We start from the raw sequence: 57,671 nt of genomic DNA, 5'->3' as shown, positions 1-57,671 counted from the left end.
CGGACGAACTGGTCCGCGCGCTGACTCCGGCGGTGGCCGCGTTCCTGGCCGCGGGGCCGGACGGGCCGGACGGGTCGAACGGGTCGAACGGGTCGGCTCCGGCGCCCTGCGGCGGCTGACGCGCGCCCGGTCCGTAAGTACTCCAGCCGTTCACGGCGTCACCGCGTCCCGGTCCGGAGGCGGTGACGCCGCCGTCCGTGCGCCGTCGTCTTTGCGCCGCCGTCCGTGCGCCGTCGTCCTTGCGCCGTCGTCCTTGCGTCGCCGTCCGTGCGCCACCATCCGTCGACGGACGGCTTCGGCGCGTGGTGAAGGTCCGGGCAACGGGTCGGTTCCGTGAGGTGGCCGGGCGCCGACGCGGATCCGAATCCTTCCTCTTCCGGTGATCCGGAACGCCGGTGGGCGTAGCTGCCCCTGACCATCGCGCAGTCGTCGTCGCACGTCAACTCGACTGTCGCAACGCGTCGTTGAGAGCGACCGCGCTGTCCGGAACACGGGCATCGAGCTTGCGGAGAAGAATTCAGTACTCGTAGACTTCATTGGAGAATGAATAACTGTGGGGGTGCTGTCAGCGGACGGCGAACCCAAGGAGGGAACATGGAATCGATTGACACGGGCGTGCAGGCGACAGCCCCGCCCGGCACCTCGTCCGGGGGCGTCGGCACCGCCAACCCGGCCCGCTGGCTGATCCTCGCCGTCACGCTGTCCGCCATCTTCATGCAGATGCTGGACACGACGATCACGATGGTCGCCCTGCCCTCGTTGCAGAGCGACCTCGGCTCGACCTTCGCCGAGATCCAACTGGTCGTCGCCGTCTACTCGCTGGCGTTCGCCTGCGTGCTGGTGACCGGCGGCCGGCTCGGCGACATCTACGGCCGTCGCAAGATCTTCCTGATCGGCATGCTCGGCTTCACCATCGCCTCGGCGCTCTGCGGCGCGGCACCCAGCTCGACCTTCCTGATCGGGGCCCGGGTGCTCCAGGGGATGTGCTCGGGCTTGATGTTTCCGCAGGTCCTGTCGATCATCCAGGTCACGTTCTCGGCCAAGGAACGGCCCAAGGCCCTCGCCATGTACGGGGCTTCGGTCGGACTCGGTACGGTGCTCGGCCCGGTGCTCGGCGGCTGGCTGATCGACCTGGACATCCTCGGCACGGACTGGCGGGCGATCTTCTACGTCAACCTGCCGGTCGGCGCGCTCGCCCTGCTGCTGGGCCTGGCCAAGATCCCGGAGTCCTCGGCGGAGGGCGCGCGCAGGCTCGACGTGTCCGGTGCGGTCATCCTCACCGCGGGTCTGTTCAGCCTGATCCTGCCGCTGGTCATCGGCCGGGAACACGACTGGCCCGCCTGGAGCCTGGTGCTTCTCGGCCTGAGCCCGCTCGTGCTCGCCTGGTTCTTCGCGTACGAGGCAAGACTGTCGAAGCTCGCCGACAAGTCGCCGCTGGTGCCGAGCGGGCTGTTCAAGGAGCGGTCGTTCACCGTCGGGCTCGTGATCAGCGTGGTGTTCTTCGCCGGCATCCCGTCGTTCTTCATGGTCTTCTTCATGAGCCTCCAGATCGGCTTCGGCTACACGCCGATCTCGGCGGGTCTGGTCAGCCTCGGCTTCGCCGCGCTCATCGCGGTCGCCTCCGCCCGGTCGGCGGCCGTCGTCAAGCGGCTCGGCACCAAGACCCTCGCCCTCGGCACCGGGCTGCTGCTCGTCGGCATCTCGGGCGTGATCGCCACATTGCAGTGGGCCGACTCCGACCTGCACGGCTACCAGCTCGTCCCCTCGCTGATGGTGGCGGGGCTCGGCGGCGGCTTCTTCCTCGCGCCGTGCACCGGGATCATCCTGGCCGGCATCCGGTCCCGCGAGGCCGGTTCGGCGTCCGGCATGCTCGCCACCGTGCAGCAGGTGGGCATCGCCATCGGTATCGCGGTCGCGGGCATCCTGTTCTACGGCCTGCTCGGCTCGAACGCCGATGACGCGAGCCGGTCCGCGCTCCCGCAGCTCCGCACCGACCTCGCGGCGGCGGGGCTCTCCGAGGCCCAGCAGGCGCAGATCACCGACTCGTTCCAGACCTGCTTCCACGACCGGATGAACCAGAAGGACCTGACCGAGACGCCGGCCAGCTGCGCGCGTATCGAGAAGGAGATGGCGAACAGCCCGGCGCCCGCCGAGACCAAGGCGAAGGTGCGGGCGGCGGTGCTCGGCAAGGCGGTGCCCGAGGCCCGTAAGACCAACTTCGGGGACAGCTTCGAGCAGGCCGCGTTCTGGCAGATCGGCTGCTTCGGCCTGTCCTGCCTGCTGGTGCTCGCGCTGCCGCGGATCCGCCCCGAGGACGTCCAGGACACCCCGGGCGGAGCCTGACCCCCGACGCCGGGGCGTACGCCGGGTGCCGGCGTGAGGGACCGGCACCCCGGCCGACCGCCCCGGCCCCGGGGTGCGCCGCCGGGACCTGACTCCGCGGCGCGCCCCACGCGGCGCGGGTCCGTCTCGCGCCGCGCGCCACGGGTCCGGGGGCCGGGAGTCGGCTCCCGGACCCGCCCGGCCACTCGCCCGCCCGGCCACTCACCCGCCCGGCCACTCGCCCGCACCCGCCCCTGACGGCCTCAGCAGCGAGGTGCGCCGCCCACCGCGTCAGTACCTCCGTAACTCCCCATGCCCGCGCCCCTCGTACGCCCCTCGTGGTGAAAGGACGAACCGTGTTGCCGGTTCTCGTGCTCGGTGTCGCCTCGGCCCTGGCCTACGCGGGGGCGGCCGTGGCGCAGCGGACGTCCGCCGCGCGTCTTGCCGGGCGCGGGCGCCGGGGCGTGCTGCGCGGGGCGACCTGGTGGGTGTCGCTCGCGCTCAACGCGCTGGGTGCCGTCCTGCACACGGTGGCGCTCCGCTTCGGGCCGCTGGTCGCCGTGCAGATGCTCGGCGTGCTCACCCTCGTCGCGGCGCCGCTGCTGTCCGCGGTCGCCGTCCGGCCGTACCCGGGCTCCGCCCCGGCCCCGGCTTCCGCGTCCCGGCGCATGACCGCCGCCCAGTGGTCCGGCGTCGCCTGCACGGTGGCCGGGGTCGCCGGGCTGCTGGCCCTGACCCGTTCCGCGCGGGAGAGCCGCGCGCTCGGCCCGGGGGAGACGGCGGGCGTGCTGGCCCTGACCGCCGTGGCGCTCGGCATCCCGACGGCGGCGGCCGTCCTGCACAGGCACGCGGCGGCCGTCCTGCACCGGCGCACCCCCACCGGCCGCGGCGGCAGGAACCCGAGAAACAGTCATGTGAACGGCCGGCCGTACGTCCGTGCCGGCCGCCCCGTCGGCCGGCGGGCCGACGCCCCCGCGCTCTGGTACGCCGCTGCCGCCGGGGTCGCCTTCGGGGCCGCCTCCGCGTTGGCGCAGACCGCCGTGCTGGAGCTGACGGGCGGGGGCGCTCCGGGGCTGCCGGTCGCGGCGCTGCTCGCCGCCGCCGGTGTCGCGGGTCTGGCGCCCGCGGGTCTGCTGCTGTCCCAACTCGCCTACCGCGGCGGCCTTCAGGCCCCGCTCGCCGTCCTCACCCTGGTCAATCCGGTGTTCGCGGCGGTCGTCGGCGTCGTCGTCCTGGGGGACCGTTACGCCACCTCGCCGCCCGCCGTACTGGCGGGACTCGCCGCGGCGGCCGCCGCGGGACGGGGCGTCTTCGTCCTGGCCCGCCGCGAGACGACGGCCCGCCGCGAGGCGGCAACCCACCGCGAGGCGGCAACCCACCGCGAGGCGGCAACCCAGCCGGTGTCAACCCGCGGTCCGGTCGGTCCCGCCGGTCCCGTCAGCCCCATCGCCCCGTCCGGACTCGCCGGACCCACCGTTGCCCCCGGACCCACCGGACCCACCGGACCCCCCGGGCCGCCCGGAAACCCGCTCGAAATGCACCTCGAGGGCGGGCACGAACCACTCGACGAGTTCCTCGAAGTCGAGTGACGCCAGAGGGTCCATCTCCAGGACGTACCGCAGCATCACCAGGCCGGCGAGTTGCGCGGAGACCAGGGAGGCGAGGGCCGGTACGCGGTCGGTGTCCGCGGGGACGAACCGCCGGACGCAGGCCGCGAAGCTGTCCTCGATACGGTCGCGGAAGCTTTTCGACGTGGCCTCGTCCGACAGGCCGGTCCGGTAGACGGCGACCAGCGCGGGCCGGGTCGCCGGGTCCTCCCAGAAGGACAGGAAGGTACGTGCGATCCGTTCACCGGGCCGGTCCGTGAGCGGCTCGGGCCCGTCGAGCAGCGAGTCGAAGAGGGACGAGACGTCGAGGCGGGCGGAGACCGCGTCCTGGAACACGCCCTCCTTGTTGCTGAAGAAGTGGTGGATGAGAGCCGGGTCGACCTGAGCCCGCTGGGCGATGCCGCGCATCGTGGTGCCCGAGTAGCCCTTGGCCGCGAAGAGTTCGAGCGCGGCGTCGAGGATCTGCTCCTTGGTGCTGCTCTGCCCGGGGCGCCGACCGCCGTGGCGTGACGGCGTCCGGCCGCCGGACCGGGCCTTGGGCCCCCAGGGGCTACCGTCTCCGGTGCTCACCAGACCCCCTTCGGGTATTAATTCACGGGTGTAGGAAATCGACGTTACCAGCATTCCACATGGGCAGATCCCCCGGTAGGGAGGATTCCGGCACTCCGCCCGGGTGTCGAGACGATATTGGGCGAGGCTGCGGAGGGTGGCCGGAATCGATCACCGTGGCACCTGTCGCGCGGTCCCGCCCCAGGGGGCCGGGCGCACGGAACCGCCGCCCGGGGCCCGCTGCGGCGGGTGTGCCCGGGGCGACGGTTCCGGCCCCGCTTCCTGTGTGCGGTGTGTGAGTTGTCTGAATGTCGGTCGTTGCAGTTCGTTGCAGTTCGTTGCAGTTCGTTGCAGCTCGTTCCCGCTCGTTGCCGGTCGTTCGCCGCGCGTTACCTGTCGACGTCCGGCAGCACGGTGGCGCCGGGAGTCAGCACCCGGCGCACCATGTGCGGCGCCCGGCGCTTGGCCCACAGCAGTACCTTGACGCGTTTGAGCGGGGTGAAGTTGTAGTAGCGGTCGGTGGGATCGCCGAAGGCGAAGAGCGGCGGGACGAACGAGGCCGTCCGCAGTCGGCCGAAGACCCGCTCGGCCGCCGCGCCCGGCGCCAGCCGGCCGTCCGCGACCTGCCGCGCCAGCCGCTCCGTGTCGTCGAAGAGCGCGGCGAAGCCCGCGTAGACGGGGAACCAGAAGCCGCTGCCCCGGTAGCGCCCCACCTCCCGCCACCGGTCCGCCCGGCCGGGGGAGGCCAGCGCGTCGTTGCGGGCCCGCTTCAGCGACAGGGCGGCGAACATGGAGTGCAGCAGCCACACCCGGCAGAAGGCGTTCCACAGCCGGAAGTCGGTGGTGGCCGTCAGCGCGGTGCGCAGCAGCCGGTCCCCGTGCTCGATCAGGTCGTTCTGGAACGTCTCCAGGGGCCGGAAACGCTCCGCCGACCAGTCGCCGTCGGCCGCGGCCGCGATGAGGTGAGCCGCCGCCTCGTGCACCAGCTCCGCGGTCAGCGTGAGGTCCCGCGAGAGCGTGAAGTCGCTGCGTACGGCGGAGCGTTCGAGGACGACGAAGCCGTCACCGGCCGCCGCGCCGGCGTCGTACTGCCACGACTGGGAGCCGGTCCACGCCCGTACCGGTGTCGCCTCGGCGAACTGCCACCGCAGGTCGGGGAAGTGCCGGACCAGGTGCTGGAAGTCGTCCTCCGCACAGGCCGAGGACTGCGGCCACTGCTCGGCGTCGAGGCTGACCGCCACGCTGGTGAGGGAGGCCGTGCCGGTGCGCTGTCCGCCGAAGGGGACGAGCTGGATCCAGCCGCCGGGGAAGACGATCTGGGTGGTGCCGCCGGTCCACGGGGTGCCGCCGCTGCCCGGGTCCACCCGCTCCTCCAGCGGTCTGACACCCCGCAGGTGCGCGGTCAGCACGCGGGAGGAGTGGCGCAGCGGGCGCAGGGCCGGGCCGGTGCCCAGGCGCTTCAGCATCGGCGCGTCGGGCCCGGACATGTCGACCACGAACGCGGCCCGCACCGATTGGCCGTCGGCCAGCTCGACGAGGAAGTCGCCCGCCTCGCCCCGTACGCCGGCGAGGGCCGGGCGGTCCCGCGGGACCTTCGCGCCGTGACCCACGGCGATCCGGTGCACCCAGGCGTCCACGTCGGGCCGGTACAGGTGCGACTCGCCGTGCTCGCCGGGCACGTTGAACTGCACGACCTGGTGCGGCCGTACCCGGGCGCCGGGCCGGGCGTAGACGAAGCCGATGCTCCGTTTGAGCCCGGAGGTCCGGCGCACCTCGGCGGGCAGCTGCCCGAAGTGCCCGAGCGCGGCCAGCTCCGGTACGCCGTAGCGGCGCGCGAGCAGTTCGAAGACCTCCGCCGTGTACGGGACCGTGGTCTCGCCCGCCGGGGTGTCCGCGTCGTGCGGGCAGTCCACGAGGACGACGTCGAGCCCGGCGCGGGCCAGGACCGCGGCGAGCATGCCGCCGCCCAGGTGCGCGCCGAGCACGGCGACGGTGTGCCGGGCGCCGGTCCCGGACGGGACCGGCGCGGTCTCCTCCGCCGGCTCGTAGGGCAGCGCGGACTCGGCGGCGCCCACGGACTCGGCGCCGTCCGCCCAGCCCGGTTCCCCGGCCGGTGGTTTCCCGGGTGCGTTCTTCTCCATGGCTGCGTCCTTCGTCATGAGCTCTTGCGGAAACGGGAGCGCAGGAACCCGCCGAGCGCGCCGGCCACCACCGGACCGGTGTCCGGGGCCGCGGAGCCGCGCTTGGCCCAGTGCATGGTGCGGATCATGCGGGCCGGGTTGGGGTTGTAGAAGCGGTTGGCCGGGTCGTGCAGGCCGAACGGCGGCGGCGCGTAGCCGTCGTCCTGGAGCAGGTCGAAGAGTTCGCCGGTGGCCCGGTCCGGGGTCATCAGACCGGCCTCGACGTCCCGGCAGGCGGCCCAGGCCGCGTCGGTGATCTTGTTGAAGCCGACGCTCGCCGGGAACAGCGCCCCGGGGTGCGGCTGGGCCTCCAGCTCCCGCCAGATGAGCTGGTCGCCGGTGCGCTGGAACCGGGTGAGGGCGTCCTGCGCGTTGAGGGTGCCGAGCACCGTGCCGAGCGCCCACATCCGAAACGTGGCGTTCCACATGCCGTAGTCGCGGAACGAGGTGAAGGAGGACGCCACCACCTCGTCGTGGGCGTGGACCAGACCGCGCTGTAGCGTCTCGACGTGGCCGAAGCGCTCGGCGGAGAAGTCGTCGTCCTTGGCGGCCTCGATCAGCCGCCAGGCCAGCGAGTTGACCACGTCGGTGGTGTTGGTCAGCCCGCGCGAGTACAGCGCGTCCACGAACCCCGCGGCGTGCGAGGTCAGGCAGAACCGGTCGCCGACGATTCTCTTCGAGGAGTACTGGAGCCGGCCGGTGGACACCCACGGACGGGCCGCCTTCGCGTCCTTGAACTGCGGGGCGACGGCCGGGAACCGCTCCAGCCACTCGGCGAACTCGCGCTCCGGAGGCGTGTCCGTCTTCGGGTGCCTGCGCGGGTCCAGGGTCAGGCCCACGCTGCACAGCCGGTTGGTGGCCGCGCGGTGGTTGTCGAACGGGATGACCCACAGCCAGCCGCCGTCGAAGACGTGGTGCAGGGTGCCCTGGTGCCAGGGGCTGGGGTTGTCGTGCCGGCGCCCCGCCGGGCAGTCGTCGAAGGGGCGCACGCCCACCATGTGCGTGAACAGGGTGCGCGAATGGGTGCGCTGCTGCGGCACCTCGTCGCGCAGGGCGAACTTGCGGGCCAGCGGCGAGTTGTGGCCGCCCGCGTCCACGATGTACCGGGCGCGGATCGCCGGCCCCTTCTCCACTGCGAGCGTGACCCCGGAGCCGTCCACCTCGACGTCCGTCACCCGGGTGTTCAGCCGGGGCACCGCGCCGTAGCGCACCGCCACGTTGAACATGTAGGCGTCGACGTCCTGGCGGAACATGTGCGACTCGGTGGACAGCGCCACCGGGATCACGAACTGGTTGATCTCCTTCGGGTCCTGCGGCTCGCCCTCGCGGTGGTAGACGAAGCCGAAGTTCCGCTTCTGCCCGGAGTTCGAGGACACCTTGGAGCGCATGGTGGAGAAGTGGCTCAGATGCGCGATCTCCGGCACGCCGTAGCGCGCCGCGAGAATCCGCAGCATCACCGAGGTGTAAGGGATGGTGGACTCGCCCACCGCGAAGCGCGGGTGCGCCCCGGCGTCGACCAGGACCGTCTTCACCCCGTTGCGGGTCAGGATCGCGGCCAGGACCGAACCGGCGATCCCGGCGCCCAGGATGGCGACGTCGTGGACGGTCTTGTCGGGCGAGCCCGACGCGGACAGCGGTTGCATGATGCTCGTTCCTCCAGGAGTCGGGGCGGAATCGCGGACCTCGGCGCTCACGCCGGGTCCGCCGGCCGCTGGGGGCCGAACGCGGCGGTCGCCGGGTGCTTCTCCTCGATCAGGTCGTGGAGGAAGGAGCCCCAGTGGATGCCGGGGCAGGCGAAGAAGTCGCGGCTGTTGATCTCCAGGCGCAGGTCGTCCCGGCAGCGGCTGATCAGCTCCATCACCATCAGGCTGTCCAGACCCATGTCCGCGAGCCGGGTGTCCTCGGTGAGGGTGTCCAGCTCCAGGCGCAGGATCTCCGAGAGCTGCGCACGGATGTACTCGTCGAGCTCGGCGAGCCGTTCGGCACGCGGCAGGCCCAGCAGCCGGGCGGTGAGCGGGCCGAGTTCACCGGCCGGTGCCGGGCCCGCGGCGGGCGCGGAGCGGACGGTGCTGAGCATCGGGCGTTCCCTGCGCGCCTCCATCAGGTCCCGGAACAGCACCCAGTCCGCCGAGCACACCGTGCGGTGCGCGACACCGTCCGCCACCGCCTCGCCGAGCAGTTCCAGCGCGTGCCCGGGGTTGAGCTGCTTGAGGCCGATGGAGCGCAGGAACGCCATCACCGAGTCGTCCGCGAGACCGGACCTGGCACCCCACGGGCCCCAGCTCACCGTCGTGGCGGCGAGCCCGAGCGTGTGCCGGTGATGGGCGAAGGAGTCCAGGAAGGCGTTGGCCGCGGCATAGCCCGCCAGGTGCTGCGAGCCCCAGACCGAGGCGATCGAGGAGAACGAGACGAACAGGTCCAGGTTCTGGTCCGCGGTGGCGTGGTGCAGCGCCCAGGTGCCCGCCACCTTCGCGTGCAGGCACCGGTCGTACGTCTCCGGGTCGCTCTCCCGCAGGAACTGCGGCTCCGACAGGCCCGCCGCGTGCACCACTCCGCGCAACGGCCGCCCGGCGAGCGCCAGTCGGTCGGTGAGCGCGCGCAGCGCCGCCTCGTCGGCCGTGTCCAGCGCCACCACCCGTACGTCGGCGCCCTGGGCCTCGATCCGGCGGACCCCGGCGATCCGGGCGGCGGTCGCGTCGTCGTGGCGGGCGGCGTCCCAGGCGGAGCGCTCGGGCAGCCCGGAGCGGCCGGCCAGGACGACGGTGCCCGCGCCGTTGCGGGCCAGCCACTCGCCGACCAGGAGACCGAGACTGCCGAGGCCGCCCGTCACGAGGTAGCTGCCGAGGTCGCTGAGCGGCGGCAGCGGGCGCTGCTCTCCGTCGGCCGGGTTCGCGGCGACCAGCCGGGGCACCAGTACGGTGCCGCCGCGCCGCGCCGTCAGGTCCTCGACGGTCCTGGCCGACAGGAGCGCGGCGATCTGCTCCGCCTCGTCGGGCGCCCCCGCCGGGTCCAGGTCCAGCAGTCCTCCCCACAGCTCCGGGTGCTCCAGGGCGGCGACCTTGCCCAGGCCCCACAGCGGCGCCGCGGGCAGGCACACCTCCCGCTGTCCGGGACCGGTCCACTGGGCGCCGCGGGTCACCACCCACACCTGGGTGGCGGCCTCCGCCTCGGCGAGCCGGCGGGTGGCGGCCAGGAAGACGTGCTCGGCCGTCGTCCGGGCCCGCTGCGAGGCCTCGGCGCCGTACCCGGACACCGGCAGACCGAGACCGCTCAACAGCACCAGGTGCCCGTACGGGGCGTCCGCGCCGAGGGCCGTGTCCAGTACCCGCCGTACCGCCTCCGCCGTCGGCCCGACGCGGGTCACCGCCGCGCCGCGCAGCGTCAGCCGCTTGGCGACGGCCTCGACGAGGGCGTCCGTACCGGCCGCGGCGGGGTCCGCGCCGACCAGCAGCACCCGCTGCCCGCGCAGCTCGCGTTCGCCGAACGCCGCCGGGTCGCCGGGCCGCCACACCTGCTCCCACACCGTCTCCTCGGAGGCGCTGCGCGGCACCTCGGCCGCCCGCGCCGCCGACGAGCGGAGCTGGACGTCCCGCATCATGATCAGCACGCTGCCGTCCGAGCCGAGGATCTCCAGACCGCCGCGGAGCTCGCCGTCCTCCTCGGCCGGGTCCAGCCAGCCGTGGATGTAGCGGCGGGTGCCCTCAGGCACCGCCGTGGGCACCGGCGCGCCGCCGCCCTCGGGGGCCTTCTCGGACTGGCGCAGCAGCCCGAGCGTCAGGTCGAGCAGGGCGCCGCGCGGCAGTTGCTCCGCCGCCCGGTTGACCTCGGCGAGCACCTCGCCCGCGCCCTGGTAGACCTCGTTGAGCACCGGCTCGGCCCAGCCGGGCACCGCGATGTCGGCCGGGTCGACCGGCACGCAGCGGGCCCGCACCGCGTCGAGGTCGCCGCCCGCGGGCCGCGACGCGGTGGGCCTGCGGACCAGGACACCGCGGGCGTGCAGCCGCCAGCTCCCGCTCTCCGCGGACTCCACGCCGTGCCGGGAGAAGCACAGGAACAGCGATCGGCCCTCGTCGTCCTGCGGCAGCACGTACACCCGGATCCGGGCGGGCCGGTGCTCGGGGTCCAGGAGCAGCGGCTCACCGACCACGAACCGGTCCACCAGCCGGGGCTGTGCCCCGGGCAGCTTCGCGGCGCCGGCCAGCGCCCAGTGGCAGAAGCCGCCCGCCGACACCGCGCGCCGCCCGTCCGGGCCGGTCTGCACGAACACCTCGGACAGTTCGTCCAACTGGGGCGAGAAGGTGGGCGCGCCGGACAGCAGATGGCCCTCGAAGAGCGCCCCTGGCGCGTCCTCCGCCGGTGTCTCCGCGCCGCCGCCCGCCGCCTCGTCGTTGAACCAGTACCGCTCGCGCTGCCACGGATAGCTCGGCAGGGCGGTGCGGCGCGGGCGCTCGGCCCGGTGCACCGCGGTCCAGTCGACCGGCACGCCCCGGTGGTGCAGCGCGCCCAGCGCCTGGCCCACGATGTGCGCGTCCTCGCGGTCGCGGCGCAGCGACGGGATCCAGCCCACGCCGTCCTCGGGCAGGCAGCGCGCGCCGAGGCCGAGCAGCACCGGCGCCGGGCCGAGTTCGAGGAAGGTGCGGCAGCCCGTCTCGTACAGCGCGGTGACGCCCGCGTAGAAGCGCACCGGCGCGAGGACGTGCTCCGACCAGTACTCGGGGCGCAGCTGCTCAGGACCCCACTCGCGCCCGGTGACGTTGGAGATCACCGGGTACTTCGGCTGATGGAACGTCAGGGTCTCGGTGACCTTGCGGAACTCGTCGAGCATCGGGGCCATCAGCGGTGAGTGGAAGGCGTGCGAGACGACGAGCCCGCGGTGCTTGACGCCCCGCGCGGCCAGCAGCCCGACGACCCTGCCGACCTCGTCCCCGGGTCCGGACAGCACCACGTCCGTCGGCCCGTTCACGGCGGCGACGGCCACGTCCGGCACCGGGCCCGCCTCGGCGAGCGCGGCGCGCACCGTCTCCTCGTCGCAGACCAGGGTCTCCATCACACCGCCCGCGGGCAGCGCCTCCATCAGCCGGGCGCGGGCCGTGACCAGCCGGGCGGCGTCGTCCAGCGAGTGCACGCCGGCGACGCACGCCGCGGTGATCTCGCCGAGGCTATGCCCGATCAGCGCGGTCGGCCGCACCCCCCACGCCTCCCACATCTTCGCCAGCGCGTACTCGACGGCGAAAAGGGCGGGCTGGGTGAACCCGGTGCGGTTGACCCGCTCGTCGCCGCCCGCGCCCTCCAGGACCGGACGCAGCGGTTCGTCCAGGTACGTGTCGAGCGCGTCGACCGCCGCGTCCAGCGCCTCGGCGAAGACCGGCTCGGCCGCCGCGAGCCCGCTCGCCATGCCCGCGTACTGCGCGCCCTGGCCGGTGAACAGCCAGCCCAGGCGGCGCGCCTTGGCGCCCGTCGGCCCGTGCACGGTGACGTGCTCGGCCCGCTCGCCCGCGGCGAACGCGGCGAGTCCCGCGGCCAGTTGGGCGCCGTCACCGGTCACGCTCAGCCCGTGCTTCATCCGGGCCCGCCCGACGTGCGACGAGTAGCAGATGTCCGACAGGGTGCGCGGATCCGCGTCCCGCACGTGCGCCTCGTACGCGCCCGCCATCTCGCGCAGCGCCTCGGGGCTGTTGGCGCTCAGCGTCAGCAGGCCCGTCCCGCGCGGGGTGCCCTCGCGGGGCGCGGGGCGCGGCGCCTCGGCGAGCACCGTGTGCGCGTTGGTGCCGCTGGCGCCGAAGCTGCTCACCCCGGCGGTGCGCGGGCCCTGGGGCCAGGGCGTGGTCTCGGTGGTGACCTTCAGGTTGATGCTGTCCCACGGCACCTGCGGATTGGGGTCGTTCAGGTGCAGATGCCGGGGCAGGGTCTCGTGCTGGAGCGCGAGGACGACCTTGAGCAGGCCCGCCGCGCCGGCCGCCGGCTCCAGGTGCCCGATGTTGGTCTTCACCGAGCCGACCAGGAGCGGCCGGTCGGCGGCGCGTCCGGTGCCGGTGACCGCGTTCAGCGCCTTCAGCTCGATCGGGTCGCCGAGCTGGGTGCCCGTACCGTGCGCCTCGACGTAGGTGAGGTCGGCGGGGGAGACCCCGGCGTCCTTGAGCGCGGAGCTGATCACGTTCTGCTGCGCGGCCGGGTTCGGGACGGTCAGGCCGCTGCTGCGCCCGTCGTGCTCGGTCGCCACCCCGCGCACCACGGCCAGGATCCGGTCGCCCGCCGCCTCCGCCTCGTTCAGCCGCTTCAGCACGAACAGCGCGCCGCCCTCACCGCGCGCGTAGCCGTCCGCGGAGGAGTCGAACGTCTTGCACCGTCCGTCGGGCGACAGCGCCCGCAACTTGCTGACCAGCACGAACCCGTACGGCGACAGCATCAGGTTCACGCCGCCGACCAGTGCCATGTCGCAGGCGCCCGAGCGCAGCGACAGCACCGCCTGCTCCAGCGCCACCAGCGACGACGAGCACGCCGTGTCGATCACCATGCTGGGACCCTGGAAACCGAAGGTGTACGAGATCCGCCCGGCCAGGAAGCTGGGCTCGCCGATCAGCTGGTAGGCGTCGACGTCGGCCATCGCGCCCTTCTGCTGGCGCATCCGCACGTAGTCACTGGTACTGGCGCCGAGGAAGACCCCGACCCGGCTGCCCTCCAGCTCGCTCGGCGGCAGGCAGGCGTTCTCCATCGCCTCCCAGGCCAGTTCGAGGACCAGCCGCTGCTGCGGGTCCATGCCCGCCGCCTCGCGGGGCGAGATGCCGAAGACGGTCGGGTCGAAGGTGTCCACCGGGCCGTCGAGGAAGTTGCCCGACAGGGTGTAGGCGGTGCCCGGGTGGTCGGGGTCCGGGTTGTAGAAACCGGCGATCGAATGCCGCTCCTCGGGGAACGGGGCGGTCGAGTCGCGGCCCTCGGACAGCGAGTGCCAGAACTCCTCCGGCGTCGCACCGCCCGGGAGCCGGCAGGAGAGACCGATCACCGCCAGTGGCTGTGGCTGCTGGAGCTCCTGGACCCGGGCGCGCAGGCTGCGGATGGTGCCGAGGGAGTCCTTGAGCCGGCCGCGGAGGACGTCCTGGCTCGGCTGCTCGGCATGGCTCTTCGTCATCGGTTCTCCTCAAACCCAAGCGTTCGTGAGTCGGAGATCTCCGCCTCCAACTGGCGTAGCAGTTCGTCGTCGTCCAGGTCGTCCAGGTCGCCGGGGCCGTCCTCGCGGCCGGTGTCCGCGGGCTCGGCCGCCGGACCGCCGGGCTCGGCGGCCGGGGCGTCCGCGGCCGGGTGGCCGAGCTGCTGGAGCAGGTGCACGGTGAGCGCTAGCGCGGTGGGGTGCTCGAAGGCGACCGTCGAGGACAGCTCGGTCTGCAACTCGCGGGAGAGCCGCAGCCGCAGCGTCAGTGACATCACCGAGTCCATGCCCAGCTCGAAGAAGCCCTGGTCGGCACGGAGTTCTTCCTCCGGCAGACCGAGCACCTCGGCGACCCGGGTGCACACCCGGTCGAGCATCCGGTCCCGGCGCTGCTCCGGGTCGAGCCCGTCGAGCGAGGCCACGAAGTCCGTGCCGCCGCCGCTCCTGGCCGCCCCGAGGACCGTACGGAACAGCTCGCGGTGCGGGGCGTCGGCCAGCGCGCTGCCGAACAGCTCCCAGTCCACGTCGGCGACGCAGGCGTGCACCGTGTGGTCGCGGGCCAGCAGGTCCAGGGCGGCGACCAGGTCGGCCTCGCGCAGCGGCGCCACGCCGCTCGACTTCAGCAGTAAAGTCGTCCGTTCGTCGAGGAGCTGGCTGCCCTCCAGCGGCATCAGCTCCACGTGCGTCACCGGCAGTCCGCCGGCCCTGCGGCGCGCCGCGAGCGCCCGCAGCGACCAGTCGGCGGGCGCCGCCGCGCCGGTCACCGCGCCGCCCCAGGTCCCGGGCACGGAGCCGAGCAGCACGAACAGGCCCACGGGGTCCTTCGCCGTCAGCCGGTGCAGCAGCTCCGCGGTTGCGGCGCGGTTGGCCTCCGCGCGCAGTGCGGACTCGGTGGTCTCCTCCAGCGGCACCGCCAGCTCCGGGGTCGCCGCGCAGACCACGCCCGCGATCCCCGCGTCCGCCCGCAACTCGCCGACCAGCGAAGCCAGTTCGTCGCGCGAGCCGTGCGTCGCCACGGTGCGGATCTCGGCGCCCGCGGCCCGCCAGCCGGTGATCCGGTCGTCCAGGGGCAGCCGTTCGGCCCGCTCGGGCTCGGTGTCGGCGAGCACGATCCGCCGGGCGCCCGCACCGACCAGCCAGTCCACCACGGGCGGCACCAGCGCGCCGCCCGCCCCGGTCACCAGGTGCCAGCGCTCCGCGGGCAGCGGCCGGTGCCCGGCCCGCTGGGGAGCCTCCGCCCGGACCAGCGAACCGACCTGCACCGAGGAGTGCTCGATCCGGACGTGCTCGTCCCCGGGCGGGCACAGCAGCCGCGTCACCAGCGTGCGCAGCTCCTCGGCGCTGCCCCGGCCCAGGTCGACATGGCCGCCCCACGCCTCGGGCCTGGTCATCGCCAGGGTGCGGCCGAGACCGGCGTGCGCGCCCTGGTCGCCGTCCGGGAAACCCTCGTGACCGGTCGGCAGCAGCGCGTGCCGGGTGACCAGCCACAGCCGCGGCGGGGTGCCCTCCGCACCGGCCAGCGCGGTGATCAGCGCGGTGGTGGCCAGCCGCCCGTCGGGCCGGGACTCCAGGTCCTCCAGCGGCCACAGGTCACAGATACCGGTGGTCGCCTCGTTGGCGTGCACCGCGAGCAGCGTCTCCCACGCCTGACGGTCGCAGGGGTCGACGACCAGGCCCCCGCCGCCGCCCGCCCCGGCCGAGCGCACCCGGCGCACCTCGCAGCCCGCCGCCCGCAGCCCGTCGGCGACCGTGCCCGCGAGCTGGTCGGTGTCGCCGCACACCAGCCAGCGGGTGGCGGGCGCGACGTCCGTACCGTCCCGGCCCGCCGGGCGCCGGCCCGCGGGGTTCCAGACCATCCGGTACAGCAGGTCACCGATCCGGTCGCGGCCCGCGTCCGCGGGCGGGGCGTCCGCGGACGCGGCCAGGCGCAGCCCGGTCAGCTCCGCGACCCGGCGCCCGGCACCGTCGAGCACCACGACATCGGCCTCCGCCAGGCCGCCGGGACCCGTGCGCACCGGACCGCGGCAGACCCGTACGGTGCCCTCGAGCGCCGCCCTGACCCGCACCGATGCGATACCGGCGGGTCGGGGGTCGGTGTCGGAGGGGGCAGCGTCGGTGCCGTCGGCGGTCAGCCACAGCGCCAGGCGCAGCAGTTCGGCGGGCAGCCGGTGCCGGGACGAGCCGTCGGGCAGCACCACGGTGGCGTCGGCGTGTCCCCGGCCGCTGCCGGCCGACCGCACCCCGAGGCCGGGGAAGCGGTCGGCCAGCGCGGCCCGGAGGGGTTCGTCGTCGGCCGTCTCCCCGATCACCGCGAGGCCCGCGGCGGCAGCGGCCGAGGTGTCCGTCGTCGCGCTCAGCGCGGGCCCGCCCGGCGCGTCCCCGGACAGCGGACGCAGCACCACGGAACCCTGCCGGGTGTCCACCACGGCCTGCAACTCCGCCCGGCCCGTGTCGTCGGCCCGCGCCGGGGCGGCGAACCGTACGTCGTCCAGGGCGGGCGCCGGTGCGCCGGTCGCCGCCGCGCTGCCGAGCGCGGCCTCCAGCAGCGCCGCCGCCGACACCGTCGTACGGGCGCCGGAACCGCTGGTCTGCCAGGGGCTGCGGGTGCCGTCCACGATCACCGGCAGCAGCGCGGTCCACGGCGCGGTCGTCGGCCGTACCGGCGTGCCCAGCAGGGTGCCCCGGCCGGCGGACCGGTCGACGGGCGCGTCCGGCAGCCAGTGCTCCTTGCGCTGCCACGGGTAGCCGGGCAGATCCACCACCGTGCGGCCCGCGCCGGTGAACCGCGCCCAGTCGACCGGGACGCCCTGCGCGTGCAGCGTGCCCAGCGAGACGAGCAGCGTGGCCACCTCGTCCTCGTCGCGCACCAGCGAGGGCAGCACCACCGGCCGCGCGACCCCGGACGCCGTCAGCGACTCCTCGGCGCCCGACACCAGGACCGGATGCGGCGACACCTCCACGAACACCCGCTCCCCGGGATCCTCCACGGCCGTCACCGCGTCCTGGAAGAGCACCGTGTCGCGCAGATTGCGGCCCCAGTACGCGGCCGTCAGCGCGGACCCGGGCAGCTCGGCGCCCTCGACGGACGAGTAGAACGGCACCCGGGTCTCCGACGGCACCAGATGCGCCAGGCCCGACACCAGCCGCTCGCGCAGCGGTTCCATCAGCGGCGAGTGCGGCGCCACCGGCACCTTCACCCCGCGCACGAAGACGTTCGCCTCGGTCAGCTCCTCGGCCAGCTCCTCCAGCGCGCCGACGTCACCGGCGACGACCGTGGTGCGCGGCCCGTTGACCGTGGCCACGCCGAGCTTGTCCTCGTACAGGACCAGGTACGGCGCCAGGTCCGCGCGGGACAGGCCGACGACGACCGAGCCGCCGGTGCCGACGAGGGTGTCCAGGAGCCGCGAGCGCAGGCACAGGATCTCCGCCGCCTGCGCCAGGGTGAGCGCGCCGGCCGCCCACGCGGCGGCGACCTCGCCCATGCTGTGCCCGACGACCGCCCCGGGCACCACGCCCCAGCTCCGCCACAGCTCGACCAGACCGACCTGCACCGCGAAGACCAGCTCCTGCGGGATGCCCTCGTCGAACGGGCGGCTGCCCGGCTCGCCGCGCAGCGCCGCCAGCGGCGACCAGCCGATCCACTTGCGCATCTCCTCCTCGCAGGCCGCCACCGCGTCCCGGAACACCGGCTCCGTCTCAAGGAGCCGGCGCCCCATCCCGGCCCACTGGGAGCCGAACCCGGAGAAGACGAACACGCAGGACCGCTCCGACTCGGCCGTGCCGCGCACCACTTGGGGGTGGTCCTCACCCTTGGCGAGCGCGCGCAGCGCCGAGCGCACCCCGACGACGTCCCGGCCGACCGCGACCGCCCGGTGGTCGAGATGGCTGCGGCGCACGGACGCGGTGTGGGCGAGGTCCGCGAGCGCGGTGGCGTCGCCCGGCTCCAGCAGCGCCAGGTACTGCTTCGCCGCGGCGGGCAGCGCCGACTCGTGCGCCGCGGACAGCGGCAGCGCGAACCGCGCCGGGGGCTCGGCGGCCGGCTCCGCGGCGGCCGGGGCCTCGGCGACCAGGACGTGCGCGTTGGTGCCGGTGAAGCCGAACGAGCTGACGCCCGCGATCCGGCGCCTGCTCTCCTCGGGCCACCGCTGCGCCGCCGCGGCGAGCTCCAGACCGAGCCGGTCCCAGGGGACCTTGCCGGTCGGCGCCGTGGTGACCCCGATGTGCGGGGCGATCCGCCCATGGTGCACCGACAGGATCGCCTTGATCAGCCCGGCCATGCCGGCCGACGCCTCCAGGTGCCCGATGTTGGGCTTGGCCGAACCGACGAGCAGCGGCGCGCCGTCGGCGCCTCCCGGCCGCAACGCCTGCGCCAGCGCCCGCAGTTCGACGGGGTCGCCGAGCGGGGTGCCGGTGCCGTGCGCCTCGGCGTAGCCGACGTCCCGGCCGGACAGCCCGGCCTCGGCGAGGGCCTGCTCGATCAGGGCGCGCTGCGCCGTGCCGTTCGGCACGGTCAGACCGCTGCTCGCGCCGTCCTGGTTCACCGCGCTGCCGGGCAGCACCGCGTAGACGCGGTCGCCGTCGGCGACGGCCTTCGACAGCCGCTTCAGGACGACCGCGCCCGAGCCCTCGCCGCGCAGATAGCCGTCGGCGGCCTCGTCGAACGTCCGGCAGTGGCCGCTCGGCGAGAGCGCGCCGCCCGCCGACACCGACACCGGGATGACGGGGCTGAGGATCACGTTGACGCCGCCCGCGACCGCGAGATCGCTCTCGCCGCTGCGCAGGCTCCGGATCGCCAGGTGCACGGCGGTCAGCGAGGACGAGCACGCGGTGTCCACGGCCAGGCTGGGCCCGGTCAGGCCGAGGAAGTAGGAGAGCCGCCCCGGCGCGCCCGCGAAGGAGTTGCCGGTGCCGTAGTACAGGTCCACGTCCTGGAGCCGGCTGCCGACGTGCTGGGCGTGGTCGGAGCTGTTCATGCCGACGAAGACACCGGTGGCCGAGCCGCGCAGCCGGTCCCGGGTGGCGCCCGCGTCCTCCAGCGCCTCGTAGGCGACTTCCAGGAAGAGCCGGTGCTGCGGGTCGAGGCTGCGGGCCTCCCGGGGCGAGATGCGGAAGAACGCCGCGTCGAAGCCGCGCACGTCGTCCAGGTAGCCGCCGCGCAGCGAGGTCATGGTGCCCGGCGTCCACGTCCCGTCGGACAGGAACGCCTTGCCGTCCCAGCGGTCCGCGGGGACGTCCCGGATGACCTCGCGCCCGTCGAGCAGCAGCCGCCAGTAGTCCCGCACGGTGGGACCGCCGGGGAACCGGCAGCTCATGCCGACGACGGCGATGGGGTCGTCGGCGGGGGCGGTGTCCGGGACGGGGGCGGCCGGACCGGCGGCCACGGCCGCCGGTGCCTCCCGTGTCGCCTGCGCTGCCGTGAGCGCGGTGACCTGCGGCAGCAGATGGTCCACCAGCTCGTCCAGGCAGGGGCGTTCGAAGGGCGTGGACAGCGGGATGTCCAGGCCGAGCCGCAGCCCGAGGCGGTCCACGAACTCCACGATGCTCAGCGAGTCGAGCCCGAGGTCGGTGAAGCCGCGCCGGGGCGGGATCCGCCGGGACGGGTCCTGGCCCAGGATCTCCGCCAGGACCTGTGAGGTCGTACGCATCAGCGTCCGGCGTTCCCGGCCGGTGCTCCCGGTGTCGGCGGTGGCCGAGGGGGCGGTCCCGGTCCCGTCCGCCGGCGCTCCCGCGGGGGGACGGTGCGGTGCGGCGGCGGACGGGACGGCCGCCCGGGCGGCCCCGTCGGGGGTCGGGGCCGCGGCCGGGGTCGGTGGGGCGGAGCCGGACGGCTCCGCCGGTACGAGGGCTTCGCCGGCCTCGCCGGTCAGATCGACCTGCCGGGCGGGCCCGAGCGGCCGGCCCTCCGGGTCGATGAGCTGGACGGCGAGCCGGGCGGGCGCGGCCGGGTCGCCGGGCACCGCGCCCGGCGCGTACTGCGTGCCCGGGGTCACGTCGGGCAGCCAGAACGACTCGTGCTGCCACGGGTGGCGGGGCAGATCCGTGAGGCGGCCCGGGAGCAGCCGGTCCCAGGCCACGCCGGCGCCCGCGCAGTGCAGGGCGGCGAGCGAGCCGAGCAGGGCGGCGGGCCCGTCGGCGTCCCGGCGCAGCGAGCCGACCGCGACGCCCTGGCGGCGCAGCGAGGTCAGGGCGTCGGCCAGCGGACGGACGAGCGTGGGATGCGGGCCCAGCTCGACGAAGTCGGCGCCCCGGTCCTGGAGAAGGTTGCGCACGGCGGGCCAGAAGCGGACCGGGCGCAGCACGTTGGCGGCCCAGTAGTCGGCGTCGAGCACGGCGGGCGGGTCGTCGGGGCGGACGGTGGAGACGAAGGCCCCGGGCGTCGGCACGGAGGGAAGGCCGGCGAGCTCGGCGCGCAGCCGCTCGGCGAAGGGCGCCATGGCGGGGCTGTGGAAGGCGTAGTCGCCGGGCACGAACCGCGCGGTGACGGACCGCTCGCGCAGCAGGGAGGCGATCGCCGTCAGGTCCTCCTCGGACCCGGCGAGCACGGTGGCGTTCGGCCCGTTGACCGTGGCGACGGTGACGGCGCGCCCGGTACCGGCGGCGGCCAGGGTGGCCTCCTCCTCGGCGAGCGCCACCGCGAGCATCCGCCCGGTGCCCGCGGCGGCGCTCATGACGCGCCCCCGCCGGACCGCGAGGTCCAGGGCGGTGCGCAGGTCGAGGGCGCCGGTGAAGCACGCCGCGGAGATCTCGCCGAGGCTGTGGCCGACCACGTCGGTCGGTTCCACGCCCCGCGCGCGCCAGACCTCCGCGAGCGCCAACTGCAAGGCCACTACGGCTGGTTGGGCCAGCTCGGTGGCGGCGAGGTCGCCCTCGAACAGCTCCCGCAGGCCCGGCAGCCCGGCTGCGCGCAGCACCGCGTCGCTGCGCTCGAAGTGGGCCGCCGCGACGGGTTCGCGCGCCCACAGGTCCAGGCCCATGCCGCGCCACTGCGAGCCCTGCCCGGAGAAGACGAAGACGGTACGGTGCCGGCGGCGCGGTTCGGCGGTGCCGGTGAGGGTGCGCTCGTCGGGCTCGCCCGCGGCGAGTTCCTGGAGCGAGGCGCGCAGTTCGCCGGCGTCGGCGCCGATCACGGTGGCCCGCGCCTCGTGGTGGGTGCGCCGTACGGCGGCGGTGTGCAGGACGTCGCCGAGCGGCGGTTCGCCGTCGAGGGCGCCGGCCAGGTCCCGGGCGCGCTCGCGCAGCGCGGCCTGGGTGGAGCCGGACAGCAGCAGCACGCGCGGACCGTCCGTGTCGTCGGCGCTCTCCTCGGGTGCGGTCTCGGCCGGTGCGGAGACCAGGACGTGCGCGTTGGTGCCGCTCAGCCCGAAGGCGCTGACGCCGAGCAGGGTGTCGTCGGTCGCGTCGAGCGGGACGGCCCCGGCCGAGATGCTCAGCGGCCCGTCGGCCCAGGGGATCACGGGGTTGGGCGAGGACAGGTGCAGCTGCGGCGGCACCAGCCGGTGCCGGGCCGTCAGTACGGTCTTGATCAGGGCGGCGACACCGGCGGCGGCGTCCGTGTGCCCGAAGTTCGCCTTGTGCGAGCCGATGTGCAGCTTGCGTCCGGGCTCGCGGCCGGGCCCGAACACCTGCGACAGCGCGTACGCCTCGATGGGGTCGCCGAGCGGGGTGCCGGTGCCGTGCGTCTCGACGTAGGCGACCTCGCCGGGCGCGGCGCCGGCCCGGGTCAGGGCCTCGCGGAGCAGCGCTTCCTGGGCCGAGGCGTTGGGCACGGTCAGGCCCGCGCTGCGGCCGTCGTGGTTGAAGGCGCTGCCCCGGACGACGGCGAGCACCCGGTCCCCGTCGGCCACCGCGTCGTCGAGCCGCTTCAGTACGACGACACCGCAGCCCTCGCCGCGCACGATGCCGTCGGCGTCGGCGGCGAACGGCTTGCAGCGGCCGGTGGGGGACAGGGCCTGCACCTTGCTCATGAAGACGGACAGCTCGGGGGCGGCCAGGACGTTGACGCCGCCCGCGATCGCCGTGTCGGCCTCGCCGTTGGCCAGGCTGCGGCAGGCCAGGTGCACCGCGACCAGGGAGGAGGAGCAGGCGGTGTTCACGGACAGGGCGGGGCCGTGCAGGCCCAGGGTGTAGGCGAGCCGGCCGGGCGCGAAGCTGAACTCCTTGCCGCTCGCGTAGTACGGGTCGATGTGCTTCACCCCGCGCGTCTTGGAGTGCAGCAGGGTGTAGTCCATGCCGAGCATGCCGAAGAACACACCGGTGCGGGAGCCCGCGAGCCCCGGCTTGGTGAGCCCGGCGTGCTCCAGCGCCTCCCAGGAGACCTCGAGCAGGAGCCGCTGCTGCGGGTCCATCTCGCGGGCCTCGCGGAAGGAGATGCCGAAGAAGTCGGCGTCGAACTCGTCGAGTCCGGGCAGTACGCCGGCCCACCGGCAGTAGCCGGTGCCCGGGGCGGAGCCGTCCTCGCTGATGTACTCGGGGCCCCAGCGCTCCGGGGGGATCTCCCCGATGACGTCGACGCCGTCGCGCAGGACGCGCCAGAAGGAGTCGGGACCGGTCACCCCGCCCGGGTAACGGCACCCGATGCCGACGAGGGCTATGGCCGGATCGGTGGTGATTCCGTTGCGGGCGGGCATGGATCCCCCTTCGAAGGTGTGGCAGGTCGCCAGACGTGACGGTCGAGTGGTGCCGAGGCGGCCGGGGTCCGGGTGGCGGGAGGGGCGTCCGCGCCACCCGGGCCGTACCGGCCGGCCGGACCCGGCGGGTGTGCGGCCCGACGGGGTGTGCGGCCCCTAGGGCGTGTTGCGAAAGTCGCGTCGTTCGCCCGAAGGGCGGGCCGCGCGGCGTCAGGCGGGACTTTCGCAACACGCCCTAGAACTTGGGCGCGGCGGAGGGGGCCTTGAGGGTCCCCAGGTACTTGTGCCAGAGGTGGTTCGGGTCGGCCTCGACGGCCTCGACGATCTCCCGCATCGCCGCGAGCGCCTTGGGCTCCCCGTCGTAGACGTCGCCCTGGAGCATCTTCAGCACGTCCAGGCGGTAGCGCGGGTCCTGGACGAAGGCGGTGAAGAGGATGTTCAGCCGGTAGTAGATCGAGATGAACTCGTACCAGTTGTTGACCGCGCCCCGGAGCGTGTTCACGTACCCGTCGAAGCGCTCCTTGCGGAAGTCACCGGCCCTGTGGGCGGCGATGATGTCCTTGGTGGCGAGCCGGGCGCTGTTGAGCGCGACGCTGACGCCGCTGGAGAAGATCGGGTCGACGAACCGGGCCGCGTCGCCGATCATCACCAGGGAGTCGTCGGCGATCTTGGTGAGCGCGTAGCTGTAGTCGCCCTCGGCCTTGAAGTCCTTGACCCGCTTGGCGTTCTTCAGCGCGTCCTGGAGCGCCGGACGGCTGCCGATCGTCTCCCAGAAGAAGGTCTCCAGGTCGTTCTTGGCCTCCTTGAACCGGGTCTTCTGCGTCACCACACCGATGGACGTGATGGTGTCGGTGATCGGGATCTGCCAGACCCAGGTGTCCTCCAGCGGGAGGAAGTGGATGAAGATGTAGTCCGCCTGGTCCTTGTTGACCGCGAGCGCCTTGCGGTCGAAGTCGTCGAACCAGGTGTGCACCGCGTACTGGTTGAAGACCGGGTCGGGCTGCTTGACCTTGAGCTGGCTGCCCATCATGGTGCGCCGGCCGCTGGCGTCGATGACCATCCGGACGGGCACGCCGACCGGCTGGTTGCCGACCTTGGCCTGGATGACCGGGCGGTCCCGGTCGGTGAAGTCGACGCGGTTGACGCGGACGCCGTGGTACACCTTCGCGCCCAGGCTCTCCGCGTGCTGGAGCAGGATCTGGTCGAACTTGCTCCGGTCCACGTGGAAGGTGTGGTCCCGGTCGACCCCGGCCTGGTCGCGCTCGCTGAACAGCACCTCGGCGGCGCGGAAGTCGTGGTCCAGGCCGGTGAAGCCCATGTGGTCGATGTCCCGGTCCTCGGCGGAGGTCCAGGCGGCGCCGTACTTCTTGGGGAAGCCCGCGGCCTCGACCTTCTCCATGGCGCCGGTCTCGATGAGCACCGGGGTGGTGGCCGGCACCAGTGACTCGCCGACGTGCTCGCGCGGAAAGGTCTCCGATTCGAAGACCACGACGGACAGCCCCTCCTTGGCGAGGTAGGAGGCGGCGGTGGACCCGGCCGGACCTCCGCCGATGATGCCGATGTCGTAGTCGTAGTTCGCCGGTGTCTCGGACAACGTGATCTCTCCTGTCGCGGGTTCGGTGGGTGACACTGCGCGCCGTGGCCGGCTGGTCAGTGCGCGGGCGTGCGGAGGGACAGCAGCAGGTCGGTGATGCTGTCCAGGTTCTGGAAGTTGGTGCCGGTCAGTTCGGTCGGCGGGATGTTGGTCCCCAGCTCGTCCCGGATGAAGGTGAGCAGCTGCGCGGTGTTGATCGAGGTGAGGATCCCCCACTCGAGCAGCGGGGTGTCCGGGGCGATGCCCTGGGCGTCCGGCTCGGCGAGGAGCCGCTCCTGGATGAACTCGGTGAGCTGGGCGATCAGTTCGTCGCGGTCACTGGCCACGCCGTACCTCCTGTGGATGCGTCGACAGGCGGGTGTCCCGCCGGCTGCAACGGGCTCAACGTCCGTTGATTTCAACACCTGATGATGTCATTTCCCGATGAACTCTACTAGTGTTGAGTTTCTCGTCAAGAGGTCAGCGGCCAACGGGGGCACGAGGCTTGGGAGGCGCGATGACGCGAGTGACGCCTGAGGTCCGGCCGGGCCCGCCCGCCGGAGAAGTGCACGTGTGGCGGGTCCCGGAACCCGGCGCCGCCGACGCGGAGACGCTGCGCCGCTGCGCCGCCCTGCTCGCACCGGACGAACGGCGCCGCCGGGAGCACATGGTCCCCTCGCAGCGCGCGCTGTACGCCTCGGCGCACGCCGCGCTGCGGCTGGTGACGGCCGCGTACACCGGAACACCGCCGACGGAGGTCGCCTTTCTGAGAGGCTCGTTCGGCAAGCCCTACGTGTCCGGGCACCCGGGCCTGCGCGTCAGCCTGGCGCACACCGCGGGCCTGTCCCTGGTCGCGGTGGGCCGCGACGGCCCCGTCGGCGTCGACGTCGAGCGCCTGGCGCCGCTCCGGGACCCGGCGGGCCTGCGCCGCCAGATCCTGACCGGCACCGAGGCGGCGCACTGGCCCGAGGAGCCCGAAGACGCCCCGCACAGCGCCCTGTTCACCCACTGGACCTGCAAGGAGGCCGTCCTGAAGGCGATGGGCAGCGGACTCGCAGGCGATCTGCGCGCGGTCCGGGTCGCCGTCCCCGGCACCCGCCGCGCCGGCCCCGTACGCCTCCTCGCCGTCCCCGGCAGCCCCGCCCGCACCTGGCGCCTGCACCTGCTCGACGTGGGTACGCCGTACCGGGCGGCGGTCGCGGTCGCGGGCGGCGGCGACACCGTACGGCTGCTGCGGCTGCGGCTGCCGGGGGAGACCGGCAGGGCCGGGGACCCCGCGGCCGAAGCGCTCGCGGCCCCGCACGGAACCGAGCCGCCCAGGACATCCGGGACACCCCCGCCGTGCGAACAGCCCGGGGAGCCCGGACGGTACGGGCGGGCGCGACGACCCGAACCGTCCGGGTCGCCCGGGTCACCCGAGCCGTCCGGGCGATCCCGCGTGGTCCGGGCCCGGCCGGCACCAGCACCGGTACCACCACCAGCGCGAGCACCGTCACCCGTACCTCAGGCGCCCCACACCAAGGAGATCCCGTCATGCAGCTGAACGTTCCCGGGCCGGCCGGTACCGTCTCCGCCTCCGTGGCGGGCCAGGCCGGCGGGGGCGGACCCGCCCTGCTGTGCCTGCCGCACGCCGGAGGGGCCGCACGGGCCTTCACGGCGCTCCAGGCCGCCCTGCCGGAGACGACCGGCACGACGCTCCTCGAACTGCCCGGTCACGGCACCCGGATGGCCGAGCCGCTGCGCTCGGACTTCGGGTCCGTACTGGACGACCTGGTCCGCCTCACCGCCCCGCTGACCACCGGGCGGTACGTGCTCCTCGGCCACAGCATGGGCGCCGCCTTCGCCTACGAACTCGGGCGGTACTTCAGCGCCCTGGGCCGGTCCCCGGCCGCGGTCGTCGTGGTCGGACGCAACGGCCCCACCGCCCGCAGCACCCTGCCCGACCTGCACACGCTGGCCGCCCCGGCGTTCCTGGACGCCGTCCGGCGGCTCGGCGGCACCCCGCCGCAGCTCTTCGACCACCCCGAGCTGGTCGAGCTGTTCCTGCCGGTGCTGCGCGCCGACTTCACCATCTCGGAGACGTACACCCCGCTGCCCGGACCGCCGCTGGCGTGCCCGCTGTGGGTGTGCGCGGGCGTGGACGACCCGATGGTGACCGACGCGGGCCTGCGGAACTGGGAGGACCACGGGGCGGGCGAGGTCGCCGTCGAGTGGCTGCCCGGCGGCCACTTCCTGCTCGACGACCCGGCGTTCCACGCGTACGTGACCGCCGTGCTGCGCACGGTGGCGCTGCCCGGCCCGCGGGGCTGACCGGCCCCGCCCGCGACCGCCGCCGGCCCTCGCCCCGACAAACAGCGAAGTCAGGGGGAGGGCCGGCGGCGGTCGGCGTGCGGAGGTTCGGGGCTCTCAGGCCGCGGGACGGGCGCGGAGTTCGGAGAACTGGGCGCGCCAGTAGGCCAGCGGGAAGCGGTCGGTGGCGATGTCGCCGTTCACCAGACGGCCGATCAGCACCTGGTGGTCGCCCGCCAGATGGCTGCTGGTGAGGATGCACTCGGCGTACGCGACGGTGGAGTGCAGCAGCGGCGCGTCGGTGCGCTTGCCCGGGGTCCAGGGCACCCCGGCGAACCGCTCCGGCACCGGGGAGGCGAAGGTGCGGGCCGTCTCGGCCATCTCCGCGGAGAGGAAGTTCACCGCGAAGACCGAGCTCTGGTGGATCGCCGCGAGCGTGGCGCTGGGCTGCTTCACGCAGACCAGCAGCAGCGGCGGCGAGGCGGACACGCTGCACACGGCACTGCACGTGAGCCCGCGCGGTTCACCGTCGCCGGTCACACTCGTGACGACGCTCACCCCGGTGGGCAGCGAGCCCATCACCGAGCGGAACGTCTGCAGATCCACCTGGTCGAGCAGCGACTGCGACTCGTGGGAGCCGAACATCTCAGACATGGGCAGGTCCTCGTCTCTGAGCCCGAGGCGGGTCCGGGCCGCGAAGGTCATCGGGATTCACTCGGCGCCGGCTGCGGTGATCCGCTCGAGCAGCGCCCGGCGGTCCGTCTTGCCGTTGCCCGTCAGCGGGAACTCGGACACGGCGTGCACCGCGTCGACCACCATGTACAGCGGCAGCCGCTCGGCGCACTCGCGCTTGAGCTCCAGCAGGCCGGGCGGGCGTGCGCCCTCGGGCACCACGACCGCGTGGATGGAGGCGTCCAGGCCGCTGCCGACCACCACGCACGCGGCGGCGGCGACCTTCGGGTTGGCGGCGACGACCGCCTCGATGTCGCCCAGCTCGATCCGGTGGCCGCGCACCTTGACCATGTGGTCGCGCCGGCCCACGTACTCCAGCATCCCGTCCGGGCCCATCCGCCCGATGTCACCGGTGAAGTACGGGCCCTTCTGCGGCTCCCGGCCCCAGTAGCCGAGCATCACCGTCGGGCCGTCGACCACGATCTCGCCCTCGCGCTCGCGCGGCGGGTGCAGCCGGATCCGGTCGCCGCTGACGGCGGTGCCGATCGGCAGCGGACGGGTGGAGCCCAGATCCCGTTCGGTGACCTCGTAACTGGTGCACACATTGGTCTCGGTCGGCCCGTACCAGTTGTACATCCGCACGTCCGGCCACGCCTTGCGCAGTTCGTGCAGTTGCTGGACCGGGAACGGCTCCCCGGCGAAGACGCACACCCGCAGGTCCGCGGGCACGCCCCGGCCGAGCAGGTCGCCGCGCTGCATCATGAGGGTCAGCGCCGACGGCACCGAGTACCAGACGGTGATCCGCTCGCGGTGCAGCAGTTCGGCGAGCTGGCTGGGGTCGTAGGCGAGCCCTTCGGGGACGAGGTGGACCGAGGCGCCGGCCAGGAAGGCGGCGTACAGGTCGAAGACGGACAGGTCGAAGTTGAACGGCGCGTGGTTGGACAGCCGGTCGGCGGACGTGACACCGACCTCGGCGGCCGCCCAGCGCACGAAGGACAGGGCGTTGCGGTGGCTGATGCAGACACCCTTGGGGTCACCGGTGGAACCGGAGGTGTAGAGGATGTACGCCGGTTCGTCGGGCCCGTTCTCGTACGGCGGCGGGGCGTCCGCGGCCGGTGCCTCCTCGCGGACCTGCGCGAAGGAGGCCAGCGGCAGGGACGCGTCCCAGCCGGCGTCCTCGGCGCGGCGCACCCCGTCCGCGTCGGCCACCACCAGGGCGGGGGCGCAGCCGGCGGCGATCCGCAGCACCCGGGCGGCCGGGTTGTTGGCGCTGACCGGGGCGTAGATCGCGCCGATGCGCAGCGCGCCCTGCATCAGCGCGATGGCGTCGGCGGTCTTGTGGGTCCACAGCACGACCCGGTCGCCGGGCCGCACCCCGCGCCGGTGCAGCGCCGCCGCGTACCGGTCGGCGAGGTCGTCCAGCTCCCCGTAACTGAACACCCCCTGGGACGAGCGTACGGCCGGGGCGTGCGGGGCGCGCCGTGCCGAGTCGATGACGAGCTGGTGAAGCCTCACAGGCCTATCTCCTTCACTATCAGCTGACGCTGGATCTCCGACGTGCCGGAGAAGATCGTGCCGGGCACGGCGTCGCGCAGCGCCGCCTCGATGCCGTCCTCCCGCAGATAGCCGCGCCCGCCGAAGACCCGGACCGCGTCCGCGGCGGAGGCAAGGACGCCCTCGGAGACGGCCAGCTTCGACAGTGCGATCGCCAGCACGGACGGATCGCCCTCGTCCATGGACCAGCAGGCGCGGTAGAGCAGCAGCCGGGCGCTCTCCAGGCGCAGCTTCATGTCGGCGATCCGGTGCGAGACCGCCTGGAACTCGCCGATCCTGCGGCCGAACTGGCGGCGCTCGCGGGCGTGCGCCACGCACTGTTCGAGCAGGCGGTCCTGGAGACCGAGGTAGAGGGCGAAGAGACAGGCGCGCTCCCAGCCCATGGAGTGCTGGAAGATCGCGGCCCCCGCACCCGCGCCGCCCAGCACCCGGTCCCCGGGCACGAAGCAGTCCTCGAAGGTGACCGCGCCGGCCGGGCAGGAGTTCATGCCCATCTTCTCGTAGGGCTTGCCCACGATCAGCCCCGGTGTGTCCCGGTCGACGACCAGGCCGGTGACGCCGAGGAAAGCGGCCTTGGGGTCCACGGTCGCGTACGTGACGAACACGTCGGCGGCCGGTCCGTTGCTGACGAAGCTCTTGGTGCCGTTGAGGACGTAGCCGCCGTCCACGGGGGTCGCGACGGTGGCGAGCCGGGAGGAGTCGGAGCCCGCCTCGGGCTCGGTCATCGCGTTGCCCGCGATCAGCCGTCCGGCGGCCAGTCCGGGCAGCAGCCGCCGCCGCAGCTCCGCGCCGCCGAACGCCGCGATCGGCACGGCGCAGGCGAAGGTGTGGGCGGCGGCGCCGAACACCAGGCCGGTGTCGGCGCAGCCGCGGCCGACGGCCTCGACCACCCGGGCGGTGTCGAGCGCGCCGAGGCTTTGCCCGCCGTACTCCTCGGGCAGGCAGGAGCCGAGCATGCCGATCTCGCCGAGCTTCAGCCAGTCGCCGCGTGTGTAGAAGCCGTGACCCGCGCCGGGCGGCGTCGGGAAGGCGGCCCGGGTCCTTTCCAGCACCTGGTCGTAGCGGGCCCGTTGGCCCTCGTTCCAGCCGAACTCCACATCTGCTCCTCGGTCTGCTCGGTTCCGGTCTGCTCAGTTCCGGTCGGGGAAGTGGCGCAGGTTCCGCGGGCCCGCGTAGCGCAGCCGCGGATGGATGCGTCCCTGCCGGGCGCGCTGTTCCTCGACGTGTGCGAGCCAGCCGGCCACCCGGGCCGCCGCGAACATCGGCACGAACAGGTCGGAGTCCATGCCCAGCAGGTGGTAGATGGCGGCGGCGTAGCAGTCCACGGTCAGATAGGGGCGGGGCCCCTTCGACGGGTGGGCCGCGGTCCGTACGGCGTCCAGGACCGTCAGGACGTGGTCGCCGCCGGTGCTGCCGCGGAAGCCGCGGGCCGCCTCGCGCAGCGGCCGGACCCGGGGGTCCTCCTCGGCGGCCGGGACCGCGCGGGCCGCGGACGCCTGGTCGGCCCGGCCGCGCAGATAGGCGGCGGCGGTGTCGGGGTCGTCGTCCCCGCGGGCCAGGTCGATGACGCGGCCCGCGGCGCCGCCGTGCAGCGGGCCGGTGAAGGTGGCGAGCGCGACGGTGATGGCGGCGAAGGTGTCGGCGCCGGTGGCGGCCGCGACCCGGGCGGCGAACGCCGAGGCGTTGCAGCCGTGTTCGGCCTGGAGGATCAGGCACAGGTCGACCAGCCCGACCCGCTCGGGGTCCCGCTCAAGGCCGAGCATGTACAGGATGTTCTCGGCGTGCGACAGCTCGGGCGCGGGGTCGGGCAGCCGGCGCCCGGAGCGGGCCGCCTGCTGGGTCGCGAAGATCGTCGGGATCCGGGCGACCAGGCGTTCCCGCAGGTCGATGTGGGCGGCCGGGTCGGCGTGCGCCTCCGCGGCGACGCCGAGGGCGGGGACGGCGGTGCGCAGCACGGAGGACGTGGAGGAGTTGGAGTTGAGCACGAGGTTCGTGGCGACCATGGGCGGCAGCCCGCGGGCCGCGGCGAGCCGTTCCCGGAACGCGGCCAGCTCCGCCCGGTCGGGCAGCCAGCCGCGGATCAGCAGATGGACGACCTCCTCGAAGGTGACCCGGCCGATCAGCTCCTCGATGGGATAGCCCCGGTAGGCGAGCCGCCCGTGCTCCGGGTCCACCTCGGAGATGCCCGTCTCGCCGGCCACCACGTCGGAGATGTCGGGGGGCGCGCCGCCGTCGCGCGCGTGCCGGGTGTCGCGGGCACCGCCCTGCCCGCTCCCGCCGTTTGCCGGAAACGGGGCGGCGGGCAGCGGCGGGGCGATGGACGAGGCGTCGGCGGGGGCCTCGATCCGGGACAGCTCGGCGAGCCGTTCGTCGTAGAAGGCGCGGAGCTGGCCGACCGACTCGATGTGCTCGATGAGATGGTCGTCGAGGGTGGTGCCCAGTTCGTGCTCCAGGTGGACCTGGAGCTCCACGGCGGTGAGGTTGTCCCAGCTGGCCACCGCACGCAGCCGCATCTCGTCGCCGATGAACTCGGACGGCATGTCGAAGACGCGGGAAAGAGTGCTGATGACGGGGTGCACCTTGGCCATCTCCTTGTCTGTGCGCCGCCCGTACCGCGAGCGCGTACGGGGCGACGTGGGTGGGGTGCCGCGCCGCGGCTGTGGCGTGCGGCACCGCGAATCCGGGGCCGCGACGCCGCGAATCCGGCGTACGGCGGCCGCGGTTCCGGTGTGCGGTGCCGCCGGGGTCTGCGGTTCGGTGGTACGGGGCTTGCGGTCGTGCGGGGTGTGCTGTTGCGCGGGTCGTACCGCCGGGAACGTCGCGAGGCTTCCCGGGCCGGCCGTCCGGACGGCCGGCCCGGGGCCTGGACGGGCACCTGATGCCGTACGGGTGCCGGCGGTCGTGCGGTCGTACGGTCGTGCGGTCGTACGGGGCGTCCGGCCCCGCGGGCCGGGCCGCCGGGATCGCCCCGCCCGCTTCCGCCGCGCGGGCGCGCGCGTGGTGCGACGTCCGGCGGAATCCGGCTATCCGGCCAGGTCCGAGGCCTTTCCGCCGGCCGGTTCGGGGATGCGGACCAGCGGGCCGGCCGGAGCCGTCTTCCCGGTGACCAGATCCATGCGGGTGCGGGGGAGCAGGTACGGCAGCAGTGGTCCGGTCATCGCGGTGGTGATCAGCGCCATGAGGACCATCTCGGTGAACAGGGTGTCGTCGAGCACCCCGAGACTGAGCCCGACGCCGAGGATGATCAGCTCGGTCAGGCCCCGGGTGTTCATCAGGACGCCGACGCCCGTCGACTCCCGCCAGTTGAGCCCGAAGGATTTGGCCGGCAGCCCGGCACCCAGGATCTTGCCGAGGACGGCGGCGGCGAGGATCAGCCCCAGCTCGCCCCAGGCGGCGAGCGACATGGACGCGATGTCGACCGAGAGACCGGTGACGATGAAGTAGACGGGCAGCATCAGCTCGCCCGCGTGCTGGAGCGGGCGCAGCATCCGCTCCTCGAGGAGTCGCTGCGGCGCGCGCGGCATGACCAGACCGAAGGCGAAGGCGCCGAAGATCGGATGGATGCCGATCTTCGACGTGGTGTACGCGGAGAGCAGCAGACCGGCCGTGACCAGCGTGGCGAGCTGGACCCCGGTGCCCCGCCGGGAGACCCACCCGACGGCCCGCGCCAGCAGCGGCCGCACGACGACGATCATCGCGGAGCCGTAACCCGCCGACATCCAGAGGGTGTCGAGGAAGCCGGAGGGACCGGACGCGGTGACGATGGCGACCACACCCGCCAGCAGGCACCAGGCCAGTACGTCGCCGAAGGCCGCGCTGGTGAGGGCGAGGGCGCCGATCTTCGTCCGGCTGAGCTTGTTGTCCTTGAGGATGCGGGCCAGCACCGGGAACGCGGTGATCGACATGCTGACGCCCAGGTACAGGCAGAACGAGCTGAACGGCACCTTGTCGCCGTCGACGTGGGAGTGCCGGTGGTAGATGAGCGCGGCCACCCCGGCGCCGAGCGCCATCGGGGCGAGCATGCTGCCCGTGGTCACCCCGGCGACGGAGCGTTTCCGGCGGCGCATGCTCGCCCAGTCCAGCTCCCAGCCGACGGTGAACATGAAGAGCAGCAGTCCCAGTTGGGCGACCATGGACAGCAGGGGCCGCACCTCGTCCGGGAACAGACGCTGCGTCAGGTCTCCCGGTAACAGCCCGAGGAGGCTCGGCCCGAGCAGGATGCCGGCGGTGATCTCGCCGATGACGGCGGGCTGGCGGACGCGCCGCGCGAGGCGTGCGAGGACCGTGCCCGCGATCAGGATGACGGCGATTCCGGCGATGGCGGTGGCCTGCAGGGTTTCGGCCGCGTGCGGTTGGGTCACGACTTCTCCTCCGGCAGCGGAACGGCGGCGGAACGCGGTGGGCGTGCGGACTGGCGTGCGGTGAGCGTGCGGTGTGCCGCGGGTGGACGTACGGAACGTCGAGGGGAATTCACTGGCCATTGAACTCAACTGGCGATGAGTTTCGCACGCCCGGCCGGGCCCGTACAAGGGGGATCGGGTCGGACGTCCTCGTTCCGAGCCTCTTCCGAGGGGTGGCCGCACCCCTTCCGGGGGGTGGCCGGGCCCCCGGGGCGGGCCGGCCGGGGCTTGCTGGGACCCGGTGTTCGTGCAAAACTCCCTACCTGTTGAGTTCACTAAGTGTTGAGTTAATGCCGGAAGGTGGTGCCCGACCATGCGCGAACTGGTGGAGGCGATCGAGTCCCCGGACTCGGTGCCGGCCGATGTGGCGGCCCTGGGAGTCCCCGAGTCCTTCCGGGCGGCCGTCCTCCACAAGGACGAGGTGGGCATGTTCGAGGGGATCGAGCCGCGCGACCGGCGCCCGGCCGACGCCCTGCACATCCAGGACGTGCCGACCCCGGACCCCGGCCCCGGCGAGGTGCTGGTGGCGGTCATGGCGAGCGCCGTGAACTACAACACCGTCTGGAGCGCCCTGTTCTCGCCGGTGCCCACCTTCGCCCTGCTGGAGCGCTACGCCCGCCTCGGCGGCCTGGCCGCCCGGCACGACCAGCCGTACCACGTCATCGGCTCCGACCTGGCGGGCGTCGTCCTCAAATGCGGTCAGGGAGTGCGCCGCTGGGGCGTCGGTGACCGGGTCGTGGCGCACTGCGTCTCGGTGGAACTGGAGCACGCTGAGGGCCACGGCGACCCCATGCTCGACCCCGACCAGCGCATCTGGGGCTACGAGACCAACTACGGCGGACTCGCCGAACTCGCCCTGGTCAAGGCGACCCAGCTGCTGCCGAAGGCGGCACACCTGAGCTGGGAGGAGGCCGCCGCGCCCGGTCTGGTCAACTCCACCGCCTACCGCCAGCTCGTCACCCCCAACGGCGCCGGCCTGAAGCAGGGCGACAACGTCCTGATCTGGGGCGCGAGCGGCGGACTCGGCTCCTACGCCACCCAGCTCGCGGTGGCCGGCGGCGCCAACCCGATCTGCGTCGTCTCCTCGCCCGAGAAGGCGGCCCTGGCCCGCGAACTGGGCGCCGAGCTGATCATCGACCGCAGGGCGGAGGGCTACCGCTTCTGGCGCGACCCGGCCACCCAGGACCCCGGGGAATGGCGGCGGTTCGGCTCCCGCATCCGGGAGCTGACCGGCGGCGAGGACGTCGACATCGTCTTCGAGCACCCGGGGCGCGAGACCTTCGGCGCCTCCGTCTACGTCACCCGCAAGGGCGGCACCATCGTCACCTGCGCCTCCACGGCCGGCTACACCCACGAGTACGACAACCGCTACCTGTGGATGTCCCTCAAGCGCATCGTCGGCTCGCACTGCGCCAACTACCGCGAGGCGTGGGAGGCCAACCGGCTCGTCGCCAAGGGCCGTATCCACCCCACCCTGTCCCGTACGTACGCCCTCGCCGACGTCGGCCGGGCCGTGCAGTCGATCCACCGCAACGAGCACCACGGCAAGGTCGGCGTGCGCTGCCTCGCCCCCGCCGAGGGCCTCGGGATCACCGACCCCGAGTTCCGCGCCCGCCACGAACACGCCATCAACCGCTTCCGCAGCCCGGAACCCGCCACCGCGGCGCCCCTCCTGAGCGGAGCCGCGGCATGAACGCCCGCGCCTCAGCGGCCACCGTCGGCATCGTCGGGCTCGGCACCATCGGCACCGCGCTCGCCCGCCGTCTGGTGGACGCCGGGCACCCGGTCCTGGTCAAGGAGGTGCGCCCCGAGGCCGCCGAGCGGCTGCACCGGATCTTCGACGGCTCCGGCGCGGACCGGGGCCGGATCCGGCTCGTCGCCGACTGGGCGGGACTCGCCCCGGCCGACGTGGTGGTGGAGGCGGTGCCCGAGCGGCGCGAGACCAAGGTGGAGGTGCTGCGCGCCCTCGACCGGGTCTGCCCGCCCGGCACCGTCCTGGTCAGCAGCGCCGCCGCCCTCTCGCTCACCGACCTCGCCGCCGCCTCCGGGCGTCCCGGCCGGCTCGTCGGCCTGCACCTCGCGCTGCCCACCGCGGGCCTCGCCGAGATCGGCCGCACGGTCATGACCGACGACACCGCCCTGGACGCGGTGTGCGCGCTGGCGGACGGCATCGGACTGCGCCGGGTGACGGTCGGCGACCGGGCCGGGCTCATCTCCACCGCCCTGCTGTTCGGCTTCCTCAACCAGGCCGTCGACATGTACGACCAGCGGTTCGCCGGACGCGACGACATCGACGCCGCCATGCGGTACGGCTGCGGACTGCCGCTCGGCCCGCTGCAACTGCTCGACCTCATCGGCACCGACACCGCCTGCGACATCCTCGGCGTGCTCTCCGCGCGGTGGTCCGAACCGGCGCTCCAGCCCGCCCGCAGGCTGCGGCACATGGCCCTCGCCGGACTGCTGGGCCGCAAGTCGGGCCGGGGCTTCTACGACTACCGCGAAACCCCGGACCTTGCCGCCGCCCCCGCCCGCACCGCGCCCGACGCGGCGCCGCTGCGCACGGTCGGCATCGTCGGCACCGGCACCATGGCCACCGGCATCGCCGAGGTACTGGTCAAGGGCGGCTTCCCCACCGTGCTGGTCGGCCGCACCGACGCGCGCGCGAAGGCCGCCCGCGACGCGGTGGCCGCCTCCACGGCCCGTGCCGTACGGCGCGGCAAGCTGACGGAAGAGGAACGCGCCGCCGCCCTTGAGCGGCTGGTGCCGAGCGGCGACCTCGTACAACTGGCCGACCGGGACCTGGTGATCGAGGCCATCGCCGAGGACCTCGACGTCAAGAAGCCGCTCTTCCGCAGGCTGGGGGAGCTGTGCCGGCCCGGCGCGCTGCTCGCCACCACCACCTCCAGCCTGCCGGTGATCGAGTGCGGTCTCGCCTCCGGGCGCCCCGAGGACGTGATCGGCCTGCACTTCTTCAACCCGGCACCCCTGATGCGGCTGGTCGAGGTGATCCCCTCGCTGGAGACCTCGGCCCACCACACCGGCACGGCACGACAGTTGTGCCTGCGGCTCGGCAAGCACCCGGTGCAGTGCGCCGACCACCCCGGGTTCATCGTGAACGCCCTGCTCTTCCCCTACCTCAACGGCGCCGTCCGGCTGACCGAGAGCCACTACGCCACCGCGGACGAGATCGACGACGTGATGAAGCTGGGCTGCGGCTACCCGCTCGGCCCGTTCGAACTGCTCGACATCATCGGCCTCGACATCTCGCTCAGCATCCAGCGCGTCCTGCACGACGCGGACCGGCAGCCGCGCTCCGTGCCCGCGCCCCTGCTGGGCCACCTGGTCGCGGCCGGCCGCGCGGGCCGCAAGTCGGGAGCGGGCTTCCGCGTCTACGGCTGACGGGCTCCCGCCGCACCCCTCCACGAAGGAGAACGCCCATGCAGAGGTCCGGCTCCGGCCGAGCACCGGCCGCGCCCGCCGGTGAGGCCGACACCCTCGCCCACGCGATGCTGTCCGAACTGACCGGCACCGTCGCCGCTCTCACCGGGGACCCGGCCGCCGGTCCCGTCCGCGCCGCCGCGCTGGCCGCCCGCGCCGCCGCCGGGCGGCTCGCCACCACGACCGGGGCCGAACGCGCCGCCGCGCTGACGGCCGTCGCGGACCGGCTGGAGACGGACGCGGCGGACGTCGTCGCCGCGAACCGGCGCGACCTGGCGGCGGCCCGCGAGGCCGGGCAGCCGGAGACCGTACGGGACCGGCTGACCCTGACCCGGCCGCACCTGGCGGCGCTCGCCGCGACGGTGCGCGCCCTGGCCGGCGCCCCCGACCCGCTCGGCGAGACCGTGCGCGGCGCCGTCATGCCCAACGGCCTGGAGGTACGGCGGATCACCGTGCCCCTCGGCGTCGTCGGCATGATCTACGAGGGCCGGCCCAACGTCACCGTCGACGCCGCCGCGCTCTGCCTCAAGAGCGGCAACGCGGCCCTGCTGCGCGGCTCCTCGACCGCCCGGCACACCAATGCGGCCCTGGTGCACGTCATCCGCGGGGCCCTCGCGGACACCTCCGTGCCGGCCGACGCCGTACAGCTCGTACCGGGCACGACCCACGCCTCCGTGCACGCGCTGATGTCGCTGCGCGGCCTGGTGGACCTGCTCGTCCCGCGCGGCGGAGCCGACCTCATCCGGGCGACGGTCCGCGGCTCCGCGGTCCCCGTCATCGAGACGGGCGTCGGCAACTGCCATGTGTACGTGGACGAACACGCCGACCAGGACAAGGCGCTGGCCGTCCTGCTGAACGCCAAGACGCACCGCCCGTCCGTGTGCAACGCCGCCGAGTCGCTGCTCGTCCACGAGGCCGTCGCGCCCGGGTTCCTGCCCCGGGCGCTGACCGCGCTCGCCGGGCACGGCGTCACCGTGCACGGCGACGCGCGGGTGCGGGCGTACCACCCGGCGGTGCTGCCCGTCACGGAGGACGACTGGGGCCGCGAGTACCTGGCCCTGGAGATCGCGGCGGGCGTGGTCGGATCGCTGGACGAGGCCGTCGCTCACATCCGGCGGTACGGCAGCGGGCACACCGAGGCCATCGTCACCGACTCGGCGAGCGCCGCCCGCCGGTTCGTGGCGGCCCTGGACACCGCGGTCGTCGCCGTCAACGCCTCCACCCGCTTCGCCGACGGCGGTGAGCTCGGGCTAGGCACCGAACTCGGCATCTCCACCCAGAAACTGCACGCGCGCGGCCCGATGGGGCTGACCGCGCTGACCACCACCAAGCACGTCCTCACGGGCGACGGGCACGTCCGGGGCGGAGCCGCCGCCCCCACGCTGTAGGAGGTCCGGTCATGCACGTACGCATCATCACCGCGGCGCAGCCCTCCGGCTGGCTCCTGTACGAGGAGGAGTCCCGCCCGGAGCGGCCCGCCGCGACGGTCCCGGCGCCCTGGCTGGGCCTGGCCGGGGTCGACGACGATCCCGCGGAGTTCCACATCGTCCGCGGGATCGACTAGCCGCCAGTCAGATGTCACCGGCGGTCAGTGGCGACGGTGCCGAACGCCTGAAGCGCCAGCACGTCCGCCGCAGCCACCACGCCCTGACGGCGGGCACGGACGACCACGAACGCCCGTAAGAGTGGCGCATCTGACGTTACGTCAGTAACGGGCCGCCGAGGCCGTCGCGTCGCCGGTCACAGGCTCGGACGGCCATGCCTCTGTGACAGGCATCCTCGGACGACCGGGCCGCGGCGGTAGGCGCCCTCGGACGACCGGGCCCCGGCGGTAGGCACCCTCAGACGACCAGGCCCTGACGGTAGGCGTAGACGACCGCCTGGACTCGGTCGCGCAGGCCCAGCTTGGCGAGGATGCGGGAGACGAAGGTCTTCACGGTCTCCGGGCTGATCGAGAGGGCCGAGGCTATCTCGACGTTGGAGAGGCCGTCCGCGATCAGCCGCAGCACCTCCTGCTCCCGGGGCGTCAGCGGGACGTCCCGCGGCGCGCCGCCCTCGGCGGGCCGGATCCGCGCCGCGTACCTGCCCACCAACTGGCGCGTCACCTCCGGGTCGAGCAGCGCCGCACCCGTGGCCACCGTACGGATCCCGTGCAGCAGCCGGTCCGGCGGCGCGTCCTTCAGCAGGAAGCCGCTCGCCCCCGCCCGCAGCGCCTCGTAGACGTACTCGTCCAGGTTGAACGTCGTCACCACGAGGACCTTGACCGGGTGCGGCACCCCCGCGCCGGCCAGCAGCCGGGTGGCGTCGATGCCGTCGAGCACCGGCATCCGCACATCCATCACCACGACGTCCGGGCGCAGCCGCTCGGCGAGATCGACCGCGGCCTGTCCGTCGCCGCACTCGCCCGCCACCTCCAGATCGGGCTGGGCGTCGATGATCGTCGCGAGGCCGGTGCGGATCATCACCTGGTCGTCGCAGACCAGGACCCGGATCGGCGCCGTCACGTCAGGCTCCCCGCCGGTATCCGGGCCCGCACGACGAAGCCGCCGTCCGGCCGCCGCTGCGCCCGGAAGTCGCCGCCCAGGACGTCGACCCGCTCGCGCAGACCGGCCAGCCCCCGCCCGCTGCCGCCGGGCGAGGCGGTCCGTGACCCGGACCCGTCCGTGCTGATCTCCACGGTGATCTCCTTCGCGCCGTGGCGCACCCGCACCGAGGTCCGGCCGCCGTGGGCGTACTTGAGGGCGTTCGTCAGGGCTTCCTGCACGACCCGGTAGGCCACGAGATCGGCGCTGCCGGTCGCCTCCGCGGGCGTGCCCTCCTCGCTGAACTCCACCGGCTGGCCCGCCCTGCGGGTCTGCTCGACGAGCGTGAGGAGTCTGCCGACGGGCGGCGTCCGGTCCCCGGAACCGGTGCCGTGGTCGGGGTTGAGCAGGTCGAGCAGGTGCCGCAGGTCGGTGATGGCCCGCCGGCCGGTGTCGCTGACGGCGGTCAGGGTCTGCTCCAGCCGCTCGGGCGCGGCGGTCAGATAGCGGGCCGCCTCGGCCTGGACGACCATCGCCGTCACATGGTGGGTCACCACGTCGTGCAACTCAGCGGCGATACGCGTCCGTTCGGCCGTACGCGCGTCCTCGGCGGCCCTGGCCCGCCGCTCGTCCTCCGCGATCCGGGAGGACCGCAGCCACGTCCCGATGCCCCACGCCAGGACCAGCGCCAGGTAGAACGTCACGAACTCGACCACCGGCTCGCCCGGACCGGCCCGGTGGAAGGCCACGGCCAGCAGGACGAAGGCCACGGACAGCGCCACCGCGGTGACCTGCCGGCGCCGCTCCAGCCGCGAACTCAGGGTCAGCAGCGCGACCGGCAGGGCGGAGCCCGCGAGGGTGTGGTAGCCGCGGAGCTGGTCGGCGGCGAAGCCGAGCGACACCAGGGCGAGACACCACAGGGGCCACCGGCGGCGCACGGCGAGCGGCAGGGTCTCGAACGCCACCGCCGCGACGGCCACCGCGTCCGAGGGACGGTCCGGCACGCCGCCGAGCTGGGTCCCGTGGTTGTGGAACGCCGGCACCAGCGACAGCACGAAGCACACCAGGGCGAGCGGGAGGTCCCGGACCACGACGTCCAGCCGGCGCCACAGCTCGGGCACCCGTCGAGAACTGATCACCGGGAGAGTGTAGTTGCGGCCTGCGCCCGGGCCGCGCGCCGGCGGAGGGGGGCCAGATGGCCGCGCCTGCGGGCCAGCCACATGAACACGAGCGTCGCCAGCACACCGAACATGACCGAGTACACACTCGCCTCGGGACCGAACTCGCCGCCCGTGATCAGCTCCGGACCCGACGTCGTGGAGTCCAGCAGCCCCCGCGCGGTGTCGTTGCCCGAGACCTCCGTGCTGAAGATGCCGGCCTCCGCGTAGTTCCACCCGAAGTGCAGGCCGATGGGGACCCAGAGGTTGCGGGTGGCCACGTACGCGCCGGTGAGCATGGAGCCGGCCTCGACCGCGATGGCGAGGGCGCCCCACACGGTGGCGTTCGGGTTGAGCAGGTGCGACAGACCGAAGAGCAGGCCGGTCAGGACCAGCGCGATCCAGGTGCCCATCCGTTCCTCGGCTATGCGGAACAGGACGCCCCGGTACATCACTTCCTCCGTCACGGCCGCCGCGGCCATGAAGCCGATCAGCCCTATGGCTCCCGTCAGCGAGGCCCGGCCGTGGACGTCGTAGTACCCGGAGGTGAACAGGTTCGTCATGACGGCGCTGAACAGCGCGACGCCGATCAGCGTCCCCCGGCCGAGCGCCGCCCCGGCGCCCTCCCGGGCCAGCTCCGTGACCGGGCGGCCCTCGGACCACGCCACCACCCACCGGTAGACGAGCACCGAGAGCACCGCCGTCAGCAGGCCGATCGCGAGCGTGAGCCACGCGTTCCCCTCCACCGCGGCCATGCCCTGCCCGCCGACGGCGGCGACCGCCACGACGGCCACGAGCTGCCAGACCAGCCTCAGCTTCGACCTCATCAGGACCCCTTCACCAGCCTTCACCGGACCGCCGCGGCCGGAGCGCCGCGAGCGAAGCCCCGCGACTGGTGAAAACGCTACGGATCACAAGGCCCGGGATCGTCACCGCTGAGAGGGCATTTGCACGTAGCTCGCACGGGGGACAGGGGGTGACTGCGGGAGTGAGAACAGGGGGTCGTAGGTCGTAAGGGGATGTTCACTCCGCCGCTGTCCTGACGCGGATCCGTATGCGGGCGGCGGGCGGTGCCGAGGCGTCGCCGGTCGGCACGGCGTCGTTGGAGGAGTCGGAGGGGTCGGAGGGGAGGGCGCCGGTCAGGGGGACCACGTCCGCCCGCGGGACGACTTCGAGGCCCGGCCGGCCGCGCAGCCGCGTCAGTTCCCGCGCGTCCAGGCCGATGAGGGCGCGGGCCACCACGCGGCCCGCCTCGTCGAGCAGTTCCACCGGGTCGCCCGCGGTGAAGTTCCCCTCGACGCGGGTGATCCCGGCCGCGAGCAGCGGCCCGTGGCGTCCGGCCACGGTGCGGGCGGCGCGCGCGGTCAGCCGGACCGCGCCGCGGGGGCTGCTGGCGTGCTCCAGCCAGAGCAGGTGGTCGGCGGCCCGCTCGCCGGTGCGGTGGAACAGGGTGCCGATCTCCCGCCCGGCCAGCGCGCCGGCCGCGTGCCGGGCCGCCGTGAGGACGACGGGGATGCCCGCGTCGGTCGCGATCCGCGCCGCCTCCACCTTCGTCACCATGCCGCCGGTGCCGACTCCGGAGCTGCCCGCACTGCCGATCTCCACCTCCGTCAGATCCCGGGGGCCGTGCACCTCGCGCAGCCGCCGGGACCCGGGTCTGCGCGGGTCGCCGTCGTAGAGCCCGTCGACGTCGGAGAGCAGCACCAGCAGGTCGGCGCGGACCAGATGCGCGACCAGGGCGGCGAGCCGGTCGTTGTCGCCGAACTTGATCTCGGCGGTGGCCACGGTGTCGTTCTCGTTGACCACCGGTACCGCGCCCATGGCGATGACCTGGGCCAGCGCCCGGTAGGCGTTGCGGTAGTGGGCGCGGCGGCCGATGTCGTCGGCGGTCAGCAGGACCTGGCCGACCCGCAGCCCGTACCGGGCGAACGAGGCCGTGTAACGGGCGACCAGGAGCCCCTGTCCGACACAGGCCGCCGCCTGCTGTCCGGCCAGGTCGCGCGGCCGTTCGCCGAGCCCGAGCGGCGCGAGCCCCGCGGCGATCGCGCCCGAGGAGACGAGGACGACCTCCGTGCCCGCCGCACGGGTCCGCGCGAGGACGTCGACCAGGGCGTCCACCCGGTCGGAGTCGAGCCCCCCGGCGGCCGTGGTGAGCGAGGACGAGCCGACCTTGACCACGACCCGACGGGCGGTCAGGACATCGGCACGCAGACCCGTACGGTGGCCCCCACCACCGTACGGGCCACCCTCCGGTCCGTCTTGCGGACCAGCCACCGGGGTGTCTTGCGGACCAGCCTCCGGGGCGTCCTCCGGGATACCGAGCCGGGCGCCGGTCATCACGCCACCGCCCCGGCCAGGGCGAGGTTCCCGGACCCCGTCCGGGCGCTCTCGCGCAGCAGCGCGTGCACGGTCTCCACGACGAGTACGGGCCGCTCGTACGGCAGGTCGTGGCCCTGGCCCGGCACCGTCTGGAGCGCCGCCCCGGGGATGTCCGCGGCCAGGCGCCGGGCCTGTGCGGGCGGGGTGACGCAGTCCAGGGCGCCGACCAGGACCCGGGTGGGCACCCCGGCGAGCGCGCCGAGCAGGCCCGCGCAGTCGTGCGTGGTCAGCGCGGCGTAGAACTCCGCGATGGCCGTCGCGGGGATGTCCCGGAAGGCGCGTGCGCCCTCGCGGACGCTGTCGGTGTGCGGTCCCGCGCCGAACACCGCGCGCCACAGCGGCGCGGTGTTCGGGTGCGACAGCGGCCCGGTGAGCAGCCGGTGCACGGTCCTGGCGGAACGGGGCGAGCGCAGCAGCCCGTCGGCGACCCGCCGGCGGGCCCGGGCGAGCCGGCGCAGCGCCGCGGTGCCGGGCAGGGTGTCCGGCACGGTCAGCCCCTCGGTCACCTCGTTCAGGCAGGTCGAGAAGAGTCCGACGCCCGTCACCCGGGTGCCGAGGAGCGCGGGACGGTGCGCGGCGAGCTGCTGGACGGCCATGCCTCCCATGGAGTGTCCGATCAGAATCAGGGGCCCGTCGCCGGGCACCGCCTCGGTGAGTACGCGCGACAGGTCCCGGCCGAGCAGGGCCATGTCGAGCGGGGCGGTGCCGCGGCCGGAACGGCCGTGCCCGCGCTGGTCGTAGGCGATCGCGCGGACCGCGGGGAAGCCCGCCCGCGGGCGGGTCAGCGCGTCGATGTGCGGCCGCCAGTCCTGCGCGGTCACGGTCCAGCCGTGGCACAGCAGCACGGTGGCCGCGGCGCCCCGGGCCTCATGGGTGTAGACGGCGAGTTCGGCGCCGTCCTCGGTCATCACCGAGCGCACCGGAGGACGGTGCGCCGGACGCCGGTGCCATACCGCCGGACCGCCCGTCATGACGTACGACCGGACTCGCCGGCGAGCGCCCCGTCCTCGCGCGTACGGTGCTTGCGCCGCCCCCGGGACGCCCCGTGTTCCGGCGGTCGGATCCGGACGTGGGCCGACGCGAACTCCGCCGTCCTGAGCGCCTGTTGTACCTGGCCGAAGGACAACCCGAGCGCTCTGGCGATCCGGCCGGGGCTCCATCCCCGCCGGTGCAGGAACCAGACATACGCGGGGCGCAGGCGGGGCGGTGCGTCGATGCGCCGGCCGCCGTTCGCCAGGAACGCCGCGAGGTCGGAGGTCATCGCACTCAGCGTGGACGCGATGCGCAGCACTTCGCGGCGTTCGCGGACGTTGAGCCCGCCCCAGATGCCGGTGATCTCGCCGTTGCGCAGCGCCTCGCGCAGGCACGGCTCGGACACCGGGCAGCCGGCGCACAGCCGCTTGGCGGTGGCCTCGCGGTCGTCGCCGGTGCCCCCGGCGGGCGGGAAGAAGGTGTCGGGGTCGGCCTCGCGGCAGGCCGCGCGCTCCACCCAGGGGTCGGTGTCCGCACGGTGGTGCGCCGGTGCGTGCATGGCGGTCGGCCCTTCCTCGGTGGTGGCGGGGAGGTTCACTCTCCCGAGGCTAAACTCAACAGCCAATGATTTCAATGCCCGTTGACTTCAATGCCGGCCCCTGTGCGGCTCCGCCGCCGACCATGCGGCGGAACGCACTGCCGACCGCGCGACGGACGCACTCTCGACCGTGCGGCGGAACGCACTGCCGACCGCGCGGCGGAACGCACTGCCGGCTCCGTCGAACGGCGTCGATCTCCGTACCCGAATGTGTGTGGAAGCCGGAGAAGTGTTGGCCGTCGGATGGATTCCACGCCTGTTGAAATAGGGGCTTGCTGTAGTCAACTCGGCTGGCGTACGGTCGAGTTGGCTTCGACCGCCGGGCCATTGAGCCCCGGGAAGCGCTGGCGGACGTGTCCGGGCCCCTGACCCGGCACCCCCATCGTTCGCAGCGCACCCGCACGGCGCGATTCCCGTTCCGCGTTGCTCTGCATCACGCGCCATCCGAGCTCGACTTACCTCATCCGCGCTGTCCGGCGCTCCCAACGGGGGAGCACGACAAGGCACCTGGAGGGTGTTGTGCGTGCGAAGACTTCCTTACCGCCAACCGCTGAACCGGCCGACGGGTCCACCTCGAACGGTGACACCCCGAGACACCGGCCCGCAGGCCACGGCCCCGCCTGGGCACCGGCCGCCGCACGGGGCGCACTGGAGGCCGCATGCCGGCCGTGAGCGCACCCGTCATCGCACTGCCCCGCTTCCAGGTGGGCACCGAAGAAGTCCTGGACCTGCTCGGCGAGTTGTATCCCGACCACCCGAGGCTGTCCGACGTCTGCCGGGCCGTCCGGTCCACGACCGTGCGCTCGCGCTGGTTCTCCCGTCCGCCCGGCGAGCAGTTCGCCGGTGACCTGTCCGTCCGGGAGCGGGCCCGCGCGCACCTGCGCGACTCGCTGGAGCTGGCGGAGAGCGCCGCCCGGCAGGCGCTCATCGAGTCCGGGCTCGAACCGGGCGACATCGACGGCCTGGTGGTCACCAGCTCCACCGGCCACACCATGCCGGGACTCGACATCCCGCTGATCGAACGGCTCGGCCTCCCGCACACCGTCCGCCGGGTCCCGGTGACCCAACTCGGCTGTCTGGGCGGTGCGTTCGCGCTGGTGTGGGCCACGTCCATGGTGACCGCCCGGCCCGGTTCGAAGGTGCTGATCGTCTGCGCGGACGTCTTCAGCCACTATCTGAACCCCGCCGACACCGGCATGGACGGCATGATCTTCAAGGGCCTGCTCGGAGACGCGGCGGGCGCCTGCGTCGTACGCGCCGAGGCCACCGGTCCCCGGATGGAACTCGCCGAGTCCTGGCAGTGCGTCATACCCGGCACCCGCGACGTCGTCGGTACCCACGTCGACGGCGGCGGGCTGCACACCCACAACTCGCCCTGTCTGCCGGGCGTCGTGGAGAAGGGGGTGCGGCGGCTGGCCGAGTGGCTGGGGCGTCAGGCACCCGCGGGGACCGATCCCGTACCGCGGTTCGTCGTCTCGCACACCGGCAGCCCCAAGATACTCGACGCCGTCGTCGCGGGTCTGGGCTGCGATCCCGCCGCGGTCGACCTCTCCCGTGACTCGCTGCGCGACGTGGGCAACATCGGTTCGGTCTCGGTCCTCGACGTGCTCGAACGCACCTTCGCCAAGCAGCCGCCCGACGGGGCCGACGGGGTCCTGCTCGCGGTGGGCCCCGGCGTCTCGCTCATCGGCCTGAAGACCGTCTGGCACGTGGACTGAGACCGGGGACCGGGGGTCCGTCCCGGGCGGCCGGCCGCCGGCCGCCCGGACGGGTCAGTCCGCGTCCTGCCCGGCGGTGCGCGGATCGAGAGTGGTCAGGCGCAGCTCGACGGCGGGGATCACCCAGTCGAGGAAGTCCTGGTACTCCATCGTGGCCAGCGGGTGGACCTTGAGGATGTAGCGCATGATGGCCAGCCCGGCCAGATGCCCCGAGGCCAGTGCCGCGCGGATCTCGGCGTTCGGATGGTTGCGGTAACCCGACTGCCCCGACCAGCTCTTGATACTGGACTCGACGCGGTCGCGCAGTACGTCGATGGTGGCGCTGTCGGCGAGGCCCGCCCGGTAGATGGCGGTCATCGCATAGCGCGTCTCCTCGTTCTCCCAGAACGACAGGTAGGTCTGGGCGAGCCAGGCCGCCTCCGCCGTGTGGTCCTCCGCCTCGGGCGGCGGCACGTTGTCGAAGAGGTTGGAGACGCTGAGGGACGAGTTGATCGCCGCGTAGAACACTCCCTCCTTGTTGTCGAAGAAGTGGTGCACCAGGGCCGGGTCGACCTGGGCGTCCTCCGCGATCGCGCGGATGGTGGTCCGTGCGTAACCCCGGTCGGCGAAGAGGTGCAGGGCCGACTGGAGGATCTGTTCTCTCGTGCCGCTGTCGCCGGGGCGGCGCCCGCTGCGCGCACGCACCGGGCGTGGTTTCTTCGCCGCCGGAGCTGCGGCCCGCCCGGGGGAGGCGGACTTCCGTGCGGTGTTCGGCGAACCGTCTGTGCGCCTGGGTGTCATGGGATCACTGCACTTCGGGGGTGACGTGAGCGGTTAATTCACTGGGTAGTGAAAACCATCCTAGCAGGCGTTTCCCCTGTATTCCATTCATTGGGCGCCCGGTAAGTGCGGCTTCGTGTCCGGCCGTTGGTGTGCTGTACGGCCGGGGTCCGGGCGCCGTTCACCGCGTGTCGCGGGGGAGCGGCCGGTGCTGCCGCCTTCGCTCGCCTCGCCGCCTCCGCCGCCTTCGGTACGCTCCCTGCCTCCCGGCGCGCTCCCCGCCCTCGCGGTCCTCGGCGCCCTCGCCGCCGGCCCGGTCCTCCGGTCCGGCCTCACTCCGGGGCGTCGCTCGCGAGCAGCGTCCGCCGCAGTCCCGGCGTGATCGCGCCGATCACCGTCTCCAGGTCCGCCGCGGCCACGGAGTCCACTGTCCAGATGTGCCGGGCGAAGGCTACTCCGCCGAGCTGGGCGCCGAAGAGGGCGGTGCGCAGTTCGGCGTCCGCGCCGGGCAGCTCCCGGTCGACCTGTCCGTTCAGGATCAGCGTGACGCGTTCGCGCAGTACCTGGGAGGCATCCTTGTCGGAGAACGCCACCCGGTACAGCTCGACCATCGGGGACTCCTCCTCGTTCGGCTCCCACAGCGCCAGATAGGTGCGGGCGAGCCGGGCCGGCAGGTCCTCGTCCGGACCGCCGGCCACCGCGGGGCCGAGGATGCCGGCCACCTTGACGGTCCGCTCGATCAGGGCGCCGAAGACCGCGGCCTTGCCGGGCAGCAGGTCGCGGGCGTACTCCTCGGTCAGTCCGGCCCGTTCCGCGATGTCCGCGAAGCCCGTCTGCCGGTAGCCGACGCGGGTGAAGAGGGTGCGGCCCGCGGAGATCAGTGCCTGGGTCGCCTCCGCCCGGGCCCCGGCCTCGGTCTCTGCGCTGATGACGGTCATGGCTGTGATCCCCCTTGGGGTGCGGCGGTGTGGTCGTGGTGGGGGGTGGGGTGGGACGGGCGCCGTACGATTAATTCATTTCTCAGTGAACTCCTGAGCTGTTGAATTTGTCAAGCGGCTCTGCGATGATTTCAACGCCCGGTGAGTTAACCCGGTGGGTCCGCTGTGGCTCGCCGCTGCCCGAGGAGGGATCGTGCAGTCCATCGGCATCATCGGAGTGGGCTCGTACCTGCCCGAGGCCATCATCAGCAACGCGGAGATCGGGCTCGGCGCCGGCGTGACCGACGAGTGGATCGTCCGCAAGACCGGAATCCGCGAGCGGCGCCGCGCCGCCCCGCACGAGGCCACCTCGGACCTGGCCGTCGCCGCCGCCCGGCGTGCCCTGCGCCGCGCCGGACTGACCGCGGACCAGCTCGCCTACGTGGTCGTCGCCACCTCCACCCCCGACCACCCGCAGCCCGCCACGGCCGCCCTCGTGCAGCACCGCATCGGGGCCCGCCGGGCGGCCGCCTTCGACGTCAACGCCGTGTGCAGCGGCTTCGTCTACGCCCTGAAGACGGTCGAGAAGCTGCTCGCCGGCGCGGCCGAGGGCGAACCGCGCCACGGGCTCGTCATCGGCGCCGACGTCTACTCCCGCATCCTCGACTACGGCGACCGCCGCACCGCCGCGCTGTTCGGCGACGGCGCCGGGGCCACCGTCCTCGGCCCGGTCGCGCCCGGCCTCGGCCTGCGCGAGATCTCCCTGGTCTCCCGCGGCGACGCGCACCATCTGATCGAGGTCACCGCGGGCGGCAGCCGCCGTCCGCCGTCCCCGCAGACCGTCAGCGACGGCGACCACTGGTTCCGGATGGACGGCCGGGGCGTGCGCTCCTTCGTCACCCGCACCCTCCCGTACGAGACCGGCCGGCTGCTGCGCCGGGCCGGTGTCTCCCCGGACGCCGTCCGGCACTTCGTCCCGCACCAGGCGAACGGCATCATGCTCGCCGAACTCTGGCCGGACCTCGGCCTGCCCCGCGCCGCCCTCCACCTGACCCTGGAGCGGTACGCCAACACCGGCGCCGCCTCCGTGCCGGTCACCCTCGCCGAGATGGACCGCGAGGGCGTGACCGCGCCCGGCGACCTGGTGGTGCTCGCCGCGTTCGGGGGCGGCATGAGCCTCGGCATCGCCCTGCTGAACTGGGCGCTGGGGCAGCGTGACGGCGCGTTGCCGGACGGGTCGGCGGAGCGGCACGACGGTGCGCCGCCGCCCGGCGTGGACTCCTCGGCGGGTCATCTCCTCACGGTCGGCGACCGTCTCTCGCCGCTCGCGCCGTGACCGCCGACACGGCCGCCGTGGCGGCGGTCTCCGCGGAGCCCGGACCGGAGCAGGCGTCGGAGCAGGCGCCGAGTCAGGTGTCAGGGCCGAGGTCCGAGCCGGTGTCCGAACTGGAGCCGGACATCAGGGGGCGGGTGGCGCGGCTGCACGCGCTGCGGGCCGAGGCCGCGGCGGGACCGAACGCGAGGGCCACCGCGGCGCAGCACGCGAAGGGCAAGCTCACCGCCCGCGAACGTATCGAACTGCTGCTGGACGAGGACTCGTTCACGGAGGTCGAACCGCTGCGCAGGCACCGGGCCACGGGCTTCGGCATGGAGGACCGCAGGCCCTGGACCGACGGTGTGATCACCGGCTGGGGCACCGTCCACGGGCGGACCGTCTTCGTCTACGCCCACGACTTCCGCATCTTCGGCGGTGCCCTCGGGGAGGCGCACGCCGAGAAGATCCACCGCATCATGGACCGCGCGGTCGCCGCCGGTGCCCCGCTCGTCTCGCTGAACGACGGCGCGGGCGCCCGTATCCAGGAGGGCGTGACCGCGCTGTCCGGCTACGGCGGCATCTTCAGCCGCAACGCCCGCGCCTCCGGGGTGATCCCGCAGATCTCCGTGATGCTCGGGCCCTGCGCGGGCGGCGCCGCCTACAGCCCCGCGCTCACGGACTTCGTCTTCATGGTGCGCGAGACGTCGCAGATGTTCATCACGGGACCCGACGTGGTGGAGACGGTCACCGGGGAGAAGGTGACCCTGGGCGGCCTCGGCGGCGCCGACGTGCACGCCGAGGTGTCGGGCGTCGCGCACTTCGCGTACGACGACGAGCGGACGTGTCTGGAAGAGGTCCGCTACCTGCTCTCCCTGCTCCCGCAGAACAACCGGGAGACCGCGCCCGCCGCCCTCCCCGAGGACCCGCCGGACCGGCACTGCGACGCCCTGCTCGACCTGGTGCCGGTCGGCGGCCACCGCCCGTACGACATGCGGCGGGTGATCGAGGAGATCGTGGACGACGGCGAGTACCTGGAGATCCACGAGCGCTGGGCGGCCAACGTGATCGTCGCGCTCGCCCGCCTCGGCGGCCAGGTGGTAGGCATCGTCGCCAACCAGCCCCTGGTCCTGGCGGGAGTACTGGACATAGACGCGAGTGAAAAAGCGGCGCGCTTCGTCCAGATGTGTGACGCCTTCAACATCCCCCTCGTCACCCTCGTCGACGTCCCGGGCTTCCTGCCCGGCGTCGGCCAGGAGCACAACGGCATCATCCGGCGCGGCGCGAAACTCCTGTACGCCTACTGCAACGCCACGGTGCCCCGGATCTCCCTGATCCTGCGCAAGGCGTACGGCGGCGCGTACATCGTCATGGACTCCCGCTCCGTGGGCGCCGACCTGTCCTTCGCCTGGCCGTCCAACGAGATCGCGGTGATGGGGGCGGAGGGCGCCGCCAACGTGATCTTCCGTCGGCAGATCCGGGCAGCCGACGATCCGGAGGAGACGCGGCGCCGGCTGGTGAAGGAGTACCGGGCCGAGCTGATGCACCCGTACTACGCCGCCGAACGCGGTCTGCTCGACGACGTCGTCGACCCGGCCGACACCCGCCGCGTCCTCGTCGAGTCGCTGCGCATGCTCCGCGCGAAACACGCGGACCTGGCCCCCCGCAAACACGGCAACCCACCGCAATAGCAGAGCAGTTGGAGGCCCGACATGACCAGACCCGACGGCGCGGCGCCACCCACCGAAGCACCCGCCGAAGCAGCCACCGAAGCACCCGTCGACGCGACCGCCGAGGCGCCCGTCGTCCGCGTGCTGCGAGGCGGCGAACTCGCCGAGGACGAACTGGCGGCCCTGACGGCCGTGCTCCTGGCCCGCACGACGACACCCCCCGAAGCACCCCGGGACACACAGGTCATCCCCCTGTGGCGCCGCCCCCCGGCACAGGACACCTACCGCCCGCCGCACAGCTGGCGGGACTGAGAACCCCGAATCCGGTCCCGTGCCTTGTCCCGGGTCAGCGTTCGCTTTCGATGTCGCGGCGCATCGCCGTGCGCAGGGTGGTCAGGGACTGGTCGTAGCGGGTGAGGGCGGTTCGGTACTCGGGGGAGTGGGCGGGGTGGCCGTCCGCCGCGAGGTTGCGCAGGTCCCGCAGCCGGTGGAGGGCACGGCCCGCCTCGTCCGCCACTGCCTGCGGTGCCAGCAGCGCGAGGCTTTCGCGGGCCTGGTAGACGCCGGCCGAGCGGAACGCCTCGGCGGCGTCCTGGGGCCGGGACGCCGCGGCGTCCTCGCCGAGTACGACGGCCCTGACGCCCTCGCTGCCGGTGTGGAGGGCGGCGAGGTACGCGGTGTAGGCGTCACGTCGTGCCTGGTGCGAACGGAAGGCCACGTCGCGGCGCCAACGGGCCCGGTCGGCGAGCAGGGTGACCAGTGCGCCGATGACGGCGCCGAACAGAGCGGGCAGTACGGCTGACCAACTCACGCCGCGAGTGTAGGACGACGGCCTTCGCGACGGGCCGTGTCCGTCCGTGACCTCCACGGTTGCGGGCCGCGCCGTGGGCTCAGAGTGCCGTCAGGGCCGCCCGCATCGACGGGGCCACCAGGTCGGCCAGGGCGTGCACCGGGAGTTCGGCTATCGGCTGGAGGCGGAGCAGGTAGCGGGCGAAGGCGACGCCCAGGAGCTGGGCGGCGACCAGGCCGCTGGCGGCGGCGGCCCGGTCGGGGCCCAGTACGCCGGTCAGGCTGTGGGTGAACTGCTCCTGGAGGACGCCGCGCAGGCGGTCCGCCGCGCGTTCGTTGGTCGCCGCGGAGCGCAGCAGCAGCCGCAGCGAGCCTTCGTGCGTGTCGTTCTCCCACGGGGCCAGAAAACGCGTGATCAGCGTCTGCGGCAGGGTCTCCGCCGGGGTTCCGGTGAGGTCGGGCAGGCCCAGGTCGACGTCGAGCGCCGCGTCGAAGAGGCGCTCCTTGCTGCCGTAGTAGCGCATCACCATGGACGGGTCGATCGACGCAGTGGCGGCGATGGCGCGGATCGTGGCGCGCTGGTAGCCGTCGGCGGCGAAGTGCAGCCGGGCGGCGTGCAGGATCGCCTCGCGGGTGCGGTGCGAGCGGAGTGACGACATGCGCTGTGCCACGACGTGGGTTCCTTTCCTGCCTTGCCCTGCCTCGCCGGGGACGACACGCGGGCGCGGTGCGGTCCGCGTGTCGTCCCCGGCCGGCCGTTGCTCAGGCCTGTTCGGCCGGGGTCGGCTCCGGTTCCGGTACCGGCTCCGGGGACGCCTCCGGTGCCGGCAGTTCCGCGGTGCCGGCGGCGGGGCGCGGGGCCGGGCCCTGCACCCCGCACCAGCGGTGCAGCGCCAGCCGTACCCGTTCCGCGCGCCCCGCCGCGTCCGCCTCGCCGTCCACCCAGGCCGCGTAACCGTCCGGGCGTACCAACAGGGCCGTGGTGGCGGGGAGTTCCGGGACCGGGCCGCCCGTGCGGACCGGGCTGACCCGGGAGCCCCACGCCTCGGTGACGGCCGCCGCACGGCCGTCCGCCGTGAGGTCGAGGAGGACGAACCGGCCGTCGCGCATCAGCGAGTACAGCCGTACCGGCGCCGCCCCCAGCCGCGGGACCGTCAGATCCGGCACCCGCTGCCCGACCCGTGTCCGCCGCCCGTCCCGCGGCGGCAGCGGCAGCCCGCCGCGCAGCCGCGGTCCGCCGTGCGCCGCGCGGCCCGCGTAGCCCGCCCGCAGTCCGGAGATCGACGCCGCCGCGAACGTACGGACCCTGCGGTACGACAGGGCCTTGCCCAGGGCGGCGCGGCGCAGCGTGGTCAGCGTCGCCGACGGGCTGGTGGCCAGCGAGGTGGCGCGGTCGGTGGCCCGCAGGATCCGCTCGGCCTGCGGTCTGCGCTCGGCCTCGTACGAGTCCAGGAGTCCGGCGGGCGCCCAGCCCTGCACCTCGGCGGCCAGCTTCCAGCCGAGGTTGACGGCGTCCTGGATACCGAGGTTCAGGCCCTGCCCGCCCAGCGGCGAGTGCAGATGCGCGGAGTCTCCGGCCAGCAGCACCCGGCCGGTCCGGTACTGGTCGGCGATCCGCTGGTGGATCTTGAACCGGGCGAGCCACTCGGGCGCGTGCGGCCCGGGGTCGAAGCCGAGCGCCCGGGTGAGGACGTCGCTCAGCTCCTCCAGGGTGACCGGCTCCCGGGTCCAGGGCCGGTCCCGGCGCGCCACCGCGATACGGTACAGACCGTCGCCGTACGGCACGGTGACCAGCACCCCGCCGTTGCCGGAGAGCATCACCACCTCGTCCGGCGGCGGCTGACGCAGCCGGACGTCCGCGAGGATCGGCGCGATCCCGTACGTACGGCCGCGGAAGGCGATGCCGGAGAGTTCCCGTACGACGCTGTGGGCGCCGTCGCAGCCGACCACGTAGTCCGCGCTCTCGGCCCACTCGCCGCTCTCGCCCCGCACCTGGAGCGTGACGCCCGCGCCGTCCTGCGTGAGCCCGAACACCTCGGTGCCGCGCTCGACGGTCACCCCGAGGTCGAGGGCGCGCTGCTGAAGCACCTCCTCGGTACGGCTCTGCGGGACCACGTTCAGGTGCGGGAAGCGGGTGTCGAGCTCGGCGAAGTCGACGCGGGCGCCGCGCGCGGGCACCATCCGGCCGACCGGGCGGCCGTGCGCCGCGAGCGCGTCGGCGTGCCCGCGCAGGTCGAGGACCTCCATCGTCCTGCTGTACAGGCCCATCGCGCGGGACTGCGTGGAGGGGGTGAGCCGGCGCTCCAGGACCGTGCAGGACACACCGGCCGCGGCGAGCTCACAGGCCAGGGCCAGACCGGTGGGACCGGCCCCGACGACGATGACGGACTGGTCAGGAGCGGGGACCGGGGCGGCGGTCGTGCGGTTCACGGCTTCCTGGGGGCCTACGGGCTCCACGGGTTCCACTGGTTCCATGGGTTCCACGGGTTCCTCCTGGGAGGTGGGAGACGGGCTTCACGGGAAGGGGCGGAGTCTCTTGTGGGAGCGCCTGCGAGGTCTCTTCCAAAGGCGCCTGCGGAGTTCCTCGCGGAGTCGCCCGCGAAGGCTCGTGCGGGGAGGGGCGGGAGCACGACCGGGCGGCCCAGGCGCCGGCCACCAGCACGACGGCGCCCAGCGACAGCCAGCCCGCCGCGCCCTGCCGGACCACGAGGAAGGTGACGACCAGCGGCCCGTACGTGTTCCGGGCGGCGTTGCCGAGACCGAAGAAGGCCAGATACACCTGGCGCCGGTCCTCCGGCGCCAGGTCGTACGAGATCGCCCAGGCGCCGGCCTGCTGGTACATCTCCGCGAACGCCTGGAACGCGACCGCGCCGAGGACCAGCGCCACGGCGGCCGGGCCGGGCACCGCGCCGGTGAGCGCGAGCACCGCGCAGCAGGCGGCCAGCAGCACGCCGCTGCGCCGCAGCGCCCGGCCGCCGTCCGCCGCACTCTCGACGCCCCGGGTGGTGCGCACCTGGAGGAGCACCACGACGACGGTGTTGAGCACCAGGGTCCAGGCGATGACCGCCCGCGGCAGCCGGTCATGGGCCAGCACCCACAGCGGGACGCCCGCCGTCAGGACCGTCACGTGCAGGCTCACCAGCGAGTTGAGACCGGTGAGCAGGGCGAAGCGGCGGTCGCGGAAGACACCGAGCCGGCGCGCCCACGGCAGCGGGCGGCCGGTGCTTGGCGGAGTCCCCGTGACGCGACCGGTGCGGCCTGTGCGACCGGTGTGGCCTGCGCGGTCACTGTGGTCTGCGTGACCGGCGTGGTCGGCGCGGCCGGTGCCACCCGGCGGGCCCTCCGCCCCGCGCAGGCCCGTCACCAGCACCGCGGCGAGGAGGAACGAGAGCGCGTTGGCGTACACGACGGCCACGTAGGCGACGTCGCTGTCCGGCACCAGCGCGGCACCGGCCGCGAGTCCGCCGAGCGCGAGTCCGAGGTTCTGCATCGACCGGGCGCGGCCCATCGCCCGTACCCGCAGCTCCTTCGCGACCGCCGTGCCGAACAGGCCCTGCACCAGCGGCGACGCGCCCCGGTCCGCCACCGCGAGCAGCGAGACGACGAGCAGGAACACGGCGAAGTCCGCGGCGAACGGGTAGCACAGCAGCAGGGCGGCCCGCACCAGGTGCGCGGCGACCAGCATCCGCCGGGGGCCGACACGGTCGGCGAGGATCCCGGTCGGCACCAGGGCGAGGAAGGACAGGGCGCCCGCGACGGACAGGCCGATGCCCACCTGGCCGCCGCCCAGGTGCAGATACCGGGTGAAGAAGATGACGGAGACGGACATGTAGAGGCCGCTGCCGACCGCGTCCACGAGCACCGCGCTCAGCAGGACCGGGACCGCCGTCCCGGTTCGCGGCCCGCGCCCCGGCGCGGCCTCTGCCGCTTCTGCCGCCTCGTCCATGTCGCCCCCGTTCGCCGGTACGCGCCTCAGTCGGCCCGTACGCGGCGGTCTCAGTAGTAGTCGCGCATCAGCTCGTCGACCCAGGCAGGCTGGACGACCGTCTCGCGCGGTCCGAACTGCCGCAGATACGGCTTGATGTCGAGCACCGGAGTGCCGTCGACGGCGTCCAGGCCGACGACGTGCAGATCGAGTCCGTCGGCCTTGACCAGCCGGCAGCGCGAGACCCCGATCCGGTTGGGCCGGTTCTTGCCGCGCTGGGCGAAGATCCCGGCCAGCGGCCAGTCGGGGTTGTTGCGCGGGTGCCGGGCGCCCTCCTGCACCTTGTGCGGCGGCACCCGGTGGAAGTGGAACACCACCTCGAGGTGGGAGAAGGAGTCCAGGGCGAGCAGCGCGTCCGTGGTGAACCGTCCGGCGTCGAGCCGGATGACGGAGGCGACCTCGCCCCAGTGGTCGTCGGTCAGCTCCCGCCGCTCGTTGTGCACCCGGGCGACGGGCACGAGACCGGCGATCCCGCCGTCCCGGTCCGCCCCCGGCTCCACCACCGGTTCCGGCTCCGACTCCGATTCGGGCTCCGGATCCCGCTTCCGCTCCCGCTCAAGCTCCCACACCCGGTCCCGTACCAGCAGTTCGCCCGACGCCGCACGCTGCACCGTCAGGTACACGTCCTCGGGCGGTACGCCGAGCAGCGCGCCGAGCCGGTCCCGGAGCAGCCGGAGCAGCTCGCCCACCCGCGCGCGGCCGTAGCTCTCCTTGCACACGACGAAGCCGGCCGGCGCGGTGCCGCCGGCCTGCCACTCGGGCCGGTGGAAGGTGCCGGGCGCCAACTGCTGCCACCACACCCAGCAGTGGCCGCGGTCGATGCCGAGGAACGCGGTCACGTCGTCGGCCAGTTCCGCCAGCACCTGGGCCCCCGGAGTGGGGGCGGGCGAGAACAGCCTGATCACCGGCACGTCAGCGCCCCTCGCTCAGCGGCTTGACGCCGATCACCATGCAGGTGCGTACGGGGATGAAGTACTCGTCACCGTCCCGGCGGATGCCCAGCGCCTCCCGCCGCGCCGCGGGTGCCCGGTCGAGGCGGCGCCGGATCGCGGCCTCCGCCTCGGCCCCGGAAGAGGCGATCTCGCACCACCGCCGCACGGGCACCCCGGTACGGCTCTCGGCCTGCCGGCCCCGGGCCACGGGGACGTTGAGCCCGGCGCCCTGGAGGAAGCCGACCCACTCGTCGAGGGTGTAGCTGCGTACGTGCGTCGGGTCGTGCAGCAGCTCCAGCTCGTGGTTGAGCGCGTCGGTCTCCGGGTCCTCGTGGCCCTCCAGGTCGATGACGGCGAGCCGCCCGCCGGGGCGCAGCAGCCGGGCCATCTCGGCCGCGGCGGCGCGGATGTCGCGGAAGTGGTGCGGGGCGAGGCGGGACACCACCAGGTCGAAGGAGGCGTCGGCGTAGGGGAGTTGCTCGGCGTACGCCTCGGCGGTCTCGACGTGGACGCCGCGCTCGGCGGCGAGCCTGCGGACGGAGGCGAGCATGTTGGGCGCCGGATCCACGGCGACGAGCCGGGCGGGCAGGTCGTCCGCGAAGGACAGCGCCAGATGGCCCGCGCCGCAGGCGACGTCACAGACGGCGCTGCCGGTCTGCGGGCCGAGCGTCTCGTGCAGCGCCTCCATGGTGGGGCTCGACCGGTGCACCTCGCTGGTCGCGAAGTTCTCGGCGATCCTGTCGAACCGCCGGCTGGAGGTGTCCTGCTGACTCAAGGGCATGTCGTGCGCCGCCTTCTTCCTTCTCCGCCGGCGACTCTCGCCGACGGGCCGTCACCGGGCCGTTCCGTCACTGGCCGTTCCGTCACTGAGCCGTTCCGTCATTGAGCCGTTCCGTCATTGAGCCGTTCCGTCATTGAGCCGTTCCGTCACTGGGCCCTTCTGTCACCGGGCCGTTCCGTCCACGAAGGACAGGAGCGAGTCGACCGGGTCGCGCGAGGGGCCCGGGCCGCACGGGTTGAGGGTGTGTCCGAGCCCTTCGAGAAGATGGGTCCGCACCTCGAACGCGTGCTGTCCGACCAGCCGGCTCGCCGACCACTGGCCGTAGTGGTCGGGTGTGAACACGACCGGCGGCAGCGTCCGCCCCTCGGCCTCCGCCACGTAGCCGATCAGGTCGAGGCCGCCGTACACCAGGTCGAGGGAGGGGACGCGCGAGGTCAGGAAGGCGTCCTCCTCGATCACCGTGCCGACCAGGACCACGCGGTCGGCCTGCCGGGGCTCGCCGGTGCGCAGCAGCCGGAGCAGGGCGAGACCGCCCAGCGAGAACCCCAGCAGGACGAACGGCCGGACCAGTACGTGTTCGTGGGCGCGCAGCAGTTGCGCGAGGCGTTCGGCCCGCCGCCGCTGGTCGGGCTCGGCGGCGGGGGTGTCCGGCTCCCGGGGCGGCATGTCGCACGTCAGCACCTGCGCGCCCGTGGCCACCAGCCGCCCGGTCAGCTCGCCGAGCAGCGAATCGTCGCGGCCCTGCCCGTCCAGGACGGAGACGCTGCCCGGCCCGGCGAGCAGCACGGTGGCGGACGGCGGAGCGGCCGGGAAGGAGCGCCGCAT

39 protein-coding genes (2 of these 39 cut by a window edge) are annotated in these 57,671 nt (G+C 73.8%); 12 read left to right on the top strand and 27 right to left on the bottom strand.

From position 1 onward, the window contains the following. A protein-coding gene (locus tag ACFV6E_RS22580; protein WP_385463996.1) for a TetR family transcriptional regulator crosses the window boundary here: on the top strand, positions 1–119 show its final stretch. The gene continues 496 nt to the left of window position 1, outside the view; 119 of the gene's 615 nt are visible here — the last part of the coding sequence; the start codon falls outside the window, past its left edge; its stop codon occupies positions 117–119. A 475-nt stretch (positions 120–594) separates the two neighbouring features. Continuing rightward, positions 595–2,343, top strand: coding sequence for an MFS transporter (locus ACFV6E_RS22575; protein WP_385463993.1), 1,749 nt, complete (start codon positions 595–597; stop codon positions 2,341–2,343). Positions 2,344–3,725: 1,382 nt separating this feature from the next. On the opposite strand, the gene ACFV6E_RS22570 is transcribed toward ACFV6E_RS22575, so the two are convergent. From ACFV6E_RS22570 to ACFV6E_RS22540, 7 genes are all read right to left on the bottom strand, one after another. Continuing rightward, a complete protein-coding gene (locus ACFV6E_RS22570) occupies positions 3,726–4,499 on the bottom strand; it encodes a TetR family transcriptional regulator (protein ID WP_385463991.1) in 774 nt (257 codons plus the stop codon). A 368-nt stretch (positions 4,500–4,867) separates the two neighbouring features. Further along, on the bottom strand, positions 4,868–6,619 hold the full coding sequence (locus ACFV6E_RS22565; RefSeq protein ID WP_385463988.1) for an NAD(P)/FAD-dependent oxidoreductase: 1,752 nt from the start codon (positions 6,617–6,619) through the stop codon (positions 4,868–4,870). 14 nt (positions 6,620–6,633) lie between these two features. Next, positions 6,634–8,301, bottom strand: a complete 1,668-nt coding sequence (locus tag ACFV6E_RS22560; protein WP_385162299.1) for an NAD(P)/FAD-dependent oxidoreductase — start codon at positions 8,299–8,301, stop codon at positions 6,634–6,636. A 47-nt stretch (positions 8,302–8,348) separates the two neighbouring features. Next, positions 8,349–13,784, bottom strand: coding sequence for an SDR family NAD(P)-dependent oxidoreductase (locus ACFV6E_RS22555; RefSeq protein ID WP_385463986.1), 5,436 nt, complete (start codon positions 13,782–13,784; stop codon positions 8,349–8,351). Beyond that, entirely contained in the window at positions 13,781–22,429 is an 8,649-nt protein-coding gene (locus ACFV6E_RS22550; protein ID WP_385463983.1) for a type I polyketide synthase, read from the bottom strand. The genes ACFV6E_RS22555 and ACFV6E_RS22550 overlap by 4 nt, the downstream gene beginning before the upstream one ends. A gap of 235 nt (positions 22,430–22,664) precedes the next feature. Next, positions 22,665–24,023, bottom strand: a complete 1,359-nt coding sequence (locus ACFV6E_RS22545; RefSeq protein ID WP_385162293.1) for an NAD(P)/FAD-dependent oxidoreductase — start codon at positions 24,021–24,023, stop codon at positions 22,665–22,667. A gap of 56 nt (positions 24,024–24,079) precedes the next feature. Continuing rightward, positions 24,080–24,349: an acyl carrier protein gene (locus tag ACFV6E_RS22540; RefSeq protein ID WP_385162292.1), complete on the bottom strand. Its 270-nt coding sequence runs from the start codon at positions 24,347–24,349 to the stop codon at positions 24,080–24,082. A 170-nt stretch (positions 24,350–24,519) separates the two neighbouring features. On the opposite strand from ACFV6E_RS22540, the gene ACFV6E_RS22535 reads away from it, so the two are divergent. Both ACFV6E_RS22535 and ACFV6E_RS22530 read left to right on the top strand, forming a co-directional pair. Continuing rightward, the gene (locus ACFV6E_RS22535) at positions 24,520–25,545 is read left to right on the top strand and encodes a 4'-phosphopantetheinyl transferase family protein (RefSeq protein WP_385463981.1); all 1,026 of its coding nucleotides are present in this window, start codon (positions 24,520–24,522) and stop codon (positions 25,543–25,545) included. Next, on the top strand, positions 25,536–26,312 hold the full coding sequence (locus ACFV6E_RS22530; RefSeq protein ID WP_385162289.1) for a thioesterase II family protein: 777 nt from the start codon (positions 25,536–25,538) through the stop codon (positions 26,310–26,312). Before ACFV6E_RS22535 ends, ACFV6E_RS22530 begins: the two co-directional genes overlap by 10 nt. 96 nt (positions 26,313–26,408) lie before the next feature. On the opposite strand, the gene ACFV6E_RS22525 is transcribed toward ACFV6E_RS22530, so the two are convergent. The 5 genes from ACFV6E_RS22525 to ACFV6E_RS22505 form a co-directional block, all read right to left on the bottom strand. Further along, positions 26,409–26,945: a flavin reductase family protein gene (locus tag ACFV6E_RS22525; protein WP_385162287.1), complete on the bottom strand. Its 537-nt coding sequence runs from the start codon at positions 26,943–26,945 to the stop codon at positions 26,409–26,411. 57 nt (positions 26,946–27,002) lie between these two features. After that, on the bottom strand, positions 27,003–28,478 hold the full coding sequence (locus ACFV6E_RS22520) for an amino acid adenylation domain-containing protein (protein ID WP_385162285.1): 1,476 nt from the start codon (positions 28,476–28,478) through the stop codon (positions 27,003–27,005). Further along, positions 28,475–29,614, bottom strand: a complete 1,140-nt coding sequence (locus tag ACFV6E_RS22515) for an acyl-CoA dehydrogenase family protein (protein ID WP_385463978.1) — start codon at positions 29,612–29,614, stop codon at positions 28,475–28,477. The genes ACFV6E_RS22520 and ACFV6E_RS22515 overlap by 4 nt, the downstream gene beginning before the upstream one ends. A 33-nt stretch (positions 29,615–29,647) precedes the next feature. After that, entirely contained in the window at positions 29,648–31,105 is a 1,458-nt protein-coding gene (locus tag ACFV6E_RS22510) for a citrate/2-methylcitrate synthase (RefSeq protein WP_385463975.1), read from the bottom strand. Between the two features lie 435 nt (positions 31,106–31,540). Next, positions 31,541–32,878: a cation:proton antiporter gene (locus ACFV6E_RS22505; protein ID WP_385463972.1), complete on the bottom strand. Its 1,338-nt coding sequence runs from the start codon at positions 32,876–32,878 to the stop codon at positions 31,541–31,543. Positions 32,879–33,230: 352 nt separating this feature from the next. Between ACFV6E_RS22505 and ccrA the strand changes: the two genes are divergently transcribed. The 4 genes from ccrA (at position 33,231) to ACFV6E_RS22485 (ending at position 37,919) form a co-directional block, all read left to right on the top strand. Next, complete coding sequence (gene ccrA, locus ACFV6E_RS22500) at positions 33,231–34,610, top strand: crotonyl-CoA carboxylase/reductase (protein ID WP_385463970.1); 1,380 nt, start codon at positions 33,231–33,233, stop codon at positions 34,608–34,610. Further along, positions 34,607–36,316 carry a 3-hydroxyacyl-CoA dehydrogenase family protein gene (locus ACFV6E_RS22495; protein WP_385463967.1) on the top strand — a complete coding sequence of 570 codons (1,710 nt, stop codon included), beginning with the start codon at positions 34,607–34,609 and terminating at the stop codon, positions 36,314–36,316. The genes ccrA and ACFV6E_RS22495 overlap by 4 nt, the downstream gene beginning before the upstream one ends. Positions 36,317–36,423: 107 nt before the next feature. Continuing rightward, the gene (locus ACFV6E_RS22490; protein WP_385162319.1) at positions 36,424–37,743 is read left to right on the top strand and encodes a glutamate-5-semialdehyde dehydrogenase; all 1,320 of its coding nucleotides are present in this window, start codon (positions 36,424–36,426) and stop codon (positions 37,741–37,743) included. 11 nt (positions 37,744–37,754) lie between these two features. Then, positions 37,755–37,919 (top strand): hypothetical protein, encoded by a 165-nt coding sequence (locus tag ACFV6E_RS22485; protein WP_385162273.1) that lies wholly within the window; start codon positions 37,755–37,757, stop codon positions 37,917–37,919. A 277-nt stretch (positions 37,920–38,196) separates the two neighbouring features. Here the strand turns inward: ACFV6E_RS22485 and ACFV6E_RS22480 are convergent, their stop codons facing one another. The 6 genes from ACFV6E_RS22480 to ACFV6E_RS22455 form a co-directional block, all read right to left on the bottom strand. Next, positions 38,197–38,859: a response regulator gene (locus tag ACFV6E_RS22480; protein WP_385162271.1), complete on the bottom strand. Its 663-nt coding sequence runs from the start codon at positions 38,857–38,859 to the stop codon at positions 38,197–38,199. Further along, complete coding sequence (locus ACFV6E_RS22475) at positions 38,856–40,016, bottom strand: sensor histidine kinase (protein WP_385463965.1); 1,161 nt, start codon at positions 40,014–40,016, stop codon at positions 38,856–38,858. The genes ACFV6E_RS22480 and ACFV6E_RS22475 overlap by 4 nt, the downstream gene beginning before the upstream one ends. After that, positions 40,013–40,849 (bottom strand): CPBP family intramembrane glutamic endopeptidase, encoded by an 837-nt coding sequence (locus tag ACFV6E_RS22470; RefSeq protein ID WP_385464011.1) that lies wholly within the window; start codon positions 40,847–40,849, stop codon positions 40,013–40,015. Before ACFV6E_RS22470 ends, ACFV6E_RS22475 begins: the two co-directional genes overlap by 4 nt. 208 nt (positions 40,850–41,057) lie before the next feature. Continuing rightward, positions 41,058–42,308: a glutamate 5-kinase gene (gene proB / locus ACFV6E_RS22465; protein ID WP_385463962.1), complete on the bottom strand. Its 1,251-nt coding sequence runs from the start codon at positions 42,306–42,308 to the stop codon at positions 41,058–41,060. A gap of 62 nt (positions 42,309–42,370) precedes the next feature. Beyond that, a complete protein-coding gene (locus ACFV6E_RS22460) occupies positions 42,371–43,333 on the bottom strand; it encodes an alpha/beta fold hydrolase (RefSeq protein ID WP_385162265.1) in 963 nt (320 codons plus the stop codon). A gap of 47 nt (positions 43,334–43,380) precedes the next feature. Next, a complete protein-coding gene (locus tag ACFV6E_RS22455; protein WP_385463960.1) occupies positions 43,381–43,983 on the bottom strand; it encodes a WhiB family transcriptional regulator in 603 nt (200 codons plus the stop codon). 659 nt (positions 43,984–44,642) lie between these two features. Here ACFV6E_RS22455 and ACFV6E_RS22450 point away from each other — a divergent pair. Continuing rightward, complete coding sequence (locus tag ACFV6E_RS22450) at positions 44,643–45,701, top strand: type III polyketide synthase (RefSeq protein WP_385463957.1); 1,059 nt, start codon at positions 44,643–44,645, stop codon at positions 45,699–45,701. Between the two features lie 54 nt (positions 45,702–45,755). Here ACFV6E_RS22450 and ACFV6E_RS22445 read toward each other — a convergent pair whose 3' ends face one another. Together ACFV6E_RS22445 and ACFV6E_RS22440 are read right to left on the bottom strand one after the other, a co-directional pair. Further along, the gene (locus tag ACFV6E_RS22445) at positions 45,756–46,385 is read right to left on the bottom strand and encodes a TetR/AcrR family transcriptional regulator (protein ID WP_385162259.1); all 630 of its coding nucleotides are present in this window, start codon (positions 46,383–46,385) and stop codon (positions 45,756–45,758) included. Positions 46,386–46,792: 407 nt separating this feature from the next. Continuing rightward, complete coding sequence (locus ACFV6E_RS22440; protein WP_385463955.1) at positions 46,793–47,398, bottom strand: TetR family transcriptional regulator; 606 nt, start codon at positions 47,396–47,398, stop codon at positions 46,793–46,795. 193 nt (positions 47,399–47,591) lie between these two features. Here ACFV6E_RS22440 and ACFV6E_RS22435 point away from each other — a divergent pair, with 193 nt between their 5' ends. The 3 genes from ACFV6E_RS22435 to ACFV6E_RS22425 all read left to right on the top strand — a co-directional run bounded on the left by ACFV6E_RS22435 (position 47,592) and on the right by ACFV6E_RS22425 (position 50,671). Beyond that, entirely contained in the window at positions 47,592–48,713 is a 1,122-nt protein-coding gene (locus ACFV6E_RS22435) for a 3-oxoacyl-ACP synthase III family protein (RefSeq protein WP_385463952.1), read from the top strand. 77 nt (positions 48,714–48,790) lie between these two features. Continuing rightward, positions 48,791–50,380, top strand: a complete 1,590-nt coding sequence (locus tag ACFV6E_RS22430; protein WP_385464008.1) for an acyl-CoA carboxylase subunit beta — start codon at positions 48,791–48,793, stop codon at positions 50,378–50,380. Positions 50,381–50,401: 21 nt separating this feature from the next. After that, entirely contained in the window at positions 50,402–50,671 is a 270-nt protein-coding gene (locus ACFV6E_RS22425; RefSeq protein ID WP_385463949.1) for an acyl-CoA carboxylase epsilon subunit, read from the top strand. Positions 50,672–50,705: 34 nt separating this feature from the next. On the opposite strand, the gene ACFV6E_RS22420 is transcribed toward ACFV6E_RS22425, so the two are convergent. From ACFV6E_RS22420 to ACFV6E_RS22390, 7 genes are all read right to left on the bottom strand, one after another. Then, a complete protein-coding gene (locus ACFV6E_RS22420) occupies positions 50,706–51,170 on the bottom strand; it encodes a hypothetical protein (protein ID WP_385463946.1) in 465 nt (154 codons plus the stop codon). A 79-nt stretch (positions 51,171–51,249) separates the two neighbouring features. Beyond that, positions 51,250–51,819, bottom strand: a complete 570-nt coding sequence (locus ACFV6E_RS22415) for a TetR family transcriptional regulator (protein WP_385162249.1) — start codon at positions 51,817–51,819, stop codon at positions 51,250–51,252. A gap of 91 nt (positions 51,820–51,910) precedes the next feature. Then, positions 51,911–53,578, bottom strand: coding sequence for an FAD-dependent oxidoreductase (locus ACFV6E_RS22410; protein ID WP_385463944.1), 1,668 nt, complete (start codon positions 53,576–53,578; stop codon positions 51,911–51,913). After that, a complete protein-coding gene (locus ACFV6E_RS22405; RefSeq protein WP_385463941.1) occupies positions 53,541–55,094 on the bottom strand; it encodes an MFS transporter in 1,554 nt (517 codons plus the stop codon). Before ACFV6E_RS22405 ends, ACFV6E_RS22410 begins: the two co-directional genes overlap by 38 nt. A 50-nt stretch (positions 55,095–55,144) precedes the next feature. After that, complete coding sequence (locus ACFV6E_RS22400; RefSeq protein ID WP_385162243.1) at positions 55,145–56,044, bottom strand: SAM-dependent methyltransferase; 900 nt, start codon at positions 56,042–56,044, stop codon at positions 55,145–55,147. Between the two features lies 1 nt (position 56,045). Then, positions 56,046–56,846: a class I SAM-dependent methyltransferase gene (locus ACFV6E_RS22395; RefSeq protein WP_385162241.1), complete on the bottom strand. Its 801-nt coding sequence runs from the start codon at positions 56,844–56,846 to the stop codon at positions 56,046–56,048. A 162-nt stretch (positions 56,847–57,008) separates the two neighbouring features. Continuing rightward, a protein-coding gene (locus ACFV6E_RS22390) for a hypothetical protein (protein ID WP_385162239.1) crosses the window boundary here: on the bottom strand, positions 57,009–57,671 show its 3' portion. Its footprint extends 93 nt past the window's final position; the window shows 663 of its 756 coding nt (coding positions 94–756); the start codon falls outside the window, past its right edge; the stop codon is at positions 57,009–57,011.

Origin of the sequence: Streptomyces sp. NPDC059785, from assembly GCF_042732375.1 — a bacterium.
GTDB lineage: Bacteria > Actinomycetota > Actinomycetes > Streptomycetales > Streptomycetaceae > Streptomyces.
This window is presented reverse-complemented; position numbering and strand designations above follow the sequence as displayed.

Bases quoted from the DNA above. Each gene is read 5' to 3' on its own strand.
- ACFV6E_RS22575 (WP_385463993.1), top strand. From the start codon at position 595: ATGGAATCGATTGACACGGGCGTGCAGGCGACAGCCCCGCCCGGCACC.
- ACFV6E_RS22565 (WP_385463988.1), bottom strand. From the start codon at position 6,619: ATGGAGAAGAACGCACCCGGGAAACCACCGGCCGGGGAACCGGGCTGG.
- ACFV6E_RS22560 (WP_385162299.1), bottom strand. From the start codon at position 8,301: ATGCAACCGCTGTCCGCGTCGGGCTCGCCCGACAAGACCGTCCACGAC.
- ACFV6E_RS22555 (WP_385463986.1), bottom strand. From the start codon at position 13,784: ATGACGAAGAGCCATGCCGAGCAGCCGAGCCAGGACGTCCTCCGCGGC.
- ACFV6E_RS22550 (WP_385463983.1), bottom strand. From the start codon at position 22,429: ATGCCCGCCCGCAACGGAATCACCACCGATCCGGCCATAGCCCTCGTC.
- ACFV6E_RS22535 (WP_385463981.1), top strand. From the start codon at position 24,520: ATGACGCGAGTGACGCCTGAGGTCCGGCCGGGCCCGCCCGCCGGAGAA.
- ACFV6E_RS22530 (WP_385162289.1), top strand. From the start codon at position 25,536: ATGCAGCTGAACGTTCCCGGGCCGGCCGGTACCGTCTCCGCCTCCGTG.
- ACFV6E_RS22525 (WP_385162287.1), bottom strand. From the start codon at position 26,945: ATGTCTGAGATGTTCGGCTCCCACGAGTCGCAGTCGCTGCTCGACCAG.
- ACFV6E_RS22510 (WP_385463975.1), bottom strand. From the start codon at position 31,105: ATGGCCAAGGTGCACCCCGTCATCAGCACTCTTTCCCGCGTCTTCGAC.
- ccrA (WP_385463970.1), top strand. From the start codon at position 33,231: ATGCGCGAACTGGTGGAGGCGATCGAGTCCCCGGACTCGGTGCCGGCC.
- ACFV6E_RS22495 (WP_385463967.1), top strand. From the start codon at position 34,607: ATGAACGCCCGCGCCTCAGCGGCCACCGTCGGCATCGTCGGGCTCGGC.
- ACFV6E_RS22490 (WP_385162319.1), top strand. From the start codon at position 36,424: ATGCTGTCCGAACTGACCGGCACCGTCGCCGCTCTCACCGGGGACCCG.
- ACFV6E_RS22485 (WP_385162273.1), top strand. From the start codon at position 37,755: ATGCACGTACGCATCATCACCGCGGCGCAGCCCTCCGGCTGGCTCCTG.
- ACFV6E_RS22450 (WP_385463957.1), top strand. From the start codon at position 44,643: ATGCCGGCCGTGAGCGCACCCGTCATCGCACTGCCCCGCTTCCAGGTG.
- ACFV6E_RS22440 (WP_385463955.1), bottom strand. From the start codon at position 47,398: ATGACCGTCATCAGCGCAGAGACCGAGGCCGGGGCCCGGGCGGAGGCG.
- ACFV6E_RS22425 (WP_385463949.1), top strand. From the start codon at position 50,402: ATGACCAGACCCGACGGCGCGGCGCCACCCACCGAAGCACCCGCCGAA.
- ACFV6E_RS22405 (WP_385463941.1), bottom strand. From the start codon at position 55,094: ATGGACGAGGCGGCAGAAGCGGCAGAGGCCGCGCCGGGGCGCGGGCCG.
- ACFV6E_RS22395 (WP_385162241.1), bottom strand. From the start codon at position 56,846: ATGCCCTTGAGTCAGCAGGACACCTCCAGCCGGCGGTTCGACAGGATC.